Annotated in this window: 52 protein-coding genes (1 of these 52 only partly in view); 24 read left to right on the forward strand and 28 right to left on the reverse strand. The window is 74.9% G+C overall.

The features are described from left to right. Positions 1 to 363: hypothetical protein (locus tag ABQ292_RS07090; protein WP_369204682.1), on the reverse strand; the 363-nt coding region annotated here is incomplete at its 3' end. Positions 364 to 447: 84 nt separating this feature from the next. On the opposite strand from ABQ292_RS07090, the gene ABQ292_RS07095 reads away from it, so the two are divergent. Further along, positions 448 to 1,479 (forward strand): hypothetical protein, encoded by a 1,032-nt coding sequence (locus tag ABQ292_RS07095; protein ID WP_369204684.1) that lies wholly within the window; start codon positions 448 to 450, stop codon positions 1,477 to 1,479. Here the strand turns inward: ABQ292_RS07095 and ABQ292_RS07100 are convergent. Together ABQ292_RS07100 and ABQ292_RS07105 are read right to left on the reverse strand one after the other, a co-directional pair. Continuing rightward, complete coding sequence (locus ABQ292_RS07100; RefSeq protein WP_369204686.1) at positions 1,454 to 2,356, reverse strand: hypothetical protein; 903 nt, start codon at positions 2,354 to 2,356, stop codon at positions 1,454 to 1,456. The two genes, ABQ292_RS07095 and ABQ292_RS07100, sit on opposite strands and share 26 nt — an antisense overlap. Before the next feature lie 268 nt (positions 2,357 to 2,624). Further along, positions 2,625 to 2,894, reverse strand: coding sequence for a WhiB family transcriptional regulator (locus tag ABQ292_RS07105; RefSeq protein ID WP_438940573.1), 270 nt, complete (start codon positions 2,892 to 2,894; stop codon positions 2,625 to 2,627). Positions 2,895 to 3,200: 306 nt separating this feature from the next. Here ABQ292_RS07105 and cofD point away from each other — a divergent pair, with 306 nt between their 5' ends. From cofD to rfbA, 3 genes are read left to right on the forward strand one after another with little or no spacing between them, the layout of a single operon-like run. Continuing rightward, positions 3,201 to 4,160, forward strand: a complete 960-nt coding sequence (gene cofD / locus ABQ292_RS07110) for a 2-phospho-L-lactate transferase (protein ID WP_369204688.1) — start codon at positions 3,201 to 3,203, stop codon at positions 4,158 to 4,160. Then, complete coding sequence (locus tag ABQ292_RS07115; RefSeq protein ID WP_369204690.1) at positions 4,157 to 5,227, forward strand: coenzyme F420-0:L-glutamate ligase; 1,071 nt, start codon at positions 4,157 to 4,159, stop codon at positions 5,225 to 5,227. Before cofD ends, ABQ292_RS07115 begins: the two co-directional genes overlap by 4 nt. A gap of 28 nt (positions 5,228 to 5,255) precedes the next feature. Further along, a complete protein-coding gene (rfbA, locus tag ABQ292_RS07120; protein ID WP_369204692.1) occupies positions 5,256 to 6,122 on the forward strand; it encodes a glucose-1-phosphate thymidylyltransferase RfbA in 867 nt (288 codons plus the stop codon). 110 nt (positions 6,123 to 6,232) lie between these two features. On the opposite strand, the gene ABQ292_RS07125 is transcribed toward rfbA, so the two are convergent. Genes ABQ292_RS07125 through ABQ292_RS07140 form a run of 4 tightly spaced genes read right to left on the reverse strand, consistent with a single transcriptional unit; the run spans position 6,233 to position 10,104 of the window. After that, positions 6,233 to 7,207: a DNA-3-methyladenine glycosylase family protein gene (locus tag ABQ292_RS07125; protein ID WP_369204694.1), complete on the reverse strand. Its 975-nt coding sequence runs from the start codon at positions 7,205 to 7,207 to the stop codon at positions 6,233 to 6,235. Positions 7,208 to 7,254: 47 nt separating this feature from the next. After that, complete coding sequence (locus tag ABQ292_RS07130; RefSeq protein ID WP_369204696.1) at positions 7,255 to 8,025, reverse strand: SDR family NAD(P)-dependent oxidoreductase; 771 nt, start codon at positions 8,023 to 8,025, stop codon at positions 7,255 to 7,257. 22 nt (positions 8,026 to 8,047) lie between these two features. Continuing rightward, positions 8,048 to 9,163: a mannose-1-phosphate guanylyltransferase gene (locus tag ABQ292_RS07135; RefSeq protein WP_369204698.1), complete on the reverse strand. Its 1,116-nt coding sequence runs from the start codon at positions 9,161 to 9,163 to the stop codon at positions 8,048 to 8,050. Further along, positions 9,160 to 10,104 (reverse strand): glycosyltransferase family 2 protein, encoded by a 945-nt coding sequence (locus ABQ292_RS07140; protein ID WP_369204700.1) that lies wholly within the window; start codon positions 10,102 to 10,104, stop codon positions 9,160 to 9,162. Before ABQ292_RS07140 ends, ABQ292_RS07135 begins: the two co-directional genes overlap by 4 nt. A gap of 170 nt (positions 10,105 to 10,274) precedes the next feature. Here ABQ292_RS07140 and ABQ292_RS07145 point away from each other — a divergent pair, with 170 nt between their 5' ends. Both ABQ292_RS07145 and ABQ292_RS07150 read left to right on the forward strand, forming a co-directional pair. Then, positions 10,275 to 10,799, forward strand: a complete 525-nt coding sequence (locus tag ABQ292_RS07145; protein WP_369204702.1) for a hypothetical protein — start codon at positions 10,275 to 10,277, stop codon at positions 10,797 to 10,799. Further along, complete coding sequence (locus tag ABQ292_RS07150; RefSeq protein WP_369204704.1) at positions 10,799 to 14,161, forward strand: LasA N-terminal domain-containing protein; 3,363 nt, start codon at positions 10,799 to 10,801, stop codon at positions 14,159 to 14,161. The genes ABQ292_RS07145 and ABQ292_RS07150 overlap by 1 nt, the downstream gene beginning before the upstream one ends. 433 nt (positions 14,162 to 14,594) lie before the next feature. Here ABQ292_RS07150 and ABQ292_RS07155 read toward each other — a convergent pair whose 3' ends face one another. The 8 genes from ABQ292_RS07155 to ABQ292_RS07190 are packed head-to-tail and all read right to left on the reverse strand — an operon-like array spanning position 14,595 to position 24,143. Then, positions 14,595 to 16,907: a hypothetical protein gene (locus tag ABQ292_RS07155; RefSeq protein WP_369204706.1), complete on the reverse strand. Its 2,313-nt coding sequence runs from the start codon at positions 16,905 to 16,907 to the stop codon at positions 14,595 to 14,597. Beyond that, positions 16,904 to 17,653, reverse strand: coding sequence for an HAD family hydrolase (locus ABQ292_RS07160; protein ID WP_369204708.1), 750 nt, complete (start codon positions 17,651 to 17,653; stop codon positions 16,904 to 16,906). The genes ABQ292_RS07155 and ABQ292_RS07160 overlap by 4 nt, the downstream gene beginning before the upstream one ends. After that, positions 17,650 to 19,743 (reverse strand): nucleoside/nucleotide kinase family protein, encoded by a 2,094-nt coding sequence (locus tag ABQ292_RS07165; RefSeq protein ID WP_369204710.1) that lies wholly within the window; start codon positions 19,741 to 19,743, stop codon positions 17,650 to 17,652. The genes ABQ292_RS07160 and ABQ292_RS07165 overlap by 4 nt, the downstream gene beginning before the upstream one ends. Continuing rightward, positions 19,734 to 20,324, reverse strand: a complete 591-nt coding sequence (locus ABQ292_RS07170; protein ID WP_369204713.1) for a PI-PLC domain-containing protein — start codon at positions 20,322 to 20,324, stop codon at positions 19,734 to 19,736. Before ABQ292_RS07170 ends, ABQ292_RS07165 begins: the two co-directional genes overlap by 10 nt. Then, on the reverse strand, positions 20,321 to 21,076 hold the full coding sequence (locus ABQ292_RS07175) for a glycosyltransferase family 2 protein (RefSeq protein ID WP_369204715.1): 756 nt from the start codon (positions 21,074 to 21,076) through the stop codon (positions 20,321 to 20,323). The genes ABQ292_RS07170 and ABQ292_RS07175 overlap by 4 nt, the downstream gene beginning before the upstream one ends. Continuing rightward, positions 21,069 to 21,491, reverse strand: coding sequence for a GtrA family protein (locus ABQ292_RS07180; protein WP_369204717.1), 423 nt, complete (start codon positions 21,489 to 21,491; stop codon positions 21,069 to 21,071). Before ABQ292_RS07180 ends, ABQ292_RS07175 begins: the two co-directional genes overlap by 8 nt. Before the next feature lie 43 nt (positions 21,492 to 21,534). Next, on the reverse strand, positions 21,535 to 23,181 hold the full coding sequence (locus ABQ292_RS07185) for an NTP transferase domain-containing protein (RefSeq protein WP_369204719.1): 1,647 nt from the start codon (positions 23,179 to 23,181) through the stop codon (positions 21,535 to 21,537). Between the two features lie 20 nt (positions 23,182 to 23,201). Next, positions 23,202 to 24,143, reverse strand: coding sequence for a class II aldolase/adducin family protein (locus ABQ292_RS07190; RefSeq protein ID WP_369204721.1), 942 nt, complete (start codon positions 24,141 to 24,143; stop codon positions 23,202 to 23,204). A gap of 162 nt (positions 24,144 to 24,305) precedes the next feature. On the opposite strand from ABQ292_RS07190, the gene glf reads away from it, so the two are divergent. Both glf and ABQ292_RS07200 read left to right on the forward strand, forming a co-directional pair. Further along, positions 24,306 to 25,493 (forward strand): UDP-galactopyranose mutase, encoded by a 1,188-nt coding sequence (gene glf / locus ABQ292_RS07195; protein WP_369204723.1) that lies wholly within the window; start codon positions 24,306 to 24,308, stop codon positions 25,491 to 25,493. Between the two features lie 20 nt (positions 25,494 to 25,513). Next, positions 25,514 to 27,481, forward strand: a complete 1,968-nt coding sequence (locus tag ABQ292_RS07200; RefSeq protein WP_369204725.1) for a glycosyltransferase — start codon at positions 25,514 to 25,516, stop codon at positions 27,479 to 27,481. Between the two features lie 130 nt (positions 27,482 to 27,611). On the opposite strand, the gene glfT1 is transcribed toward ABQ292_RS07200, so the two are convergent. The 6 genes from glfT1 to rfbB form a co-directional block, all read right to left on the reverse strand. Continuing rightward, a complete protein-coding gene (glfT1, locus tag ABQ292_RS07205) occupies positions 27,612 to 28,562 on the reverse strand; it encodes a galactofuranosyltransferase GlfT1 (RefSeq protein ID WP_369204727.1) in 951 nt (316 codons plus the stop codon). Beyond that, a complete protein-coding gene (wzt, locus tag ABQ292_RS07210; protein ID WP_438940572.1) occupies positions 28,559 to 29,326 on the reverse strand; it encodes a galactan export ABC transporter ATP-binding subunit Wzt/RfbE in 768 nt (255 codons plus the stop codon). Before wzt ends, glfT1 begins: the two co-directional genes overlap by 4 nt. After that, on the reverse strand, positions 29,323 to 30,156 hold the full coding sequence (wzm, locus tag ABQ292_RS07215; protein ID WP_369204729.1) for a galactan export ABC transporter permease subunit Wzm/RfbD: 834 nt from the start codon (positions 30,154 to 30,156) through the stop codon (positions 29,323 to 29,325). The genes wzt and wzm overlap by 4 nt, the downstream gene beginning before the upstream one ends. Positions 30,157 to 30,250: 94 nt before the next feature. Further along, positions 30,251 to 32,896, reverse strand: coding sequence for an N-acetylmuramoyl-L-alanine amidase (locus ABQ292_RS07220; RefSeq protein WP_369204731.1), 2,646 nt, complete (start codon positions 32,894 to 32,896; stop codon positions 30,251 to 30,253). 108 nt (positions 32,897 to 33,004) lie between these two features. Then, entirely contained in the window at positions 33,005 to 33,898 is an 894-nt protein-coding gene (rfbD, locus tag ABQ292_RS07225; protein WP_369204733.1) for a dTDP-4-dehydrorhamnose reductase, read from the reverse strand. Continuing rightward, the gene (rfbB, locus tag ABQ292_RS07230) at positions 33,895 to 34,890 is read right to left on the reverse strand and encodes a dTDP-glucose 4,6-dehydratase (RefSeq protein ID WP_369204735.1); all 996 of its coding nucleotides are present in this window, start codon (positions 34,888 to 34,890) and stop codon (positions 33,895 to 33,897) included. The genes rfbD and rfbB overlap by 4 nt, the downstream gene beginning before the upstream one ends. A 181-nt stretch (positions 34,891 to 35,071) precedes the next feature. Here rfbB and ABQ292_RS07235 point away from each other — a divergent pair, with 181 nt between their 5' ends. From ABQ292_RS07235 to ABQ292_RS07260, 6 genes are all read left to right on the forward strand, one after another. Continuing rightward, the gene (locus ABQ292_RS07235) at positions 35,072 to 36,667 is read left to right on the forward strand and encodes an LCP family protein (RefSeq protein WP_369204737.1); all 1,596 of its coding nucleotides are present in this window, start codon (positions 35,072 to 35,074) and stop codon (positions 36,665 to 36,667) included. Positions 36,668 to 37,047: 380 nt separating this feature from the next. Beyond that, a complete protein-coding gene (locus ABQ292_RS07240; protein WP_369204739.1) occupies positions 37,048 to 39,240 on the forward strand; it encodes an acyltransferase family protein in 2,193 nt (730 codons plus the stop codon). Further along, a complete protein-coding gene (locus ABQ292_RS07245; protein ID WP_369204741.1) occupies positions 39,237 to 40,022 on the forward strand; it encodes a TIGR03089 family protein in 786 nt (261 codons plus the stop codon). The genes ABQ292_RS07240 and ABQ292_RS07245 overlap by 4 nt, the downstream gene beginning before the upstream one ends. Before the next feature lie 58 nt (positions 40,023 to 40,080). Then, entirely contained in the window at positions 40,081 to 40,935 is an 855-nt protein-coding gene (locus ABQ292_RS07250) for a CoA transferase subunit A (protein WP_369204743.1), read from the forward strand. Next, a complete protein-coding gene (locus ABQ292_RS07255) occupies positions 40,932 to 41,600 on the forward strand; it encodes a CoA transferase subunit B (protein ID WP_369204745.1) in 669 nt (222 codons plus the stop codon). The genes ABQ292_RS07250 and ABQ292_RS07255 overlap by 4 nt, the downstream gene beginning before the upstream one ends. A 19-nt stretch (positions 41,601 to 41,619) precedes the next feature. Beyond that, complete coding sequence (locus ABQ292_RS07260) at positions 41,620 to 42,441, forward strand: DUF1028 domain-containing protein (protein WP_369204747.1); 822 nt, start codon at positions 41,620 to 41,622, stop codon at positions 42,439 to 42,441. Positions 42,442 to 42,448: 7 nt separating this feature from the next. On the opposite strand, the gene ABQ292_RS07265 is transcribed toward ABQ292_RS07260, so the two are convergent. The 3 genes from ABQ292_RS07265 to ABQ292_RS07275 all read right to left on the reverse strand — a co-directional run bounded on the left by ABQ292_RS07265 (position 42,449) and on the right by ABQ292_RS07275 (position 45,339). After that, positions 42,449 to 43,381 (reverse strand): SMP-30/gluconolactonase/LRE family protein, encoded by a 933-nt coding sequence (locus ABQ292_RS07265; protein ID WP_369204749.1) that lies wholly within the window; start codon positions 43,379 to 43,381, stop codon positions 42,449 to 42,451. A gap of 72 nt (positions 43,382 to 43,453) precedes the next feature. Beyond that, positions 43,454 to 44,176 carry an SGNH/GDSL hydrolase family protein gene (locus ABQ292_RS07270; RefSeq protein WP_369204751.1) on the reverse strand — a complete coding sequence of 241 codons (723 nt, stop codon included), beginning with the start codon at positions 44,174 to 44,176 and terminating at the stop codon, positions 43,454 to 43,456. Between the two features lie 263 nt (positions 44,177 to 44,439). Then, complete coding sequence (locus ABQ292_RS07275) at positions 44,440 to 45,339, reverse strand: helix-turn-helix transcriptional regulator (protein WP_369204753.1); 900 nt, start codon at positions 45,337 to 45,339, stop codon at positions 44,440 to 44,442. 133 nt (positions 45,340 to 45,472) lie between these two features. Between ABQ292_RS07275 and ABQ292_RS07280 the strand changes: the two genes are divergently transcribed. From ABQ292_RS07280 to ABQ292_RS07310, 7 genes are all read left to right on the forward strand, one after another. After that, on the forward strand, positions 45,473 to 46,495 hold the full coding sequence (locus tag ABQ292_RS07280; RefSeq protein WP_369204755.1) for a zinc-dependent alcohol dehydrogenase family protein: 1,023 nt from the start codon (positions 45,473 to 45,475) through the stop codon (positions 46,493 to 46,495). A 99-nt stretch (positions 46,496 to 46,594) separates the two neighbouring features. Next, the gene (locus ABQ292_RS07285) at positions 46,595 to 46,999 is read left to right on the forward strand and encodes a (R)-mandelonitrile lyase (protein ID WP_369204795.1); all 405 of its coding nucleotides are present in this window, start codon (positions 46,595 to 46,597) and stop codon (positions 46,997 to 46,999) included. 47 nt (positions 47,000 to 47,046) lie between these two features. Next, positions 47,047 to 48,087 carry an NAD(P)-dependent alcohol dehydrogenase gene (locus ABQ292_RS07290; protein ID WP_369204757.1) on the forward strand — a complete coding sequence of 347 codons (1,041 nt, stop codon included), beginning with the start codon at positions 47,047 to 47,049 and terminating at the stop codon, positions 48,085 to 48,087. After that, positions 48,084 to 49,334, forward strand: coding sequence for an MFS transporter (locus tag ABQ292_RS07295; RefSeq protein WP_369204759.1), 1,251 nt, complete (start codon positions 48,084 to 48,086; stop codon positions 49,332 to 49,334). Before ABQ292_RS07290 ends, ABQ292_RS07295 begins: the two co-directional genes overlap by 4 nt. Then, positions 49,331 to 49,819 carry an SDR family NAD(P)-dependent oxidoreductase gene (locus tag ABQ292_RS07300; RefSeq protein ID WP_369204761.1) on the forward strand — a complete coding sequence of 163 codons (489 nt, stop codon included), beginning with the start codon at positions 49,331 to 49,333 and terminating at the stop codon, positions 49,817 to 49,819. Before ABQ292_RS07295 ends, ABQ292_RS07300 begins: the two co-directional genes overlap by 4 nt. 58 nt (positions 49,820 to 49,877) lie before the next feature. After that, positions 49,878 to 50,405, forward strand: coding sequence for a hypothetical protein (locus tag ABQ292_RS07305; protein ID WP_369204763.1), 528 nt, complete (start codon positions 49,878 to 49,880; stop codon positions 50,403 to 50,405). Next, positions 50,363 to 50,806 carry an SDR family NAD(P)-dependent oxidoreductase gene (locus tag ABQ292_RS07310; RefSeq protein WP_369204765.1) on the forward strand — a complete coding sequence of 148 codons (444 nt, stop codon included), beginning with the start codon at positions 50,363 to 50,365 and terminating at the stop codon, positions 50,804 to 50,806. Before ABQ292_RS07305 ends, ABQ292_RS07310 begins: the two co-directional genes overlap by 43 nt. Before the next feature lie 171 nt (positions 50,807 to 50,977). Here ABQ292_RS07310 and ABQ292_RS07315 read toward each other — a convergent pair whose 3' ends face one another. Together ABQ292_RS07315 and purE are read right to left on the reverse strand one after the other, a co-directional pair. Further along, positions 50,978 to 52,147, reverse strand: coding sequence for an acyl-CoA dehydrogenase family protein (locus tag ABQ292_RS07315; RefSeq protein WP_369204767.1), 1,170 nt, complete (start codon positions 52,145 to 52,147; stop codon positions 50,978 to 50,980). Next, positions 52,144 to 52,716, reverse strand: a complete 573-nt coding sequence (purE, locus tag ABQ292_RS07320) for a 5-(carboxyamino)imidazole ribonucleotide mutase (protein ID WP_369204769.1) — start codon at positions 52,714 to 52,716, stop codon at positions 52,144 to 52,146. The genes ABQ292_RS07315 and purE overlap by 4 nt, the downstream gene beginning before the upstream one ends. Positions 52,717 to 52,998: 282 nt before the next feature. Here purE and ABQ292_RS07325 point away from each other — a divergent pair, with 282 nt between their 5' ends. The 3 genes from ABQ292_RS07325 (at position 52,999) to pseI (ending at position 55,274) form a co-directional block, all read left to right on the forward strand. Further along, positions 52,999 to 53,664 (forward strand): MDR/zinc-dependent alcohol dehydrogenase-like family protein, encoded by a 666-nt coding sequence (locus tag ABQ292_RS07325; protein ID WP_369204771.1) that lies wholly within the window; start codon positions 52,999 to 53,001, stop codon positions 53,662 to 53,664. Between the two features lie 75 nt (positions 53,665 to 53,739). After that, a complete protein-coding gene (locus ABQ292_RS07330; RefSeq protein WP_369204773.1) occupies positions 53,740 to 54,186 on the forward strand; it encodes a hypothetical protein in 447 nt (148 codons plus the stop codon). Beyond that, on the forward strand, positions 54,183 to 55,274 hold the full coding sequence (gene pseI, locus ABQ292_RS07335; protein ID WP_369204775.1) for a pseudaminic acid synthase: 1,092 nt from the start codon (positions 54,183 to 54,185) through the stop codon (positions 55,272 to 55,274). The genes ABQ292_RS07330 and pseI overlap by 4 nt, the downstream gene beginning before the upstream one ends. On the opposite strand, the gene ABQ292_RS07340 is transcribed toward pseI, so the two are convergent. Together ABQ292_RS07340 and pseB are read right to left on the reverse strand one after the other, a co-directional pair. Further along, a complete protein-coding gene (locus ABQ292_RS07340) occupies positions 55,271 to 56,398 on the reverse strand; it encodes a DegT/DnrJ/EryC1/StrS family aminotransferase (protein ID WP_369204777.1) in 1,128 nt (375 codons plus the stop codon). The two genes, pseI and ABQ292_RS07340, sit on opposite strands and share 4 nt — an antisense overlap. A gap of 4 nt (positions 56,399 to 56,402) precedes the next feature. Then, positions 56,403 to 57,267: the 3' portion of a UDP-N-acetylglucosamine 4,6-dehydratase (inverting) gene (gene pseB, locus ABQ292_RS07345; protein WP_369204779.1), read on the reverse strand. It continues 149 nt past the right edge of the window; 865 of the gene's 1,014 nt are visible here — the last part of the coding sequence; its start codon lies beyond the right edge, outside the window — the gene reads right to left on this strand; it ends in the stop codon at positions 56,403 to 56,405.

The raw sequence follows: 57,267 nt of genomic DNA on the forward strand, positions 1-57,267 counted from the left end.
CCACCGCGGCCCGCCGGAGGGGCCCGGGTGCACCCGCCGGGACAGCAGCCAGCGGCCGTCGTCGGCGGCGGCCAGCACCTCGGGGACGCCGACCTGCCGCTCCTCGGCCCAGCGCCGGCCGCGCAGCTCGGCGCGCAGCCGGCGGCGGCCGCTCTCGGTGACGGCGAGGTCGAGGACCCGGTCGGCGAGCACACCCTGCACCACGCCGAGCCGCGCGGTGTGGTCGGTGACGGCGACGACCGGCTGGTCGACGCCGAGCTCGGCCAGCAGCGAGGCGACCCGCTCGCGCATCCCCGGCGACGCCGCCCCCGGTGCGACCCCCGACGTCGTCCCCGATGCCCCTCCCGATGCGCTCCCGGCCACCCCGGGATGGTGGCAGGAGGCCCGGCCGCCCGCACGGAGTGCGCCTGCGGCCGGGCCCGGCGGCCCCCTGCGATGCTGGCGGGGATGGACGTCCCCGCGCCGGTCGCCGCCTGGATCGTGCTCGGCGTGGCTCTGCTGGCGCTGGCCGTCGTCGTCGCGGGGCTGGTGCTGACCCGGCCGCACCGTCCGGAGGAGGACCCGGGCACCGACCCCGCGGAGCCGCCGTCCACGGCTCCCGGACGCCCGGCCGGCCCGCACTGGGCGCAGGACGACCTGCCCGGCTTCGCCGCGGCACCACCGGGCACCCCGCCGGTCCCGGAGGACGACGAGGAGGCCGCCGCGCCGGGGCCACCGGCCACGGCCGGACCCTCGCTGCCCGACCCCGCGCCGCGGGCCGTGGCCGGCCTGACGGCCGCGGCGCTGGCGCTCGTCGCCGGACTGGCCGGCCTCTCCCTCACCACCCGGGGCGGGAATCCGGCCGGGGGCCAGGACCCGCCGGCCGCGACCGCGACCGCCCCGCCTCCGGCCCCGCGGGCGCCCGCGCCTCCTCCCGCGCCGCCCGACCTGCCCGCCGTCCCGGCCGACCCGCTGCCCGGCGAGCAGGGCGCCGGGGCACTGGCGGCGCGGTCGGTGCCGCTGGGCGAGGACGGCGTCACCGCCCGGCTCACCCTGGACGGGCTGGTGCTCGAGCAGCGGGCGGTAGGGGTGACCGTCACCTACCCGGCCGTCAGCGTCACCGTCGGCGGGGACGGGACCGCCCTGGCGCACGTGCGGCTGCCCACCTGGAACTGCCTGGGCACCACCGCGCCGGCCGACCCCGCAGCGGCCGGCTGCACCCCGACGGGCGTCGAGTACGCCGACCTGCCCACGCCGGCGCTGGACGTGACCCGGGACGGCGCCGCGCTGCGGCTGACCGGGCGCTTCCCCACCTACACCCGCGCCAACGGGACCCCGCCGGCCTACACCGGGCGGGTGTACCCGCTGACCGTGACCGCCGCCCCGGCGGCGTTCCCGCGGGACGGCGAGGCACCCGCCGAGGGCGTGCTGGTCCTGGGCACCGAGCGGGCCGGCACCGTCGGCGACCGGACGGTCAGCCGGATCCGCGTCTCCGGCTGACCGGCGGCGCCGGCAGCCGGCCGGCCGTGTGGTCGAGGACCCCGCGCAGGAGCCGGCCTCGGCCGTCGACCGAGAGACCCACCGACGGTGCGCCCGCCCCGCTGCCCAGCCCGCCGACGTCGGACCAGCCCCACCAGGGCAGCCGGTCCGCACCGTCGAGCAGGGTCAGCAGCCCCGCGCGCAGCCGGCCGCCCTCGTGGACGGCGGCCACCTCGACCCGGCCGAGCGCGGCGTGCAGGCGGGCGGCGGCGCGGACGAGGTCGCGCACCCGGGCGTTCCGCTCGCGAGCCAGCAGCGCCGGCAGCACCCGGTCGAGGTCGCGGGCGTCGCGGCTGCGCACGACCCGCGCCCCGGTGACGTCGTCGAGGCCGTCGACCAGGCGGGTGGTGCGCGCGGTCGCCATCCGCGCGTCCGGTCGCAGCCGGCCCAGCGCCCGCACGGTGGGGTCGCCCATCGGCAGTCCGGTCAGCCGCAGCCGCCAGGGCCGGCGCAGCGAGGTGAGCACGCCGAGGACCCCGGCGGCCAGCCGTCCGGCGGCGTCCTCGTCCCGGGCCAGCAGCCGCGCCGGCGGCCGACCGCCGGGCACCGGCAGGCCGTCGCCGAGCAGCGTGGCGGTGACCACCGGACCGGCCGTGGCCAGTGCCAGCAGGGCGAGTGCGTCGGGCCGGCCGGAGGGGTGCGGCTCCACGACGACGGCGACCGGGAGCAGCCGCGGCCGGCGGTGCACCGACTGCACCGAGAGCACGGTGGTCAGCCACGGGGCGGTGGCGGTGACCGGGGCGGCGAGGCCGCGCGCGAGCGGGACGGCGGCCCGGACCTCGCCGGCGACGCGCGCCCGGCCGAGGACGACCCGCGTGCCCCTGTCCCCGTCGGTCACCGGGCCATCCGACCACACGCACCGCCCGCCGTCCGGCCGTGCCCGGAGACGCCGCAGCCCCCGACGGCGGACCGTCGGGGGCTGCGGGGAGTGGACTCGTGGGGGCGCGTCGCACGTCGGTGTGTCGGACCTGGCCCGTCGATCCCGTCCGGGGAGGACGGCCCCCCTGCAGGCTCCCGCCGCGAGCTCGCGAGTGGCGGGGGCAGGGGCGGCCCCGTCCCGGGTACCGCCCTGAGCCTGCGAAGGGTGGGGAGGACGGGGTCCTTCCTCAGATGGCGCGGCGGCGCAGGCGGCGGCGCTCACGCTCCGACAGGCCGCCCCAGATGCCGAACCGCTCGTCGTTGGCCAGCGCGTACTCGAGGCACTCGGCCTTGACCTCGCAGCCGGTGCAGATCTTCTTGGCCTCGCGGGTCGAGCCGCCCTTCTCCGGGAAGAACGCCTCGGGGTCGGTCTCGGCGCACAGCGCCTGCTCCTGCCACGACTGCGCGTCGTCCTGCAGGGCCGCGCCGAGCAGCCCCATCAGCCCCTGGTCGGGCATCCCGACGCTCCGGGGAGCCCGCTCCGTCGCGCTGACGTAGTCACTCAGCCACGAGACCTCTGCCATGACGATGCGTCCCCTTCGCTGTCGTCCTCGGGCGCGGGTCCCCGGGTCCGCCCCGGGCGCTCACCGCGCCTCACACCGGTCGGAATTACACGCGTGTCGTTGGCCGAGCGTCAACTCAGCCCCGTGTAAGCACCCGACCACACGGGCCCCACCTGCCACACCTCCTTCGTCACATCTCGTGGTGCCACCCGACACGCCCGGCCGACAGTGGACAACTGCCGATCGGGCACGATGACTTTCGTGGAGATCGTCGTCCTCGCCGGAGGTGTCGGTGGGGCCCGTTTCCTGACCGGCCTGCGGGCCGTCGCGCCGCCGTCGTCGATCACCGCGGTGGTCAACACCGGCGACGACGTGACCCTGCACGGGCTGCGCATCTGCCCCGACCTGGACACGGTGGTCTACACCCTCGGCGGCGGCATCGACCCCGCGCGCGGGTGGGGCCGGGCGGAGGAGACCTGGACGGTCAAGGAGGAACTGGCCGCCTACGGCGCCGACCCGGCCTGGTTCGGCCTGGGCGACCGCGACCTGGCCACCCACCTGATCCGCACGCGGATGCTCGACGCCGGCTACCCGCTCTCCGACGTCACCGCCGCGCTGGCCGCCCGCTGGGAGCCGGGCGTGACCGTGCTGCCGATGAGCGACCAGCGGGTCGAGACGCACGTCGTCGTCGACGACCCCGAGACCGGCCGCCGCGGCGCGATCCACTTCCAGGAGTGGTGGGTGCGCCACCGGGCGGCGCCGCAGCCGCACGCCTTCGTCCAGGTCGGCGCCGAGCGCGCCCGCCCGGCTCCCGGCGTGACCGAGGCGCTGGCCCGCGCCGACGCCGTCGTGCTCGCCCCCTCGAACCCGGTCGTGTCGATCGGGACGATCCTCGGCGTGCCCGGCCTGCGCGACGCGCTGCGCGCCACCCCCGGCCGCGTCGTCGGCGTCTCACCGATCGTCGGCGGCGAGGTGGTGCGCGGCATGGCCGACCGCTGCCTGCCGGTGCTGGGCGTCGAGGTCAGCGCCGAGGGCGTGGGTCGCCACTACGGCGCCCGGTCCGAGGGCGGGCTGCTCGACGCCTGGCTGGTGCACACCGGTGACACCGCGCGGGTGCCCGGCGTCGACGTCCGCGCCGTGCCGCTGCTCATGAGCTCGCCCGAGGCCACCGCGGAGATGGCCCGCGCCGCGCTGGACGCGGCTGGGGTCCGGGCCGGATGACCGAGCCGCCGGAGGACCTCGCCGTCCTCCCCGTGCGGGGCCTGCCGGAGTTCTCCCCCGGCGACGACCTCGGCGCGGCGATCGCCGGTGCCGCGCCCTGGCTGGCCGACGGCGACGTCGTCGTCGTGACCTCCAAGGTGGTCTCCAAGGTGGAGGGCCGCCTCGTGCCGGTGCCGCCGGGCGCCGACCGCGAGGCCGTGCGGCAGCGCGCGATCGACGACGAGACGGTGCGGGTGGTGGCCCGCCGCGGGCCGCTGAAGATCGTCGAGACCCGGCACGGGTGGGTCGTCGCCGCCGCCGGCATCGACGCCTCCAACGTGGCCGGGGACGCCCTGGTGCTGCTGCCCGAGGACGCCGACGCCTCGGCCCGCGCCCTGCGCGGCCGGCTGCACGACCTCCTGGGCGTCGAGGTGGCCGTCGTCGTGAGCGACACCTTCGGCCGCACCTGGCGCGAGGGGCTCACCGACGTCGCGGTCGGCTCGGCCGGCATCGCCGCGCTCACCGACCACCGCGGCGCCGTCGACCGGCACGGCAACCGGCTCGAGACGACGCAGGTCGCCGTCGTCGACGAGCTCGCCGCGGCCGCCGACCTCGTCAAGGGCAAGCTCGACGGCGTGCCGGTCGCCGTCGTCCGCGGCCTGCCCCACCGCCCGCCGGATCCGGACGACGGCACCCGGCCACTGGTGCGCCTCGGGGCCGGCGACCTGTTCCCCTACGGCAGCCGCGACCTGGTCGCCAGCCGCGCGCCCGCCGCCGACCTCGTGCCGCGGCCCGGGGACCGCGAGGCGGTGGCCGAGGCCTTCCGGGTGGCCAGCGCCGCGCTGCCGGAGTTCCCCGTGGTGCTGCGGCACGGCGGGGAGGGCGACGGAGCCGTCGACGTCCACCTGCCCGACCGGTCGGGCTCCCCCGGCGCGCAGACCGCCGCCGCGGTCAACCTGGGGGCGCTGCTCGGCGCGGTGCTCGTGCAGCTGCACGCCGAGGGCTGGGCGACGCGGTGGGAACCGGTGGGCACGCCCGGGGGCTCCTCCCTGGTCGGGAGGCTGTGGCTCGGCACGCGCCGGGCCTGACCACCGGGCGCTCGGTAGCGTGCCGGTCATGCGCGGGATCATCCTGGCCGGCGGGACGGGCAGCCGTCTGTTCCCCATCACGCAGGCGGTCAGCAAGCAGCTGATGCCCGTCTACGACAAGCCGATGGTCTACTACCCGCTCTCGACGCTGATGATGGCCGGCGTCCGCGAGGTGCTGGTGATCACCACCCCCGCCGACCAGGCCGCCTTCCGTGCGCTGCTCGGCGACGGCACCCGGCTCGGGATGCGCATCGAGTACGGCGTGCAGGAGCGGCCCGAGGGGCTGGCGCAGGCCTTCCTCATCGGCGCGGGTTTCGTCGGGGACGAGTCGGTGGCCCTGGTCCTGGGCGACAACATCTTCTACGGCGCCGGACTCGGGACGGCGCTGGGCCGGCTGCCCGAGCCCGACGGCGGGCACGTCTTCGCCTACCACGTGGCCAACCCGGCCGACTACGGCGTCGTGCACTTCGATCGCGAGGGCCGGGTCCTCTCGATCGAGGAGAAGCCGGCGCGGCCGAAGAGCTCCTACGCCGTCCCGGGGCTGTACTTCTACGAGTCGTCGGTGGTCGAGGTCGCCCGCGGCATCTCGCCCAGCGCGCGCGGCGAACTGGAGATCACCGCCGTCAACGAGCACTACCTGCACCAGGGCCGGTTGACCGTCACCGTGCTCGACCGGGGCACCGCGTGGCTCGACACCGGGACCTTCACCTCGCTGCGCCAGGCCACGGAGTTCGTCTCGGTGGTCGAGGAGCGGCAGGGCCTCAAGATCGGCTGCATCGAGGAGGTCGCCTGGCGGCAGGGCTGGCTCGACAACGACGGCCTGCGCCGCGCCGCCGAGCCCCTGGGCAAGAGCGGCTACGGCGACTACCTGCTCGGCCTGCTCGACGGCCGCTAGCGCCTACCGCACACGGTGCGTGAGGATGCGCTGCGGTGCGGGAGGACACGCGGCCCTCTGCAGGGTCCCGCCGCGAGCCTGCGAGTGGCGGGGGGCAGAGGGGTCCTTCATCAGATGCGGCGGTGGTCGGTCGGCGCGGTCCGGGGGCCGCGCCGGGGCGGCATGCTCCCGCCGATGGCCAGCAGCCGGACCACCCGCTGCCGGTGACCGCGCCAGGGCTCGAGCAGCTCCATCATCCCGTCGTCGTCTGTCTTGCGGCCGGCCAGCGACCAGCCCACCAGGTTCTTCAGGTGGTAGTCGCCGTAGCTGACCGTGTCGGGGCAGCCCAGCGCCCGCTGGACCACCTCGGCGGCCGTCCAGACGCCGATGCCGGGGACCGTCCGGAGCCTCCGCTGCAGGCCCGGGGAGTCGCAGCCGCCGTCGGGCTCCAGCGCGTGCGCCACCGAGGCGACGTGCAGCAGCGCCCGCCGCCGGGCCCCGTCGAGGCCGCAGCGGTGCCACTCCCAGTCGGTCACCTCGCGCAGGCGGCGCGGCGAGGGCAGCACCCGCATCCCCGTCGGCGCCGGACCGGGCGCGGGGTCCCCGGCCAGCCGCAGCAGCGCCCGCCAGACGCGGTGCGCCTCGACGACGGTGACCTTCTGCTCCAGGACCGCCGGGACGAGGGCGTCCCAGGTGCGACCGGTCCGGCCGAGCCGCAGGTCGGGCGCGCGGCGGGCGATCGCGCCGACCAGCCGGTGGTGGCCCGGCTCGAACCCCTCGGGGTCGTCGTCGGCGCCCAGCCAGCCGGGCACCGCCGTCCCGGCCCACTCCGCACCCGGTCCCCACGCGGCCACCACCACCTCGCCGCACCGCAGCGTGATGCGCACCGTGGCCGGCCCGCAGGGCGTCGTCGTCGTGCGCCAGACGGCGTCGCCGTCCCACTGCATGGTGGGGTCACCGGCGCTGCGCTGGTGCGGCCGGAGGACCGCCCGCAGGTCGAAGCGCCAGACCGGCCGCCAGCAGTCGGTGAAGTCCGGGGCGGCGCCGGTGCCGGCCGGCAGCGGGGCGGGTGCCGGCGGGGTCGGGGCCGGCAGCGAGGTGGTCACGCGGATCTCCGGGGAAGAGGGAGACGGGAGCGGGGTGCGGGCGGGGGTCAGCGGGGGGCCATGCGCAGGGCGCCGTCCATCCGGATCACCTCACCGTTGAGGTAGCCGTGCTCGACGATGTCGAGCGCCAGCCGGGCGAAGTCGTCGGGACGGCCGAGCCGCTTGGGGAACGGGATGCCGGCGGCGAGGGCCTGGCGGGCCTCCTCGGGCAGGCTGCCCAGCAGCGGGGTGTCGACCAGCCCGGGGGCGATGGTGCACACCCGCACGCCCACGCTGGACAGGTCGCGCGCGGCCGGCAGCGTCATGCCCACGATCCCGCCCTTGGAGGCGGCGTAGGCGACCTGGCCGATCTGCCCGTCGTAGGCGGCGATCGAGGCGGTGTTGACGACGACCCCGCGCTCGCCGTCCTCCTCCGGCTCGGTGGCGGCCATCGCGGCGGCGGCCAGGCGCAGCACGTTGAAGGTGCCGACCAGGTTGACCATGACCGTGCGCAGGAACGGGTCGAGGTCGTGGGGCACGTTGCCCTTGCCCACCGTGCGCTGCGCCCAGCCGATGCCGGCGCAGTTGACCGCGATGCGCAGCGGCCGGTCCTTCGTCGTGGCGTCGGCGACCGCGGCGGCGACCTGGTCCTCGTCGGTGACGTCGGTGCGGACGAACGTCGTGGCGCCGCCCAGCTCGGCGGCCAGCGCGTTCCCGCGCTCCTCGTTGAGGTCGACGATGGTCACCGCGGCGCCCCGCGCCACCAGCGCGCGGGTGGTGGCCTCCCCGAGGCCGGAGGCCCCGCCGGACACGACAGCTGCGACGTCTGAGGTCTGCATGGGGGGCATTCGACCACGCCCCTCAGCTGTACCGGGGACCGAACCGCTGCTCGACGGCGGCCAGCAGCTGCTTGACCCGCTCGGCGTCGGCCACGGGGCAGACCATCGTGACGTCGGCGGTGGCGACGACGACGCTGTCGCGGACGCCGACCAGCGCCACCACGTGCTCCGGGTCGTCGCTGAAGACGATGTTGCCCGCGCTGTCGACGGTCACCGCGAGCCCCGCGACGGCGTTGCCGTCGGCCGAGGCCAGGGTCTGGGCGAGCGCCGGCCACGAGCCCACGTCGAGCCACTCGGCGTCGAGGTCGGCGACGAGCACCCGGCCCGGCTCGGTGGCGGCCGGCTCCAGGACGGCGTAGTCGACGCTGGTCTTCGGCAGGGTCGGGAACACCTCGGCCAGGACGGCGTCGCGCCGCGGCCCGGCGGGCGCGGCGACCACCCGCGCGAGCCCCTCCGCCGTCGCCGGCAGGTGCTCGGCCAGCGCGTCGAGGACCGTGCGGGCCCGCCACACGAACATCCCGGAGTTCCACAGGTACTCCCCCGACGCGAGGTAGGCCTCGGCGGTGGCGCGGTCGGGCTTCTCCTTGAACGCGGCGGCCTCGGCCACGCCCGCCACCCCGGTCGGCGCGCCGCGGCGCACGTAGCCGAAGCCGGTGGCCGGCGCGGTGGGCCGGATGCCGAGCGTGACCAGCGCCCGCGGACGGGCGGCCAGGGCGTCGTAGGCGGTGCCGAGCGCCGCGGCGAAGCGCTCGACCGGCCGGATCACGTGGTCGGCGCTGACGACGGCGAGCTCGGCGTCGGGGTCGGCCTCGGCCACCAGCGCGGCGGTCAGCCCGACGGCGTTCGCGGTGTCGCGGGCCACCGGCTCGAGCACCAGCCGGTCGGGCCGCAGCCGCGGCAGCGCGGCCTGCACCTGCGCGCCGTAGCGGGCCGCGGTGCACACCCAGATCCGCTCGGCGGGCAGCACGGTCTCCAGCCGGGCGGAGGCCTCGGCCAGCAGGCTGTGCGCCCGCCCGTCGCCGGCGTCCCCGGCGACACCGCCACTGACGACGTCGAGCAGCTGCTTGGGCCGTGCGGCGCGCGACAGCGGCCACAGCCGCGTGCCGGAGCCGCCGGCCATGATCACCGCGTGCCTCATGCACCTGCCCTTCGACTGCCACGGAGGCGGGCGCTCCGGCCGACGTCGTCGGCACGGCGCTGGAAGCGGGCCCCGGCGGCGACCCGTCCGCTGACGTAGGAGAGGAGCAGCCGGGCGCCGAGGCCGGCGCGCAGGCCCGCCCGCAGCGGGGCGTTGCGGACGCCGGGGTGCTGCCCGGAGAGGTAGCGCAGCGCGCTGGTGTGGTGCACCCGCTGCATGCGGTGCGGCTCGCGGCGGGTGGCGTGCCCGCCCTCGTGGACGACGACCGCCGACGGCGCGTAGACGTGCAGGTAGCCGGCCCGGCCGAGGCGGTCGGCGAGGTCGACGTCCTCGAAGTACATGAAGTAGCCGGGGTCGAAGCCGCCCACCGACCAGAACGCCTCGAGGTCGACGAGGAAGCAGGAGCCCGACAGCCACCCGGCGGTGCGCTCGCGCGGCGCCTCGCGCTCGCGGCGGTAGCGCGCCGTCCAGGGGTTGGCCGGCCACGCCCAGCCCAGCAGCGCGTGCCCCGCGCCGGTCGACAGCCGCGGCAGGTCGCGCGCCGACGGGTACAGCTCCCCCTCGGGCGTGCGGATGGCCGGGCCGACCGTCGCCGCGCGCGGCCACCGCGCGGCCACGGCGAGCAGCTCGTCGACGGCGCCGTCCTCGAAGCGGACGTCGGGGTTGGCCACCAGCGCGTAGCGGCCACCCGCGCCGGCGAGCCCGGCGTTGACCGCGGCGCCGTAGCCGATGTTGCCGCCGGTGCGCAGCAGCCGGACGTGCCCGTAGCGGGCCGCGACGTCCTCCGGGACGCCGTCGGTGGAGCCGTTGTCGGCGAGCACGACCTCGACCGGCCCGGTGGTCGCCCGCCCGAGGGACTCGACGAACCCCTCGAGGGCCTCGCCCGGCGAGTAGGTCACCGCCACCGCCCGGAGGGCGGCCGGGACCGGGTGCTCACTCACGGCCCGACCCTACGAGGCGCGGCCGGCCGAGCTCCGGTCCACCCGTCCCGGGAGTGGCCCCCGTGACGCCTGGGACGAGCGGGACGGACGGGACCGATCGAACCGGACCCATCCCTCACACGCTCCGGTCAGTCACGGGGAGTCAAGTCTCGCTCACTTATCGTCGGTGGGTGTTCGTGGCCTCCTCTGCCGTCCCCCGTCCTGACACGCGCCGTCGAGCCCACCCGGCCGGCCGGGTGGCGCTCGCGCTGCTGGGCGGTGCCCTCCTGCTGTCGGGGTGCACCGGCGGGGCCGACGACGACGCGGCAGCCTCGTCCGCCGCCGACGCCACCACCGAGGGGCCACCGGTCGGCGACCCGCCGTCGGAGGAGGTCGACGCGGTGCAGACCGACGCCCCCGTGACCGAGCGAGGGGTGGTCGTCACCTACACCGAGGTCGCCGACGGCCGGCTGCAGGTCGGCGCCTTCGTCCAGGGCGTCGTCGAGCTCGGCGGGACGTGCACGGTGACCGCCACCGGGGAGGACGGGAGCACCGTCACCGGCGAGTCCGAGGCCGAACCCGGTCCGTCGTCCACCGACTGCGTCGGCCTGGCCGCCGACCTGCCCGCGGACGCGTCCGGGACCTGGCGGGTGTCGGTCACCTACTCGTCCGGGACGGGCGACCTGGAGTCCGACGAGCGCGAGGTGGCGCTCTGATGCGCTCGGGCACCCGGCTGTTCCGGCGGGCCGGCAGGCTGCTGGCGCTGCTCGTCCCGGCGGTGGTCCTGGCCACCCTGCTCACCGGGCCCACAGCGCCGGCGCAGGCCGCAGACGGCCGGACCTTCCAGGCGGGCAACATCATCGCCGACTCGGTGTTCCTCAACGCCGACACGATGAGCCCGGTCGGCATCCAGTCCTTCCTCGAGGCCAAGCGCCCCTCCTGCGCGGCCGGTCACACCTGTCTGCGCGACTACCGCCAGGACACCTGGAGCCGGCCCGGCGACGCCCAGTGCGGGCCCTACCAGGGCGCCGGCGGCGAGCGGGCCTCGATGATCATCTGGAAGGTCGCCCAGGCCTGCGGCGTCAACCCGATGGTGCTCCTGGTGCTCCTGCAGAAGGAGCAGACGCTGGTCAGCGACGACTCCCCGTCGAGCACGCAGTACGACAAGGCGACCGGTTACGCCTGCCCGGACACCGCGCCCTGCGACGCGCAGTTCTACGGGTTCTACAACCAGGTCTACAAGGCCGCGTGGCAGTACCAGCGCTACGTCAAGAACCCGGGCAACTACCGCTACAAGCCCTTCACGACCACCTACGTGCAGTACCACCCGAACACCGGGTGCGGAGGTTCCGAGGTCTACCTCGCGACCCGCGCCACGGCGGCCCTCTACATCTACACGCCGTACCAGCCCAACGGTGCGGCGCTGGGCAACATGTACGGCACCGGTGACGGCTGCTCGTCCTACGGCAACCGCAACTTCTGGCGGATGTTCACGGACTGGTTCGGGAGCACCCAGGTCAGCTACAGCGTGCTCGGGCCGATCAGCGCGGCCTACGACGCGAACGGCGCCGGCTCCGGCCCGCTCGGCGACGCGGTCGGCAACCAGTACCCGACCGCCTGGGGCGGGCTCACGCAGGCGTTCCAGCGCGGCCGGATCCACTACCACCAGGTGACCGGCGCGCACGCCGTCATCACCCCGCTGTCGGGGGCCTACGACGCGCTCGGCGGCGAGGGCGGGCCGCTGGGCTACCCGACCGGCGGCCGGTACCCCACCGCCAACAGCGGCTGGACCCAGCCCTTCCAGTCCGGCCGGATCCACTGGACGGCCGCCACGGGGGCGCACGCCGTCATCGGCCCCGTGTCCGCGCTCTACGACAGCGTCGGCGGCGAGGGCGGGTTCCTCGGTTACCCGACCGGCGGCCGCTACGCCACCCCGAACGGGGGCTTCACCCAGACCTTCCAGAACGGGCGCATCCACTGGTCCCCGGCCACCGGTGCGCACATCGTGCGCGGCGTGTTCTCGCCGGTCTACAACGGGCTGCGCGGCGAGTCCGGCCCGCTCGGCTACCCGGTCACCGAGCAGTACCCGACCGCGGGCAACGGCCTCACCCAGGCCTTCCAGAACGGCCGCGTCCACTGGTCACCCACCACCGGCGCCCGCGCGGTGATCGGGCCGATCTCGCAGGCCTACGACGCGCTGCGCGGCGAGTCCGGGACGCTGGGCTACCCGACCAGCGACCGCTACGCCACGCCGGGGGACGGCTTCACCCAGGCGTTCCAGCGCGGCCGCATCCACTGGTCGCCCACCACGGGGGCGCACGCGGTCACCGGCGCGATGTCGGCCGCCTACGACGCCCGCCGCGGGGAGTCCGGTCCCCTCGGGTACCCGGTGGGGGCCCAGTACGCGACGACCGCCGGCGGCGTGGGCCAGGCCTTCCGCAACGGCACCATCGTGATCAGCGCCGGCGGCACGGTGCGGACCGTGGAGGGTGGGATCGGCGCGCAGTACGCCGCTCTCGGCGGCGGCGGCGGCCCGCTGGGCGAGCCCACGGCCGGCCCGGCCGCGGCGGGCGGGACGGGCGGGACGTCGCAGGCGTTCCAGAACGGCCGGATCCTCGACGGTCCCGCCACCCCGGCCACGTCGCTGCGTGCCCCGGTGCTGGCCGCCTACGACGCCCTCGGCGGGCACACCGGCGCGCTCGGCTGGCCCGCCGCCGAGCAGGTCACCGCGCCGTCGGGCAGCACCGCCCAGCGGTTCGAGAACGGCTGGCTGGTGGTCACCTCCGGCGGGGCGCGCACCGTCACGGGCGACGTGGCCACCCGGTGGTCGGCCCTGGGCGGCGTCCTCGGGGCGCTCGGCGCCCCGACCGCCGACCGGACCACCGTCTCCGCCGGTGTCGAGGCGCAGACCTTCACCGGTGGGCTGGTCGTGTCGACGTCCAGCGGGACCCGCGCCGTGCTCGCGGACATCGCCACCGCCTACACGGCCGCGGGGGGGCCGACGGGAGCGCTGGGCCTGCCCAGCGGCGAGCGCTACGCGACGCCGGGCAACGGCTGGACCCAGGTGTTCGCCAACGGCCGGATCCACTCCTCACCGGCCACCGGCGCACACGCCGTCCTCACGCCGCTGAGCCCTGCCTACGACGCGCTGCGCGGCGAGTCCGGCCCGCTCGGGTACCCCGTGGGCGCCCGGGCGGCCGCACCCGGCGGCGGCTGGACCCAGTCCTTCCAGCACGGCCGGATCTCCTGGTCGCCCTCGACCGGCGCCCGCGTCGTCCTCGACGCGATCGCCTCCACGTACGCGGCGCAGCAGGGTGAGGCCGGACCGCTGGGCTACCCGACCTCGGCCGCCTACGCGACGCGGGACAACGGGCAGACCCAGGCGTTCCAGAACGGCCGCATCCACCACTCCCCCGCCACCGGGGCACACGCGGTGATCGGCCCGGTGTCGGCCGCCTACGACGCCCTCCGGGGGGAGGCCGGCGTCCTGGGCTATCCGGTCGGCGGCCGCTACGCGACCGCGGACAACGGCTGGACCCAGCCTTTCCAGCGGGGCCGGATCCACTGGTCCCCGACCACCGGCGCCCGGGCGGTGCTCAACCCGATCTCGTCGGTGTACGACTCGGCGCGCGGGGAGTCCGGACCGCTGGGCTACCCGGTCAGCGACCGGTACGCGACGGCCGGCAACGGCTGGACGCAGGCCTTCCAGAACGGCCGCATCCACTGGTCGCCGGCCACCGGGGGCTTCGCCGTCCTCCGGCCGCTGTCGACGGCCTACGACGCCCTGTCCGGGGAGTCCGGCCGGCTGGGTTACCCGACCTCCTCGGCCTACGCCACGCGCGACAGCGGTCTGACCCAGGCCTTCCAGCGCGGGCGGGTGCACTGGTCACCGGCCACCGGGGCGCACGCGGTGATCGGGGACCTCTCCCGGGCCTACGACGCCCAGGGCGGCGAGGGTGGCGCGCTGGGGTACCCCACGGGCGACGAGCGGGTCTCCGGCACCGTGCGGTCACAGCAGTTCCAGCACGGCACCATCACCCAGACGGGCACGGGGACACCGGTGGTCGCCCTCCGCTGAGGCCCGTTCCTCCCGGCACCGGCCGGGCGACAGGGGGCGTTCCCGCACCAGCGGGGACGCCCCCTGTCGCAACCCGGGCAGCTGGGCAGCGGCGCCGAGGACGCCCCCGCCGGCAGCCGGCGCCGAGGACCGGGACCGCGAGGGCCGGCGCCGGCGCGGCGCCCGCGCGGTCACGGTCCGCCCCGAGGCGGGAGGGCACACCACGGGCGGCCGGCACCAGGACACCAGGACACCAGGGCGTCGGGCGTCGGGCGTCGGGCGTCGGGCGTCGGGCGTCAGGCGTCAGGCAGGACCGGCAGGTCGCCGGCCACCGGCCGCAGCGGCGGGGGGTGCCCCGCGCCCCGGGCGGGGAATGACCCCGAGCGGCCGGGGCGGCGCCACGGCACGGGCCGTCGACCGCCCCGCAACGGCTCGGGTGTCAGAACCTCGGGTGTCAGAACGAGGCGTGCCGACGACGGCGGACGAGCTCCCAGCCGACGGCACCGAGGACGACGAGCCCGCCGACGGCCACCGCGGCCAGACCGAGCGTCCGGCCCGGGGGACTGAAGGAGATGCGCAGCTCACCGGAGCCGCCCTCCGCCGGCAGGTCCACCGCGATGACCGTCCGGTCGACGGCCCGGACCTCCAGTGGCCGACCGTCGAGCGTCGCCTCGTACCCCGGCCACCAGAGGGTGCGGGTCAGCACCCGCGCGTCGGAGTCGGCCGACCAGGTGACCGAGTAGCTCTCGCTCTCCGGGCCGACGTCGAGGGCCGACAGGTCGGTGACGCCGTCTCCCGTCCAGGTCACGCGCCCCTCGGTGGGGTCGACGCGCTCGTAACGGACGAAACCGCCCTGCTCGCCGATCCGCTCCCACCGGTCCTCCAGGGAGTCGAACACCTCCGGCGGGGTCCGGGTGTCGAGCAGGAGGACGTCCTTGGCGGTGACCTCGAGCCAGGTGCGGTCGGTGCCGGGGACGGTCTCGAGCAGCCGGTCGACCGCGTCGGCGCAGGTCGCGGACTGACCGAGGTAGTCCTGGCACCAGCGGGCCGCCCAGCCGGCCTGACCGAGCGAGGTGTACCCGAACCCGGGCCGGACGTCGGAGAACAGCGCGGCGCTGCCGATCGGGACGCCGAGCGACAGGCCCCGGTCGACGCCGGCGGACCCCCAGATGAGCACCGAGGCGTTCAGCCCCGGCTCGAGCGAGGCCTCCCGGAAGCCCTGGACGCTCGCCGGCCACAGCTCGCGGTCGTACAGCCCCCGGGTCGGCAGTCCGGTGGCCTCGCCGCCCTGCGCCGTGGTGACGACGTCGTTCAACCGCACGCTCGCCCCGACGCTCGCGAGAGGCGCGGCGAGCGTGGCGGCGCACAGCACGGCCAGCGCAGCCCGCCCGGTCCGCTGCGTCCCCGAGCGGCGCACGAAGAGCCCGAACGCGGCGATGACGCCGATCCCGACGACGGCGACCCCCAGGTGCCAGGCGGCGAGCACCGGTACCCGCGCCAGGGCCAGGAGCCCCTGGAGCAGGATCAGCGACGCCGCGACCGCCACGCGCCGACGCGACGGGTCGATGCCCGCAGCGGCGACCAGCAGCGCGACGAGGAGCGGCAGGACGACCTCGAGCACGACGACGTAGCGGAAGGGCAGTCGCAGCGTCCCGACGTCGGTCGGGGTCTGCGTCGCGACGACCGACGCCAGCACGAGCAGGGCCGCGGTCACGAGCCCGGGCACGCCCCGCACGAGGCGACCGCGCAGGTGGGACCAGCGCACGAGCGCCAGCAGCGGCAGGGCGAACCACGCCGTCGCCATCACCGCCGGGGGCAGGATGCTCCCCCACCACCCGCTGACCTCCGAGGACAGGGTCGGTCCACCGACCAGGACGTCGGCCAGGTTCGGGATGAACGTGCCCGCGTTGCCACGGGCGTCGACCGTGGCCTCCGCGCGCTGGGTGTACGGCGTCATGCCCGCCGCCGCGAGCAGTCCGGGCGCGGCCATCAGCAGTCCGCCGGCGGCCGCGCCGAGGCGGACGACCAGGCCGGGCACGCGCCAGGCCCGCCAGTCCCTGGCGACGAGGGACTGCTCGAGGACGACGCCGACCACGACGAGCGCGGCGAAGGGGAGCGTGTACGGATAGCCGGAGGTGCCCAGGAGGTAGGCGGCCAGGGCGGCGCAGGGGGCGGCCCAAGCGCTCCGGCCGATCAGGCCCCACCACAGCCACGGCAGCAGCGCGGTCCCCCAGGCCGCCGGCCACCACGACGCCGCGTACCAGATCAGGAACCCCGAGTTGGCGGCGCCGAAGGCGGCCAGCCCGGCCCACCCGGCACCCAGGCCCAGCCGCGTCCCCAGGGCCACGAGCCCACCCCCGAGGACCACCACGGCGAGGACGTGCAGCCCCCAGCCGGCCAGGTTGAGTCCGTCCATCCGCCCGATGACCCAGGCCAGCAGCCAGTGGAACGGGTCCAGGGTGCCGTACTGCAGGTCGGCCACCAGCGCACCGGCCGATCCCTGGTCGGGGTCGACGAGGGGGACGCCGGTCCACGAGACGCGCTGACCCAGCCAGTGCCAGACCGGCAGGTACTGCGCCATCTTGTCGTCGACGTAGAAGAAGCGCGGCTGCCAGAGCCGCAGGACCCCCAGCAACGCCACCTCGAGGGCGAGGAACAGCCCGAGGGCCGCCCGGCCCTCCCGCACCGCGGGTGTGCGGGAGGGCGAGGCGTCGGCGCCACCGTCCACCGCCGGGATCGGTGCCCGGTCCCGCACCCCCGCGCTCATGCCGACGCCTCCCGCGCGCCCGGTATGAGCGCGTGCAGGGCGTCCTCGATCTGTTCCAGGCGCGACCAGGTGAGCGCGCCGGGCGGGGCCTCGCCGCGCCCGGCCAGCAGCCAGCCGGTCCCGGACTCGATGAGGCCGTCGGCGACCAGGCGCTCGATGCAGGACACGTCGGCCACCGAGTCGCCGACGAACCACACGTGCGCGGACTCCTGCCGCGGGAGCCGGTCGAACAGCACGCGGAAGGGCTCCAGGCCCACCTTGTCGGTCGTGGCCTCCTCGGAGACCACGACGTGGTCGACGACCTGGTCGAGCTCGAGGTGCACCATCTTGCGGAACTGGATCTCCGCGGTGAGGTCGGTGACGATGGCGATCGGGATGTTGTTGAAGCGCAGCGAGCTGAGCAGGTCACGGGCGCCCGGGCGCAGCTTGGCGGCCAGCAGGTACTTGCGCCAGTACGCCTGACCCATGGCCAGCGCCAGCCCGGGCTGGCTGCGCAGCCCCAGCATCTCGATCGCCTCGTGGGCGTAGAGGAGCCGGCTGTGCGAGCTGCCGGTCGCACCCAGCCGGTCCTTGACCCGCTTGCGGGCACCGTCCCACACGTCGAGGAAGGCGCGCTCCTTGACGCCGAGCTCCTTGGCGGCGAACTGCACCAGGGCCGCGGTCCCCGCCCGGTGGCTGGGCTCGTAGGGGTACAGGGTGTCGTCGAGGTCGAAGATCGCCAGCGACGGCAGGCGCGGGGTGGTCATCGGAGACTGGACTCCAAGCTGTTGCGGCGACGCTCGAGCATCGCCAGGACCAGGATCAACTGCATCACGCCCCGGCTGCCGCCCAGCCACACGGGCTCGCCGACGAAGAGCTCCTCCGGCCGGTCGAGCAGGTGATCGGCGATGTCGCGCACGTCGGCGGTGGTCAGCGGGCCGGGCGACACGACGATCTCCACGGCGCCGGGCTCGTCGAGGTACTCCAGGTGCGCCGGCACCCCACCGACCGCGGTGAGGGCCCGCACGAGCCGCTCGGCGAAGGCCAGGCCGCGCAGGCGGGCCACCACCTGCAGCGACAGCGGGGCGTCCAGCGGCTGGTCCTCGGGTGGGAGCGGCCGCTCGGACTCCAGCCGCAGCACGACGTCGGCCAGCGGCCGCTGCGGCAGGATGTAGCGGTTGCGGTGCGGCTCCCGCCGGTCGATCGAGGCCTGGACCGAGGCCAGCGCGTGGCCACGCTCACCCACGTCGCGCTCGATCTTCAGCCGGCGGCGCAGCGGCTCGTCCATGTCGGTGAAGACCGTGAGGTCGACCGTGGCGCGGACGTCCCCGCTGGTGAGCGCGTGCAGGCCGCTGACCACCACGAGCTCCCGGTGGGCGATCGGTCGCTGCTTGGTGAACCGGCCGCGGGCGTGGTCGTAGTGGCGGCACCACACCTCCTCGCCGGCGAGCAGGCGGAAGGTGTCGCGGGTCAGCCGCGGCAGGTCGTTGGCGGCCGGGTCCAGGTGGGTGGTGACGTTCCACAGCGGGGCGTGCCGCTCGTAGAGGTGGTAGTCGTCGCCCATGAGGAACGACGTCGCCTGCTCACCGAAGACGTCGGACAGCGAGATGCACAGCGTGTCCTTGCCGGTGCCGCTGTCGCCGGCGACGGCCATGGACAGCGGGGCGCGGGAGAGCCGGTAGACGTCGTACTGCTCCAGCGCTCCGCGCAGGACCATCGCCAGCGCGATCGCCCCGGCGACCACCGCGGTGGTCGCCAGCAGGTCCAGCAGCCAGACCGGCAGGCCGAGGGCGCCGCGGTCGACGTCGACGAAGCCCGCGCCGACCTGCGGGGCGTCCCACCGGGGCGCGGCACCGCTGGCCGAGACGGCCTGGGAGACCGTCACGGCCACCCAGAACACGAACACCGCGGCGCGGACCCGGGGCCCGGTACCGGCGGCGATGATCGCGAGGAGGGGCACCGACCACAGGAACCAGCCCGGCGAGGCCGGGGTCAGCAGCGGCACGGCCGCCAGGCCCACCGCCGTCACCGTGAAGACCAGGTCGGGGTTGGCCCGGCGGAAGCGCCACAGCACGGCGAGCAGCGCCGCGTACACGACGGGCAGCAGCACCAGGTTCAGGCCCGGGCCCAGTGCGACCACGTAGTCGACGGCGGCACCGAAGGTCGGGGTCCCGAGGACCATGGCGCGGTAGCCGGCGGAGGACGTGGGCAGCGCGAACAGCACCACGCCGGGGAGCAGGCCGGTCAGGTAGGGCCCGAGGCCGGCGCGGTAGCGGCTGTTGCGCACCAGGAACAGCAGGGCGAAGGGCACGATGAGCACCGAGCTCGCCTTCACCGCGATGGCCAGACCGGCCGCCAGCCCGGCCGTCGACCAGGAGCGCCGGCGGAAGGCCAGCACCGAGACGAACATCAGCAGCGTCGGGACCAGGTCGAGCTGGCCGTGCACGTAGGCGGCGTAGAGCACGATCGGCGACACGGCAGCGAGCACGACGGCGCGCCCCGGCCGCGGTCCCGCGGAACGCAGCAGCAGCCAGGTGATCAGCAGGTCGGCGACCAGGACCCCGATCGCCATGCCCAGCTGCACCGCCCACGGGACGGGCAACCACGAGGTGAGGGCCCCGAAGGTGCCGAACCAGACGAGCATGAGCGGCCCGTACGGGAACGCGTGGTCGACGCCGCCGGCCGCCTGCCACGCCGTCCACGGGGTGAACGAGGGCTGGTCGAGGAACAGCTCGACGAAGGGCGCGAACCACGCCCGCTGGATCGCCGGGACGAGCAGGGCGAGCAGCGCCACCCGGAGCAGCAGGGCCCCTCCGACGAGCAGCTTCTGCCGTGGACCCAGTCCCCTCAGGCCCACAGCGCCGGCCTCTTCGTGCAGACGGCGTCCAGCGCCAGCCCCGCCTCGGCCAGCGCGGCGCGGATCCCCTCGACCTCGGGCTCGGGGTCGCGCGCCTGCAGCTCGGGGCTCACGACCATCACGCGGTACCCGGTGCCGGCCAGCAGCGCGAGGTCCTCGCGCGGCGGCAGCGCGCCGGTGAAGGAGTCCAGCCAGACCCACTGCGCCCGCGGCTGCAGCGCCAGGACGGTGCGCACCGACTCGTACTCCGAGATGCGGGCCATGCACCGGCTCTCGCCGCGGCGCAGGGTCCGGACCATGAACGGGAAGGACTGGTCGAGGTAGGTCCACTGCTCGATGCCGCGCGCGCCCAGGGACGCCTCCACGCGCTCCTCGAGCCCCTCCTCCTTCACGTTGGCGACGAGGAAGGCGTGCGCGTAGGCGTCCAGCCACTCCTCGAGGTCCACGCCGGGGTCGAAGGGCTCGTGGGTGACGACCAGCCGGTCACCGTAGGACCGGATGTCCATCTCGATGCCCAGCTCGCGCGGGGTGCCGGCCAGCTCGGCCGGCAGGTTCCGTCGGTGGGCCACGACCAGGGTCACAGCTGCTTCCTCAGCGCCAGACTGAAGTCGACCGTCCGCTTGATGAACCTGCGCTTGGCGGCCAGGTCGACGTTCCAGGACGACGTGCCGAACCGTCGGGGCGCGAAGACGACCGGCACCCGCCGGATCTCGTAGCCCCGCTCGGCGGCGGTGTACAGGGCGAACAGGTCGAGGGAGAAGTCCAGGGGCGGATCCCCCCAGCTGTCCATGAGCTCGCGCGGGAACATGGTCGGCTGGGCGTTGATGTCCGACAGCCGGCGGCGCAGCAGCACCGTCTCGAACACGCTCATGCCCGCGGTGAACACCCGGTCGGCGAGCGGCCGGCCGTAGCGGCGCCCCTTGACCAGCACCCGGCCGGCGCCCTCCATCGCGGCGACGGCGCGCAGGGCGTCGGCGGGGTCGGTCTGGAGGTCGGCGTGCGTCCAGCCGACGATCGGCGCGCGGGTCGCGGCCAGCCCGGAGGTGATCCCCCAGCCGTACCCCCGGTTGGGGTCGACCCGGATGGAGCGGACGCGGTCGTCGGCCGGGTCGAGCAGCCGGGCGAGGACCTCCGGGGTGTCGTCGGTGCTGCCGTTGTCGACGAGCACCACCTCGCCGTCCCCGGCCTCGGCGGTGAACCGGGCGCGGAGCACCAGCTCCGGGAGGGAAGCCGCCTCGTTGTAGCAGGGGACGACCAGGCTGAACCGCGGGGTGCGGGACCCGGGCGTGTGGGACCCGGGCGTGTGGGACCCGGGCGTGTGGGACTCAGTCATGGCGGCGGGCCACCTCCTGGTGCTGGGGGTCGCCAGCGGGCGACCGGAAGACGAAGCGAGCCATGCCGAGGAAGTTCCACGCCGCGGAGACCCCGGTGGCGACCAGGAACGCCGCCGCGACCTGCCAGGTGCGGCCGTCGTCGAGGACGGCGAGCACGAGGGCGTTGACCCCGACGTTGAGGCCCAGGGCGCAGAGGTACACGGCGACGAAGGCCACCAGCGACCAGCGGTGCGACTCGCCCCGGAAGGTGAACCGCCAGTTGGCCACGTAGGCGAAGACGGCACCGGCGACGAAGCCCAGCGCCTTGGCCCACCCGTGCGGGACGTCGGCGAGCAGCAGCAGCTGGTAGACGACGGCGTCGATGGCCACGGTGGTGCCGCCGACGAGCACGAAACGTGCCAGTGAGCCCGTCACGACCGGTCCCCCGCTCCGGTGCACGTCATCGCAGGGCCCCTCGTCACGTCCACGTCCGGCCGCTGACGGCCGGGACGAAGTCGTGGAAGGCACGGTCCAGCTCGGCACGCGCGGTCGGCGTGACCATCGGGTCGGCCGCGAGGGCGTAGGGGTGGTGCACCCACTTGTGGAAGCAGCTCTGCCAGTACCGGAAGGTCTCGTACTCGTCCGGGGTGCCGAGCGACACGAAGCTGTCGAGCAGCAGCGCCACCACGGGCCGGCCCGCGGCGGTGCAGCGGCGCACCAGGCTGTCGAGGTAGTACTCCCCGTTGACGGTCTCGTCGCTGGCCAGCAGCTCCTCGACGTCGGCGACGGCGCGGGCGGACGACGGGAAGCTGAACGTCCCGATGATGACACCGGCGGTGGCCGGGTCGTCCGGTGCCTCCTTGAGCCAGGTGCGGTCGACCACGCCGCGGTCGTCCCAGGTCACCCAGCCGTACTGCTGCGGCCGGCGCCGGGCCAGCCGGTAGCCGGGGGCGACCCAGACGACGAGGCCGTCCTCGCCGGCGGCCTGCAGCGCCCGGGCCAGGGCACCGGGCGCCGGCCGCGGCACCGCGTCGCACGACGTGACCGTCACCGGCAGGTCCGGCGCGCTCTCCCGGAGCGGGAGCAGTCCCTGCAGCGCCGAGTCGGCCTGACCGCGGGAGAGCCGCTCCAGCTCCACGACCCGGGCGCCCTGGGCGACGGCGAGCCGGGCGACCTCGCCGCCGTCACCGAGGTCGGCGCGGGTGACGACGACCGACTCCGAGCCCGGGACGGCGAGCAGCGCGTGCTCCAGCAACGTGCGGCCGGCCACGTCCAGCAGCGGCTTGGGCCGCGGGTAACCGAGGTCGGCGAAGCGCCTGCCGGCACCGCTGGCCAGCACGACGCGGGTGGCGCCGGGCTCGGGCTCGGCCGGGCCGCGCACCCAGTGCGCCATCGCCGTCGACCACTCGCGGTACTCCTCGAGGTCCTGCGGCGTGCCCCACTGCATGAAGTGCTGGAGCTCGTAGACACCGACCGACAGGCCCATCTCCAGGACGCTCTTGTAGGTCAGGCTCAGGTAGTACTCGCCCTTGAGGTCGTGTCCGGCCTCGACCTGGCGGGCCAGGGCGTCCAGCAGCACCTGGCCGCTGGCGAAGCCGTAGGTGCCCGACGAGGCGAACTCCGAGCTCGGGTCGTCGGTCCAGGGCTGCTTCTCCTGGATGTCGACGACCCACTCCCCCTCCAGCCGCGGGTAGGCGTAGGAGGTCGAGTGCAGCATGTGCGGGTGGAAGCCGCGGTAGGCCGGGATGGCACCGCCGGTCACCGCGCCGGAGGACAGGTAGGTGGCGAAGTCGTCGGCGTCCCAGTAGCAGGTGAAGTCGCAGTAGTTGACGACCACCGGCTTGTCGCGGGCGATGTGCTCGGCGGCCTGCAGCACGGCGTGACCGGGCCCCAGCTTGTGCGCCGCGACCTCGACGACCTTCCCCTGCGGGCGGCGCTCGAGCAGGCGCTCGCGCAGCCGCAGCCGGGGGTCGGCCAGGTGGTCGGCGTTGCAGATGAACACCACGTCGTCCCAGCCGGGGAACATGTCGACCACGTGGTCGATGACGGTCTCGCCGTCGATCTCGATCAGGGCCTTCGGCCGGTCGTAGCCGGCGGCGGTGAACCGCGAGCTGATCCCCGTCATGGGGACCACCAGCTGCGGTCTCACCGCTGCATCGCGCGTCGCCACGTCTCCGCCTCCCAGTCCACCAGCTCGGCGACCTCGTCCTCGTCCAGGTAGCGCACGGGGGCCGACGGGTCGGCGTGCTGTGCGACCCCGACCAGCCCCCGACCGATCTCGCGCGCGTCGGCCGAGAGCGGGCCGTCGACCACGACGCCGCCCTCCGCCGTCACGACCAGGGAGCTGCCCGTGCCCGGCCCGGTGCCGAACGGGCGGCTGCCGAGGAACACCGCCGAGTCCGGCGTCAGGACCCCGCCGGTGAGCAGCCGGGTCGCGGCGGCGTCCAGCGTCCCCGCGGGGGCGAGCGCCGACCCGTCGTCGTCGGGCAGCGGCCGGTCGTCCCGCCGCAGGACGCGCTCGGCCTCCTCGACGAGCGCACCGGCCCGGTCGGCGGAGTCCGCGGCGGTCAGCAGCCCGTGGTTGCCGAGCAGGAAGACCGCCTCGTCGGTGGCCCCGATCCGCTCCTGGGCGGCCAGCACCGAGCGGGCCAGCGCGATCCCGGGCTTGGCGTAGCGCACCCAGCCGACCGGCGCGACCGCGCGCAGCCGGTCGAGGACGGCGTGCGGGTCCTGCTGCGCTCCCGCCGCCACCGCCCCCACGGAGTGCACGTGGAAGACGAAGCGGTGCGGCAGGAGGACGTGCAGGGCGGTCTCGATCGAGGGGCGCGAGGCCCGCTCGTCGGCCACCTCGACCACCACGTGCCGCAGGTCCTCGTGGTGCAGCACGTCGACGCGCGCCCGCGGGCCGTCGACACCCACGAAGACGGGACGCTCCTGGGCCTCCGCGAGCCGGGTGCCCGAGGCCTTGACCCACACGAGGTCGCCGTCCTTGCCGCTGAGGTTGCCCCCCGCGCCCTGCACCAGTCGCAGATCACGGCCGATCGCCGCGGCGTGCCGGTTCAGGTCGTCCAACAGCTGCCGTTCCACGTGGCGGCAACCTACCCGAACGGGTGACCCGCTCCGGGGGCCGTGAGGCGGGCGGCACCCGCGGGACGCGTGTGACGTGAGGGACGGATCCGTCTCGACGAACCCGTGGGGACCCCCGCGACGGCAGGAGACCGGGGTCCTGCGACGGTATCGTCGCCAGGCGTGACCTCAGCCCGTCCTGACCTCGTCGTCGTCGGCTCCGGCTTCTTCGGCCTGACCGTCGCCGAACAGGTGGCCAGCCAGCTGGACAAGCGCGTGCTCGTCCTCGACCGTCGTCACCACATCGGGGGCAACGCCTACTCCGAGCCGGAGCCCGAGACCGGGATCGAGATCCACCGGTACGGCGCCCACCTGTTCCACACGTCCAACGAGCGGGTCTGGCAGTACGTCAACCAGTTCACCGACTTCACGAAGTACCAGCACAAGGTCTACTCGATCTACGCGGGCAAGACCTACTCGCTGCCGATCAACCTGGCCACCATCTGCCAGTACTTCGACAAGAGCTTCTCCCCCTCGGAGGCCCGGGCGCTGGTGGCCGAGCAGGCCGGTGAGATCGACACCGCCGAGGCGCGGAACCTCGAGGAGAAGGCGATCTCCCTGATCGGCCGCCCCCTCTACGAGGCCTTCATCCGCGGCTACACCAAGAAGCAGTGGCAGACCGACCCCACCGAGCTGCCCGCCGCCGTCATCGCCCGCCTCCCGGTGCGCTACACCTTCGACAACCGGTACTTCAACGACACCTACGAGGGCCTGCCGGTCGGCGGCTACACCGCCTGGCTGCAGAAGATGGCCGACCACCCGAACATCGAGGTGCGGCTGTCCACCGACTACTTCGACGTCCGCGACCAGCTGCCCCCCGACGTGCCGACGGTGTTCACCGGCCCGATCGACAAGTACTTCGACTACGAGGCCGGCGAGCTCGGCTGGCGCACGCTGGACTTCGAGACCGAGGTCCTGCCGATCGGCGACTTCCAGGGCACCTCGGTCATGAACTACGCCGACGAGGACGTGCCCTTCACCCGGATCCACGAGTTCCGGCACTTCCACCCCGAGCGGGACTACCCGGCCGACAAGACCGTCGTCGTCCGCGAGTACTCGCGCTTCGCCGAGACCGGCGACGAGCCGTACTACCCGATCAACACGCCCGAGGACCGGGCGAAGCTCGAGCGCTACCGCGAGCTGGCCAAGAAGGAGGCCGCGGACAAGCGTGTGCTGTTCGGCGGCCGGCTGGGCACCTACAAGTACCTGGACATGCACATGGCCATCGGTTCGGCGCTGAGCATGTTCGACAACCGCATCCGCCCCTTCTTCGACGAGGGCGGCTCGCTCGACGGCCGCCTCGACGACTGACAGCGAGGACTGACTCCCCCATGACGACGACCGCAGAAGCCCAGGTCGGGGACGCGCCCGTCAAGCCCGAGGCCGCCAGCGAGCCGGCCGCGACGGACCTGACCCCCGACAAGGCCGTGACCCTCCTCCAGCGGGTCCTCATGCCCCGGCCCGCCGACCAGCTCAAGGTGCGCAGCCTCTACCTGGACGAGGAGAACTCGACCGCGCGGGTCCAGCAGGACGGGCGCTACTCGGGTGTGATCGCGGCGGGCTCGGAGGTCTCCTTCGCGACCTACTTCAACGCCTTCCCGGCCAGCTACTGGCGCCGGTGGAGCGTGCTGACCTCGGTCGTCCTCCGCGTCACCGTCTCCGGTTCCTGCCGGATCGACGTCTACCGCTCCAAGTCCGACGGCGAGTCCATGCACGTCACCGGCGTCTCCACCCAGGACGACGAGCGGACGCTGGAGTTCGACCTGGACCTGGCACCGTTCATCGACGGCGGCTGGTACTGGTTCGACATCACCGCCGAGAGCGGGACGACGGTCCACGAGGCCGGCTGGTACGCCCCCCGGCTGCCGGCCGAGGAGCCGCGGCTGGCGATCGGGATCTGCACCTACAACCGTCCCGTCGACGCCCTGGCCGCGGCCCGGGCCCTGGTCGAGGACGCCGAGGTGCTCGAGCGCCTGGCGCTGGTCACGATCGCGGACCAGGGCAACTCGCACGTTAAGGACGCCGCCGGCTACGCCGACGTCAAGGCCGCGCTGGGTGACCGGCTGCACGTGGTCGAGCAGCCCAACCTCGGCGGCAGCGGCGGGTTCGCCCGCACCATGCACGAGGCGTTCACCCGCAGCGACGCCACGCACGTGGTGCTGCTCGACGACGACATCCAGATCGAGCCCGACAGCATCCTGCGGGCCCGCGCGTTCGCCGCCTACGCCAGGACCCCGATGCTGGTGGGCGGGCAGATGCTGGCCCTGCAGAACCGCTCCGTGCTGCACAGCATGGGCGAGATCGTCGACCGCGAGAACTTCTTCTGGCGCAACGCGCCGCACACCGAGTACCACCACGACTTCGGCAAGAAGTCGCTGCGGGAGTCCGCCGACCTGCACCGCCGCATCGACGTCGACTACAACGGCTGGTGGATGTGCCTCATCCCCCGCACCGTCGCCGACGCCATCGGCATGCCGCTGCCGGTCTTCATCAAGTGGGACGACGCGGAGTACGGCCTCCGGGCCTTCGCCGCGGGTTTCCCGACCGTGTCGCTGCCGGGCACCGCCATCTGGCACCTCTCCTGGGGCGACAAGGACGACGCCAGCGACTGGCAGGCCTACTTCCACATCCGCAACCGGCTCATCGCGGCGGCGCTGCACTCGCCGCACCGGCACGGCGGCAAGATGTTCCGCGAGATGCTGAAGCACGACCTGCGCTTCCTCATCAACCTGCAGTACTCCACGGTCGAGCTGCACCACATGGCCTACCGGGACTTCCTCGCCGGCCCGGAGCACCTCTTCGACGGCATGCCCGGCTCGGTCGTGCGGGCGCGGGAGAAGCGGGCGACCCACCCGGACGGTCAGGTCCTGCCCTCGTCCGCGGACCTGCCCCTGCCGTCGATGCCCACGGCCAAGGCGCTCCGGTTCCGCCGGATCCCGGTGACGCCGCGGCAGATCGGCAGCACCCTGGTCAAGGCGCTGGCGCACAACGCCCGGCCGGTCGAGCAGGAGAACATGCAGACCCCCCAGCTCAACCTGGCCTTCCAGGACGCGCGCTGGTTCCTGCTCTCCCGCCTCGACAGCGCGACTGTCGGTACCGCCGACGGCCGGGGGGTGACCTTCCGGCGGCGGGACCCGGCGGTGTTCCGCCGGCTGGCGGCGACGTCCGCGCAGCTGCTGCGCCGGATGTCCCAGGAGTTCCCCGACCTGCAGCGCCGCTACCAGGCCGCGGCCGGTGAGCTGACCTCGATGGACCGCTGGACCGAGGCCTTCGAGGAGTGGGGCTACCAGCGGGTGTGAGAAGGACCCCGTCCTCCCCACCCCTCGCAAGCTCGCGGCGGTGCCCTGGACGGGGCCGCGGATGACGGAGGGCCCCGACCGGATCTCCGGTCGGGGCCCTCCGTCGTCCGCCGGGCGGATCGGCCGCGGGTCAGGGGCGGGCGAACCGCTCCCGCCGGCCGGCCCGGGTGAGCCGGCGCCACTCGCGCCAGCCGGCACGGTCGCGGCGCGACACGAGGAAGAACCAGCCGAAGCGGACGGTCTCCAGCGGCCGCAGCCAGCGCATCCCCGGCTGGGCCATCAGGTAGCCGCGGTTGCGGTAGGTGAAGTAGCGCTTGACCTCGTCGGCCGGGTACTGCGCCGACAGCCGGCCGCCGAGGATCGGCGCGAACTCCGTCGTCCCCTCGGGGTGCAGGTAGGCCGCCTGCGGGCAGGTGCCGAAGCGCAGGCCGGCGCGCAGCATCCGGCGGTGCACCTCGGTCTCGTCGCCGCGGAAGAACAGCCGGTAGTCCGGGACGCCGACGACGTCGAGCGCCTCGGCGCGGAACAGCGCGCCGTTGAACAGCGACGCGTAGGCCGGCAGCAGGTCCAGGCCGGCGAAGTCGCTGCGCCACCGGCGCCAGCGCAGCCCGCGGCGCAGGGGGAAGGCCAGCCGCTCGGGGTCGGCCATGTCGGTGACCAGCGGGCTGACCTCGGCCAGGCCGTGCCGCTGCGCGGCGTCGAGCAGGGTGGCGAGGACGGTCGCGTCGGCGGGCCGGCCGTCGTCGTCGGCGCACCACACCCAGTCCGCGCCCAGGGCCAGGGCGTGCAGCATGCCGTAGGCGAAGCCGCCGGCGCCGCCGAGGTTGCGCTCGCTCGGGAGGTGGGTGGCCGGCAGGCCGCTGGCCGCGACGACGTCGGCGGCCGAGCGGTCGGGGCCGTTGTCCACGACGACGACGTGGTCGACGGGACGGGTCTGGCCGGCGATGGCGGCCAGGCTCCCGGCGAGCAGCTCGCGCCGGTGCCGGGTGACGACGACCGCGACGACCCGCTCCCCGGCGCTCGCCGGGCCGGCGGCCGGGTCGGGGCTGGGCGCGACGTCGGGGTGGTGGGCCGGCGTCACGCCGGCAGGCCCTTGTAGGCCCGCAGCACCTCGCTGAGCTCGCCCTGCTGCTTGATCTGGCCGTGCTCCATCCAGATGGCGGTGTCGCACAGCTCGCGGAGGAACTCGTCGGAGTGCGAGGCGAAGACCAGCAGGCCCGAGCGCTCCACCAGCTGCACGAGCCGCTGCTTGGACTTCTCGAGGAAGGCCGCGTCGACCGCGCCGATGCCCTCGTCGAGCAGCAGGATCTCCGGGTCGATGCTGGTGACGACACCGAGGGCCAGGCGCACCCGCATGCCGGTGGAGTAGGTGCGCAGCGGCATGTGCAGGAAGTCGCCGAGCTCGGTGAAGTCGGCGATGTCGTCGACCCGCTCCTGCATCTGCCTGCGGGTCATGCCGAGGAACAGGCCGCGGATCATGATGTTCTCGAGACCGGAGATCTCCGGGTCCATGCCCACACCGAGGTCGAAGACCGGGGCCACCCGTCCGCGGATCTCGGCCACCCCGCGGGTCGGCTCGTAGATGCCCGACAGCAGCCGCAGCAGCGTGGACTTGCCGGCCCCGTTGTGCCCGACCAGGCCCACGCGGGCGCCGTGGTCGAGGTTCAGGCTGACGTCGCGCAGCGCCTCGATGATCGGCACCTTGCGTCCGCTGTCGATGTTGCCGCCGACCAGACCCATGACGGTCTTCTTCAGCGACCGGCTCTTGGCGTCGAAGATGGGGAAGTCGACGCAGGCGTCCTTGGTCGTGATGCTGACCAGACCGCTGCTCTCGGACACGCTCACACCCAGTAGGAGACTCGGGACCGGTAGCGGCGCAGGACGACGAGCGTCAGCAACCACCCGACCACGGTGATGGAGAGGACGACGACCCAGTGCCGCCACACCTGGTCCTGGCCCAGCAGTGGACGGCGGATGATCTCGACGAAGTGCAGGAAGGGGTTGAACTCCGCCAGCCGGGCACGCTCGGCGATCTCCGGGTTGGGGCTGTTGACCAGCTCGTCGTAGACCCAGACGATCGGCGTCAGGAAGAACATCAGCTGCACGACGCTCTGCGTGATCGGCAGGATGTCGCGGAAGCGGGTGGTGATGATGCCGACCGCCAGGGCGACCCACACCCCGTTGACCGCCAGGACGACGAACGCGGCGAGGGCGTACACCGCCGTCCACTTGAGCGGCTGCGGGTAGACCAGCAGCATGACCAGGTAGACGATCATGTTGTGGGCGAAGAACAGCGTCTGCCGCCACACCAGGCGGTACACGTGCACCGACAGCGGTGAGGGCAGGTGCTTGATCAGTCCCTCGTTGGCGATGAACACCTCGGAGCCCTCGGCGATGCAGCCGCTGATGAACGCCCAGACGATGAAGCCGACGAGGACGTGCGGCAGGAGCCGTTCCAGCTCGATGTCGAACAGTCCCGAGTAGAGGACGCCCAGGGCGATCGCGGTGACCGCCATGCTGATGGTGATCCAGACCGGGCCGAGGACCGAGCGCCGGTAGCGCTGGCGGATGTCCTGCCACCCCAGGTGTCCCCAGAGCGACCGCTGCTCCCAGCCGCGCCGCAGGTCGGCGACGGCCGCGGGGAGGGTGCGTCCGGCCGGTTGTGCGAGTGCCACGCTGGTCCACGCTACCCGGGGCGCCGACGCCGGCCGTGGTGCCGATCGGCCCGCCGGTGCCCCCGGGGCGGGTGGGACCGGCGTGTCCGGTGTGTCAGCGGTAGGTGACCGTCGTCTGCCGGGTCGTCGTGTCGTAGCCGATCGACCCACCCTGGAAGTCGGTGCGCCAGCCGGTGGCCGTCGGCACCGAGCCCGTGACGGGGTAGCCGAGCCGGCCGTGCTCCCAGCCGAGCTCCACCCACCGCTGGTGCACAGGGCCGACGAGCTCGTGGGTGCCGGTCGCCGGCGACCAGTAGACCGCGCCGCCGGCGAAGAGGGCGTACCGCCCGTCGCCGTCCCGGGTGGGCAGCTCGTCGCCGGTCGGCACCCCCAGCGTCCCGCCCTCGGCGCCGAGCGACCCCCACAGCGCCGCGGTCCGGCGCAGCACGTGGGTGCCCGCCGTCGTCCGGACCACGGTGCCGCCCTCGAAGGTCTGCACCTGGGCGGCGAGGCCGGTGGTGCCGGCCAGGGGGCGCGGGTCGGCGGTGGGGTAGCCGAGGGGGCCGTGCTCCCAGCCGAGCTCCACCCACCGGCGGTGCACGTCACCGACCATGACGTGGACGCCGGTACGGGACGCGTAGACGGCGCCGTGCTCGAACAGCTGGTACGTCGCGTCGCGGCCGCCCGTCGGCACGGCGTCGGAGGTGGGCAGCCCCAGCGGACCGGCGTCCCCACCGGTCGCGTCGTAGGCGGCCCCGATGGGTCCCTGGACGGCGTGCACGCCGGTGGTGGGACCGGCGTACAGGGCTCCGCCCTCGAACGTGGCCGTGCGGCCGGTCCCACCGGCGGCCGGCCGGTCGTCGGAGGTCGGGTAGCCCAGCGACCCGTGCTCGTACCCGAGCTGGGCCCAGCGCCGGTGGAGGTCACCGGTGAGGTGGTGGACGCCGGCGCGGGACGCGTACACCGCGCCGCGCTCGAACAGCTGGTACGTCGCGTCCCGCCCGCTGGTCGGGAGGGCGTCGGTCACCGGGTAGCCCAGCGGTCCGTGCTCCCACCCGGAGGCGGCCCAGGCCGCGTGGATCCGCCCGCTCAGGACCCGGACCCCGTTGCGCGGCGTCTCGTAGACCGCGCCTCCCTGGAACGCGCTCCAGCGGGCGTCGCCGTTCCGGGTCGGCAGGGTGTCGCCCGTCGGGTAGCCGAGGAAGCCGTGCTCCCACCCCAGCTGGACCCACCGCTGGTGGATGGCCCCGAGCACGTAGTGGGTGCCCGAGGACGGGGAGGTGTAGAGGGCGCCGCGCTGGAAGAGGTTGTACCGGCCGTCGCCGCCGCCGGTCGGGGCGGTGTCGGAGGTGGGGAACCCGAGGGGACTGCGCTCCCACCCGAGGGCCGCCCACCGCGTGTACAGGTCGCCGAGGACGAAGTGGACGCCCGTGGCGGGCGACCAGTACATGCCGCCGTTGACGTAGAAGCGGAACCTGCCGTCGCCCCCGCCCGTCGGGAACTCCGCGGTGGTGGGCGGGCCGAGCTGACTGCGCGCGAACGGGTCGGCGTCGTACCGCTCGGTGACCGGGGAGGCGGCCGCGGCCAGCATCCGGCCGGCCCGGTCGCGGATCTCGCCGAGCCGGGCGTAGCCGTAGCGCCCGGGACAGGCGGTGGAGCCGACGTCGCGGTGGCCGAAGACCGTGGGGAGGGTGACGCGCGCGCCCGAGGCGTAGCGGGACGTGCCCCCGCCGCTCGAGGTCAGCGTCGTCGTCCCCCGCGGGTCGATGCCGTAGAGATCGAACTTCCACGCGATGATCGCCGCCACCGACTGGACCATCGCGTCCGTGGTCGCCGCGACGTCGTAGTTCCCCAGCATCGACACCCCGAAGGTCGAGGTGTTGAAGCCGCCGGCGTGTGCGCCCATGACCGTGCTGGCCAGACCGCCGGAACGGCCCTCCCACAGCCGTCCGTACTTGTCGACGACGACGTTGTACCCGATGTCGCCCCAGCCCAGGCTCACCGCGTGGTAGCGGTAGATCGAGCGCATGATGCCCGGCACCTGGTCGGCGGAGTAGGCGTTCGAGTCGGCCGTGTGGTGCAGCGTCGCGGCCTTGAGGGTGGCGGCGTACTGCGGCCGCCAGGTGCGCAGCCGCTCGTCGGCGCCCCACTGGGCACGGGAGTAGACGTCCGGCATGGCCATGGCCGCGTCCGCGGTGTCCTGGATGTCGGGGGTGCCGAGGGAGTCGTCGGCGTCGCTCTCGCCCGGGTCGACCAGGTCGAGCTGCACGTCGGTCGGCTGCGCGCCGGAGCGGGTGACCAGCCCGACCTCGACACCGGTGCTGGGGCCGGTCCACAGCGGCGCGGTGCCCTGGCGGACCTCGTCCGAGGCGGGCGACCGGGCGCCGGGCTCGGCGTCCTCGCGGCCCACCTCGGTCCACGCGCCCCACGAGCCGTCCTGGTCCTGCACGCGGACCTGCACGAGGGTGTCGGTGACCGCGGGGTCGTGCCGCCAGGTGACGCCGACCAGGGAGAACTCCTCGACGCCGGTCTCCTGCAGGGTGAGCACGGGCGTGGTGGCCGTCACCCCGCTGACCGGGTCGGTGGCGCCCTCCCGCACGTCGGCGCCGGGGGCCGGCGCGGTGACCGAGCCCATCGCGAGCTCCTCCGCCGACGTCTCGACCGGGACGGCCTCCGGGCCGGTGTCGGCGTGGACGGGCAGCACGAGCAGGAGCCCCGTCATCGCGACGAACGCGACGGAGCCGGCGAGCAGGCGGCGCACCAGGGTCCCTCCAGGCCGGGCGGAACGGGCGAGCAGCCGCGAGGCGGCTGACCCCTCAGGCATCGTCAGGGCCGGCCGCGGTGTTCAGCCGAAACGCGCTCGGTCCGTTCAGCCCGTGGGCAGGTCCCGCAGGGCGAGGGACAGGGCGTCGCGCCAGGGCCGGGGAGCCGGGAGCCCGGCGGCCAGCCAGGCGCTGCTGTCGAGGACGGAGTACGCCGGCCGCGGCGCCGGGCGGGGGAAGTGCTCGGTCGTCGTCGGGGACACCAGCGCCGGGTCGGCCCCGAGCTCCTCGTAGACCGCGCGCGCCACCCCGAACCAGCTCACCGCTCCGGCGTCGGTCCGGTGCAGCAGCGGAGGCACCGGGTCGGTCCGCTCCCCCACCGTGACCAGCCCGGCGGCCAGGTCGGCCGCCCACGTGGGCGAGCCGACCTGGTCCTCGACGACCGACACCGGGGCGCCGGCCGCGGCGCGGCCGGCCATGGTGCGCACGAAGTTGGCCCCGTACCGGCCGTACACCCAGGCGGTGCGGACGACGGTGACGTCCCCGCCGGCCGCGGCGACCGCGCGCTCGCCGGCCGCCTTGCTGCGCCCGTACGCCGAACGCGGGGCGAGCGGGGCGTCGACCGGGTAGGGCTCGGTGGCGGCGCCGTCGAAGACGTAGTCGGTGGAGACGTGCACCAGCCGCCCGGCGCCGGCCAGCTCCTGCGCCAGCCAGCCGGGGGCGTGCCCGTTGACGACGGTGGCGGTGTCCTCGTCGGTCTCCGCGGCGTCGACGGCGGTGTAGGCGGCGGCGTTGACCACGACCGCGCGGCGCCCGGCCGCCCGCGCGCCGGCCAGCCAGTCGCGGACGACGCTGCGCACCCCGGCCTCGTCGGCGAGGTCGAGCCGGTCGCGGGCCAGCGCGGTGAGCTCGTCGTCCTGCCGGCCGGCCAGCAGCGCCGCGAGCTCCCGGCCCAGCTGGCCGTGCGCGCCGGTGACCAGCCAGGCGGTGGGGACGCTCACGACCGGGCCGTGGCCGCGGCGGCCTTGAGCGGTTCCCACCAGGCGCGGTTGTCGCGGTACCACTGCACGGTGAGCGCCAGCCCCTCCTCGAAGGGCATCCGGGGCGCGTAGCCGAGCGCCGCGGTCTTGGAGTAGTCGACCGAGTAGCGCAGGTCGTGTCCGCCGCCGCGCGGGTCGACGATCGGCTCGACGAGGCTCCAGTCGCGCCCGGTGGCCTCCAGCAGCTTCTCGGTGAGCTCCCGGTTGGACAGCTCCCGGCCGCCGCCGATGTTGTAGAACTCGCCGGCCCGCCCGTGCTCGAGCACCAGCTGGATGCCGCGGCAGTGGTCGTCGACGTAGAGCCAGTCGCGGACGTTGGCCCCCTCGCCGTAGAGCGGGACGGGGAGCCCGTCGAGCAGGTTGGTGACGAACAGCGGGATGACCTTCTCGGGGAAGTGGTAGGGCCCGTAGTTGTTGCTGCACCGGGTCACCGAGACGTCGAGGCCGTAGGTCTGCGCGTAGGCGCGGGCGAGGAGGTCACCGCCGGCCTTGGCCGCCGAGTAGGGCGAGTTCGGCTCGAGCAGGGTGTCCTCGGTCCAGGAACCCTCGGCGATCGAGCCGTAGACCTCGTCGGTGGACACGTGCAGCACCCGGCGCACGCCGTGCCGCACGGCGGCCTCGAACACCTGCTGGGCGCCGAGCACGTTGGTGAGGACGAAGGCCGCGGCGCCGGTGATCGAGCGGTCGACGTGGGACTCGGCGGCGAAGTTGACGACGACGTCGTGACCGGGCAGGGCGGCGTCGAGGTCGGCCGCGCTGCAGATGTCGCCGCGGACGAAGCGGTAGCGCGGGCTGTCGGCCACGGGCGCGAGGTTGGCGGGGTTGCCGGCGTAGGTGAGCTTGTCGAAGACGGTCACCTCGGCGTCCTCGTAGCCGGGATAGCCCCCGGTGAGCATCGTCCGGACGTAGTGGGAGCCGATGAAGCCGGCTCCCCCGGTCACGAGCACGCGCATGGCCGCATCCTGCCGTCCGCCCGCGGGCCGGGCACGTCCCGCGTGTGACGTCTGTGTCCGGTGGGGTCGGGCGCGCCTGGACGGGCAGCCGGTGCCAGACGGGCGCCCACGGCGGCGAGACGGAGCGTTCCGCCGTGTCGCGGGCGCCACGGGCGAGCCGCTCGCCCCTAACCTCGGTCCCGTGAGCCGAGACCGCAACGAGCACGGCGGAGCCTCGGGCCGGCCGCTCCCGGCCCGGCTCGACCCGCGTGCCGGCCGCGCCCCCCGTGCCACCCGTGCGCAGGACGCCGCAGCCGACGGGGCCGGGCACCGCCCACCCCGGGAGCCCGCCGACCGCGAGCACGACGCCCGGGACCGGGGCCGCCCCCGCCGGGCCGCCGCCGCCGTCGCCCGCGCCGTGGCCGCCGTCCTGTCGGTGGTGCTGCTGGGCGCCAGCGGCTGGGGCTGGTACCTCGGGCGGGTCGCCGAGGCGACGGTCAACCGCACCAACGCCATCCCGACGGCCGGCAACTCCGACGCCGGGGACGCCCCCGAGGCGGTGAACCTGCTGCTGGTCGGCAACGACAGCCGCGCCCAGCTCACTCCCGAGCAGCTCGCCGAGCTCACCGCCGGCGAGGACTCCGGGATCAACACCGACACGATGATCCTGGTGCACATCCCGGCCGACGGGTCGCGCGCCTCGTTCGTCTCCTTCCCGCGCGACTCCTACGTGGAGATCCCCGGCCACGGCATGGACAAGCTCAACGCCGCCTACGCCTACGGCTACGGCGAGGTCGACGACTCCGCGCCGGAGACCGAGCGCCAGGCCGGCGGGGCGCAGCTGCTGGTCCGGACGATCAGCCTGCTGACCGGCCTGCAGATCGACCACTACGCCGAGGTGGACCTGCTCGGCTTCTTCGAGCTCAGCAGCGTCGTCGGCGGTGTGCAGGTCAACCTGTGCGAGCCCGTGGACGACTCCGAGTTCTCCGGCGCGGTCTTCGACGCCGGTGTCCAGACCATCGAGGGCGCCGAGGCGCTCGAGTTCGTGCGGCAGCGGCACGGGCTCCCCCGCGGCGACCTCGACCGCATCGTGCGCCAGCAGGTGTTCATCGCCGGCGTGCTGCGCAAGATCCTCTCCGAGGACGTGCTGCTCGACCTCGGCAAGCAGCGCCAGCTGGTCGAGGCGGCCTCGCAGTCCCTGACCATCGACCAGGACCTCGTGCTGCTCGACCTGGCCCAGCAGATGCAGTCGGTGACCGCCGGCAGCATCGAGTTCCAGACCGTGCCGATCGTCGGGGACGACCGCGACGACGACGGCCGCTCCATCCTCCGGCTCGAGGACGAGGACACCCTCCACGCCTTCTTCGCCGAGCTGTCCGCCGAGCCCGAGGAGGCCCCCCCGGCCACGCCGGAGGCGCCCGCCACGGTGGCGCCGTCGGACGTGTCGGTCGAGGTCTACAACGGCTCGGGCATCTCCGGTCTGGCCGCCGAGGCCGCCACGTCGCTCGAGGACGCCGGCTTCACCGTGACCAGCACCGGCAACGCCGACAGCAGCGACTATGCGCGGACGGTGGTCCGCCACGCCCCCGGCGACGAGGCCCTGGCCGCGACGCTGGCCGCCGCCATCCCCGGCGCGACCACCGAGGAGAGCGGCGACGCGAGCTCCGGCACCGTGCAGCTGGTGCTCGGCGAGGACTTCAACGGCGTCGGCCAGCAGACCACCCCGCAGGCCCCGGCCCCGGCCAGCCCGGCGGCCGAGACCCCGCGGACGGCGGCCGACACCTCCTGCATCAACTGACCCGGTAGCCGGCGCGGGCCCCTCTCCACCAGGAGAGGGGCCCGTTCCCGTTCCGTCCCCGCCGCGAGGCCGGGGGCCGGGTCGGCGTGGCCGGCCACCGCGCTCCTGCGCGTCCCGCGCCACCACAGCCCGGACCGGCCGACACCCGAGACGGCCGACGTCGCACCGGATCACCGGCGGGACCACCAACCGCCACCAGCGCCTCGTGACAGGTGGGACTCGAGGGGCCGGGAACAGACCGCTCCGTCACGGTCGTCAGGTCTTGCCATGACCAATAGTCACCAGACCGTTACAAAATTGGCCTGTAGACGAGCGCGGCCGTACCGAGGCCGCGCCGGACCCGGGCCCTGCCACGGCCCGGTCGGCGAGACGGGGAGATCATGACCGCGACGTTGGAGCGGGCCGCGGTGCGTGCGAGCGGTGACACCGCGGTCCGCACGTTCCCGACACCCCCTGCCCCTCGGCCGCGGGAGCCACGACCGGCTCCGCGGGCGGCGACGGCCGAGCGCGGCATCCGCGCGGAGATCCAGGGGCTGCGCGCACTCGCCATGGCCCTCGTGGTGATCTACCACGTCACCCCGCTGCGGGTGCCGGGTGGCTACGTCGGCGTCGACGTCTTCTTCGTCGTCTCGGGCTTCCTCATCACCGGCCACCTGCTCCGGGAGGTCGAGCGCACCGGCCGGATCCGGCTCGCGCAGTTCTGGGCCCGCCGCGCCCGCCGCCTGCTGCCGGCCGCGCTCCTGGTCCTGCTGACCAGCGCGGTCGCGACCCTCCTGTTCGTGCCGACGACGCTGTGGACGCAGTTCCTCCGCGAGATCGGCGGCTCCGCGCTCTACGTCGAGAACTGGATCCTGGCGGGCGACGCCGTGGACTACCTGGCCGCGGCCAACGTCCCGTCCCCCGCACAGCACTACTGGTCGCTGTCGACGGAGGAGCAGTTCTACCTCGCCTGGCCGCTGCTGGTGCTCGCGGCCGCATGGCTGGCCGCCCGGCTCCCCCGCGGGCGCCGGGGCGTGCTCGCCGCCGTCCTGGGCACGGTCACGGTCGCCTCGTTCGGCTACTCGCTGTGGGCCACCACCTCCTCGGTGTCCACCGCCTACTTCGCCACCCCGGCCCGTGCCTGGGAGTTCGGTGCGGGCGCGCTCCTGGCCCTGCTGGCCACCACCACCGGCCGCGACGGGCTGCGCCGCGTGGTGTCCTGGGCCGGCTTCGGCGCCATCGCCTGGGCGGCGTTCGGCTTCTCGCACGACACCCCCTTCCCGGGCACCGCCGCGCTCCTGCCGGTGCTGGGCACCGTCGCGGTGATCTGGGCCGGCTCCCCCCGCGGCGACTGGAGCCCGACCCGCCTCGCCGAGTTCGGCCCGGTCCGCTTCCTCGGCGACGTCTCCTACTCCGCCTACCTGTGGCACTGGCCGCTGGTCGTGCTGCTGCCGTTCGTGCTCGGGCACCCGCTCGGCACCGTGTCGAAGGTCGGCATCGTCGTCGCCACGGTGGCCGCCGCCTGGCTGACCAAGGTCCTCGTCGAGGACCCGGTGCGCACCAGTGCCCTCCTGACGCGGCGCCGTACCCGGGTCACCTACCTCGCCACCGTCCTCGCCACCGGCGTCGTCGTCGCCGTGGCCGCGAGCGGCACCCACCACGTCGACGTCCAGGTGGCGCGCGCCAGTGCGGCGGCGACCGGGATGGTCGGGACGCCGTGCTTCGGCGCCGCAGCCATGGACCCGGCCAACGACTGCGCCGGCCCGAACCGGGTGACCGAGACCGTCAGCCCGGCCTTCGCCGAGAGCGACCGCTCCGAGGGCATGCGCTGCCTCCTGCCCGAGATGTCCACCGAGGTGCGGGCCTGTCCGCTGCCCCACCCGGGCTCCACCGAGAAGGTGGTGCTGATCGGCGACTCCCACGCAGCGTCCTGGTGGGAGGCCGTCTCGGGCACGGCCCACGAGCGTGGGTGGTCCGTCGAGGCCCACCTGCACGCCGGCTGCCCGGCCCTGGCGAGCGACCGGTTCACCGGCCCGGGCATGCCGGCCGGACAGCCGGTGATCTGCCGGGACTGGAGCGCGGCGGTGATCGCGGAGGTCGCCGCCGACCCCGAGGTGACCCGGGTCTTCACCACCCACCGAACCGACGCCTTCAAGTTCGTCGACGAGGACGGGCAGCTGCGGATCCGCTGGTCGCCGTCGGTCGTCCGGGCGGCGCTGCAGCCCCTGGTCGACGCCGGCAAGGAGGTCTACGTGATCCGCGCGGTGCCGTCGACCAACGGGGTCACCCCGGACGGGGTGCTCGCCGACCACGCGATCGACTCGCCGGACTGCATCGCCACCGCCGCGCAGGACGACGACCCGTGCTCCGGGCCCCGCGCGCACCGCCTCACCCCCGACTCGGTCGCCGAGGGCGTGGCCGGCATGCCGGGCGTGCAGGTCATCGACCTGACCGACTCCTTCTGCGACGCCTCGCGCTGCCACACCGTCGTCGGTGGCGTGGTCGTGTACTGGGACAGCAACCACATGTCCCGGACCTTCTCCGCCACCCTGGCCGAGCCCCTCGGCGCGGCGCTGGACAGAATGCGCGGGTGACCCCTGCCGACCTGCTGGCCCGGGCGTTGCAGCGCGACGCCTCCGCCCCCCTGGTCACCTCCTACGACGACGCGACCGGCGAGCGGGTCGAGCTCTCGGGCACGACGCTGGCCAACTGGGTGGCCAAGACGGCCAACCTGCTGCAGGACGAGTTCGACGTCGGTCCCGGCAGCACCGTCGCCGTCGCGCTGCCGGTGCACTGGCAGACCGCCGCGGTGCTGCTCGGGGTGTGGAGCTGCGGGGCCGCCGTCCTCGACACCGCGGCCGAGGACGACGGCCGGCTGGACGCCGCCGACGTCGTCCTCGCCGCGCAGGACCGCCTCGCCCCGCTCGAGGAGCAGGACCTGCCCGAGCTGATGGGCCTGTCACTGCACCCGCTGGGCCTCGGGATGACCGGCTACGCCGGCCCGGCCCGCGACTTCGCCCTCGAGGTCCGCGCGCACGGCGACCTCTTCACCCCGTACGTGCCGCCGGACCCGGCCGCGACCGGCCTGCTCGCCGGTGGGCTGGAGCTCACCCTCGGCGGGCTGGCCGCCTCGGCCGGCGAGCTGGCCGCGCGGCTGGGCATCGCCGCCGGCGACCGGCTGCTCGTCGACGAGCGGACGGCGGCCGAGGCCGGGCCGGTGGCCTGGCTGCTCGCGCCCCTGGCGGCCGGCGCCTCGCTGGTGCTGTGCCGGAACGCCGACCCGGCCGCGCTGGGGAGCCGGGCGGCCACCGAGCGGGTCACCGCTACGCTCGGCCTCCGGATCGAGGGCTTCCGCGAGCTCGGCCGTCCCGCTTGAGGGCTCTGTCGCCCGAGGGCCCGGCCGCGCCGCCTCAGGGACGGACGGTGGTCAGCTGATGGACAAGGTCGTCGCGAGCGCACGGGAGGCGGTGGCCGACGTCGGGGACGGCGCCACGCTGGCCGTCGGCGGGTTCGGGTTGTGCGGGGTGCCGGTCGCGCTGATCGACGCGCTGCTCGAGCAGGGCACCAGCAGGCTGACGACGGTGTCGAACAACTGCGGCGTCGACGACCAGGCGCTGGGGGTGCTGCTCTACGCCGGGCGGATCCGCCGCACGATCAGCTCCTTCGTCGGCGGCAACAAGGAGCTGGCCCGGCTCTACCTCTCCGGTGAGCTGGAGGTCGAGCTGACCCCGCAGGGCACGCTGGCCGAGCGGCTGCGCGCCGGCGGCTGCGGCATCCCGGCCTTCTACACGCCCACCGGCGTGGGCACGATGGTCGCCGACGGCGGCATCCCGGTGCGCTACGACGCCGAGGGCAACGTCGTGGAGACCAGCGCGCCCAAGGAGACCCGCGTCTTCGACGGCCAGGAGTACGTGCTGGAGACGGCGCTGACCGCCGACTTCGCCCTGGTCCGCGCCGCGGTCGGCGACCGGCACGGCAACCTGGTCTTCCACGAGTCGGCGCGCAACTTCAACCCGCTGGCCGGCATGGCCGGGCGGGTCACCATCGCCGAGGTCGAGCGGCTCGTCGAGCCCGGCGAGATCACGCCGGAGGACGTGCACCTGCCCGGGGTGTTCGTCGACCGCGTGGTCGTCGTCGGCCCCGAGGGCAAGAAGATCGAGAAGCGCACCACCCGCCCGCGCTCGTCGGCCGCGCCGCTCGCGGCCGCCGGCGAGGAGGCCACCACCGAGGATTCCAGCACCGGGGAGTCCAGCACCGGGGAGTCCAGCACCGAGGAGCCGGCCCGATGACCCTGACCCGCGACCAGCTCGCCGCCCGGGTGGCCCTCGAGCTGGAGGACGGCGCCTACGTCAACCTCGGCATCGGGATGCCGACGCTGGTGCCCAACTTCGTGCCCGACGGCGTCCACGTCGTCCTGCACTCGGAGAACGGCATCCTCGGCGTGGGCCCCTACCCCTACGAGGGCGAGGAGGACCCCGACCTGATCAACGCCGGCAAGGAGACCGTCACGATCCTGCCCGGCGCCAGCTTCTTCGACTCGGCGCTGAGCTTCGGGATGATCCGCGGCAAGCACCTGGACCTGGCCATCCTCGGCGCGATGCAGGTCAACCCCCGCGGCGACCTCGCCAACTGGCTGATCCCCGGGAAGATGGTCAACGGCATGGGCGGGGCGATGGACCTCGTCCACGGCGCCAAGCGCGTGGTGATCATGATGGAGCACGTGGCCCGCGACGGGTCACCGAAGTTGGTCGACGAGTGCTCGCTGCCGCTCACCGGCAAGGCCTGCGTGGACCGGATCGTCACCGACCTCGCCGTCGTCGACGTCACCGCCGAGGGCTTCGCGCTGCGCGAGGTGGCGCCGGGCGTCTCGGTCGACGAGGTGGTCGCCGCGACCGGCGCCCCGCTGGCCGTGCCCGGCGACGTCCCGACCATGGCGCTGCCGGCCACCGTCTGAGCGCAGCACACCCCGCCTGGTGACGTTCTCGGTCGTCGCCCGCGACCCCGGCACCGGGGAGATGGGCATCGCGGTCTCCTCGTGCATCCTCGCGGTCGGCCGCGCCGTGCCCAGCGCCCGGCCCGGGGTGGGCGTGGTCGCGGTGCAGGCCCGCAGCCCGCGCGGCCTCGGGCACGTGCTGCTGGGCGGCCTGGCCGAGGGGACCGCGCCGGCGGTCCTGGTGCGCCGGGCCGCGCACGCGGCCGAGGACGTCGACCGGCAGATCGCCGTCCTCGGTGCCGACGGCGCGGTGGCCGCCGACACCGGGCCGGGCTCGTTCCCGGTCAGCGGCCACCTGGTCGGCGAGGGCTGGAGCGTGCAGGGCAACATGCTCGCCTCCCCCGGGGTCCTGCCGGCGATGGCGGAGGCCCACGAGGCCGCGCGCGGCCCGCTGGCCGACCGGCTCCTGGCCGCGCTCAGCGCGGGCCAGGACGCCGGCGGGGACCTGCGGGGGCGCCAGTCCGCCGCGCTGCTCGTGGTCAGCGGCGAGCCGGCGTCCGAGGAGGACGACGGGGTGCGGATGGACCTGCGCGTCGACGACTCCGGCGATCCGGTCGCCCAGCTGCGGATGCTGCGCAACCTGCAGCGCGCCTACGACGAGCGCGACTACGAGACCCTCGCGCTGTTCGCCCCGGAGGGCGCCCGCGACCTCTACGCCGCCCTGGCCGCCTCCCGCCGCGGCGACCGGGCGGCCGCGCGGGAGGCGCTGGAGGCCGTCCGCGCCCGGCCCGGCTGGTCGGCGTGGCTGGCCTCGATGGCCGGGGACGCGCGGCTGTCGGCGGTCTCCCGCCTGCTGGGCTGAGACCCGGTCAGCCCACCCGGACGACGGTGTACTCGGTCTCCGGCGTCTGCGGGGCGTCGAAGCGCGCGTTCACCGCGTACAGCGCCGAGCCGAAGGGCGCGACCGTCGTCGGCGTCTGGAGGTCCGGGTCGGTCAGCGTGTCGACCAGCGTCGCCGACGCGTAGCCGGGCGCCAGCTCGAGGACGGCGATCTGCTGGAGCGCGTTGCGCACCACGTAGAGGGTGCGGCCCTCGCGGAGCAGGCCGTCGCCGTTGGTGAGGGAGGCGCCCCCGAGGTCGACCTGGGTGGTGACCCCGGTGTCGGCGGCCACCCGGAACAGCAGGCCGGTGTTGGACTGCACGACCAGCAGGGTCCCGCCGTCGGGCGAGGCCTCGATGCCGTTGGCGTTGAAGCCCGCCCCGTACCGCAGGTCACCGGTCAGCGGCAGGGTCGTCGCCGGCCCGGCCGGCCGCCCGCCGGGACCGAGGGGCACCACGTACAGGACCGGGTTCACCGAGTCGGTGAAGTACGCGGCGTCCCGGGTGACGACGACGTCGTTGACGAAGGTCGCCCCCGGGGCGGTGAGGGCGTACGAGGCGAGCACCTCGCCGGTGCGCGTGTCGTGGACGGTGCCCGTGCCGGTGCCACCGCCGGCCACCCACAGCCGGCCCTGGCGGTCGACCTCGGTGCCGATGGCCGCGCCGCCCGGGGTGCCCTCGACCAGCAGGGCGCCGGCGCCGGTGCGCAGGTCGCCGCGGTAGATCGAGCCGTCGGTCCGGGAGCCGACGTAGAAGCTGGTGCCCCGGCCGGTGGAGATGCCCTCGGGGCTGAAGCCGTCCGGCAGCGCGATGACCTCGGGGAACCGGTCGGCCGGGGCTGCTCCGGCCGCCGTCGCGGGGAGTGCGACCGCCGCCCCCGCGAGAGTGCCCGCTGCCAGCAGTGACGTCATCGTGCGTCGCACGGGTGCCTCCTCGGATCGGTCGCCTGTGATCCGACTGTGCACGACCAGGTGGGCGCCCACCACCGGAGCCGGTCACCAGCCCGCCGCGCGGAGCTCCTCGACCAGCTCGTCGGCCAGCCGCGCGTAGCCCTCGTCGTCGGGGTGCAGCCCGTCGGCGTAGAGCCCCTCCGGGGGCTCCAGCCAGCCGCCGGCGACCGGGTCGACGAACCGCAGACCGGCCTGCCCGGCGGCCGTCGCCAGGGCGTCGCGGACGGCCTCGACCCCGGGGCGCGGCACCTCGGGCGGCGCCAGGGGGCCGAGGACGACGACGTCGGCGTCGGGGACCGCGGCGGCCAGGTCGCCGTACAGGTGGGCGGCGGCCGCGGCGACCGCGGCCGGGTCGGCTCCGACGTCGTTGGTGCTGCCCTGGACCACGACGACGTCCGGGTCGGCGGCGGCGACGTCGTCGACCCGGTCGCCGAAGGGCGCGTTGCCCCTTCCCCCGCCGTCGGCGACGTAGCCGGTGCCCGACTGCGCGGCCTCCACCTGCGTCCAGCCCAGCCGGTCGGCGACCTGCGCCGCGTACGTCGGGCCGTCCGACCCGACGCCGACCGTGTAGGAGTCGCCGAGGAAGACCGCGCGCACCCCACCGGCGGTCGTCGTCGGCGGCGTCGTCGGGGCGGTCGTGGTGGTCGGCGCGGCCGACGGTGTCGTCGGCCCCTCGGCGCTGCCGGTGCCGCCGCAGGCGGCCAGCGCCGGGCAGGCCAGCAGGCAGGACACGAGGAGCCCGGCGAGGTGGGACACGGGTGCGGCCACCCGACCAGGATGACCGCACCGGCCGTCCGGTCCTCCCCGAGGGGCTGCTCCGGGTGGGCGGCGCCCTACCGGAGCAGGCAGCGGGCGGTCACCAGGCGCTGGATCCGGTTGCCGCCTCGTGGATCCGGGTGGTCCCGGACCTCGGCACCCCCTTCCCCGCTGACCTGGCACGTCCGCGAGGCCACCGGGCACCGGCCGGGTCGGCCGACGGGCGAGCGGCCCGGTCCCTCGTCGTGCCACCGGGACCGTGCGGCCAGTGGCGGTCAGGTCCGGTCGGTGGCCGGGGCGGCCGCGCCGCCGGCGGTCGGAGCTGCGTTGGTCGCCGCCCAGCTGGCCAGCAGCTTGAGACCGTCCTCGGACGCGGATCCGGGTTCGGCGGTGTAGATGGTCAGGCGGAGGTCCGAGCGGTCCTCGGTGGGCAGGTCGAGGGTGCAGTAGCCGAGGTCGAGCGTGCCGACGACGGGGTGGCGGAACTGCTTGGCGCCGTTGTGGTGGATGCGGACGTCGTGGGCCGCCCAGCGGGTGCGGAACTCCTCGCTGACCGTGGAGAGCTCTCCCACGAGTTCGCGCAGCTGCGTGTCGTGCGGGCGGCGGCCGGCCTCGGCGCGGAGCAGGGCGACGGTGACGTTGGCCGCGGCCCCCCAGTCCAGGTAGTAGTCGTGCGCCTGCGGGTCCAGGAACTGGAAGCGGGCGAAGTTCGCCGGCCGCCGCGGGTCGTCGAACAGCGGTGAGAGCAGCGCCCACCCGAGGGTGTTGGTCGCGAGGACGTCGAGGCGGCCGTTGGCGACGAACGCGGCCGACCCCGTCATCGAGTCCAGCATCCACTGCACCCGGGGCTGGATCTGCGCCCTGCCGCGCCGCTGCGGCGCGCGGGCCGGCCGGGCGGCGGCGCGGGCCAGGTTGAACAGGTGGGCCCGCTCGGCCTCGTCCAGCTGCAGCGCCCGGGCGACGGCCTCCAGTACGTCCTCGGAGACGCCGGCGATGTGGCCCTTCTCCAGCCGGGTGTACCAGTCGGTGCTCACCCCGGCGAGGACGGCGACCTCCTCCCGGCGCAGGCCGGGCACCCGCCGGCGGCCACCCCCGGGGAGCAGACCGGCCTGCTCGGGGGTGATCTTGGCGCGACGGCTGGCGAGGAAGTCGCGGATCTCGGCGCGGTTGTCCACGGATCCGACGGTACGGAGATCGGTCTGCGGTGGGGGGTCGAGGTTCTACCCCCCACAAACCCGACCTCCCACGCGCGTGCCCGGAGGCGTTCCGTGGAGCCCAGCGCCCACCGAGACGAGAAGGAGCACCATCGTGCGAGGAGCCGTTCTCCATGCCCCCGGCGACGTCCGCGTCGAGCAGCGTCCCGACCCGACGATCGAGCAGCCCACCGACGCGGTGATCCGGCTGGCCGCCACCTGCGTGTGCGGCTCGGACCTGTGGCCCTACCGCGGCATCGAGACGGTCGACGGGCCGGCGCCGATGGGGCACGAGTACGTGGGCGTCGTCGAGGAGGTCGGCAGCGACGTCCGCGACATCCGCCCGGGGCAGTTCGTCGTCGGCTCGTTCTTCGCCAGCGACAACACCTGCGAGATCTGCCGGGCCGGCTACCAGTCCCGCTGCGTGCACGCCGAGCTGATGGGCGCCATCGGCACCCAGGCCGAGTACGCCCGCATCCCGCTGGCCGACGGCACCCTCGTCGCCACTCCGGACATGCCCTCGGACGACCTGGTCCCGGGCCTGCTGGCCGCCTCCGACGTGCTCGGCACCGGCTGGTTCGCCGCCGTGGCCGGGGAGGCCGGCCCGGGGAAGACCGTGGCCGTCGTCGGCGACGGCGCCGTCGGCCTGCTCGGCGTCCTCGCCGCGAAGCAGCTCGGCGCCGAGCGGATCATCGCCTTCAGCCGGCACGAGTCCCGGCAGCAGTTGGCCCGCGAGTTGGGCGCCACCGATGTCGTCACGACGCGCGGCGACGAGGGCGTGGCCGAGGTCAAGGACCTCACCAACGGCCTGGGCGCGCACTCGGTCATCGAGGCCGTGGGCACCCAGGAGTCGATGATGCAGGCCATCCGCGCCACCCGTCCCGGCGGGCACGTCGGCTACGTGGGCGTCTCCCACGACGTCGCGCTGCCCGGCGACGAGCTGTTCTTCTCCGGCGTGCACCTGCACGGCGGCCCGGCCCCGGTGCGCCGCTTCCTGCCCGAGCTGGTCGACCTGATCACGACCCGGGCCATCGACCCCGGGAAGGTCTTCGACCTCGAGCTGCCCCTCGACCAGGCGGCCGAGGGATACCGGGCGATGGACGAGCGCCGCGCGATCAAGACGCTGCTGCGTCCCTGACCACCTCGCCGCCGCGCTGTCCCGCTCGCGTGCTGCGGGAGGGGCGTGTCGGCCGTGCCCACCGACACCTGACACCCACGGAGGAGGACGACCGTGCAGATGACCCGCAGCTCGATCGACACCGTCAAGGGTCCCGCCGACTGGTTCACCGGCGACGTGTACATCGACGCCGTCGCCGCCGCGCCCGCGCCGTCCCGGGTCACCGCCAACCTGGTGCACTTCACGCCCGGCGCGCGCACCCACTGGCACCGTCACCCCCTGAGCCAGACCGTCTTCGTCACCGAGGGCGTCGGCCTGTGCCAGCGCCGGGGCGGCCCCGTCGAGGTCATCCGCCCCGGCGACCGGGTCCTGTTCGAGGCCGACGAGGAGCACTGGCACGGCGCCGCGCCCAGCCGGCTCATGGTCCACCTGGCCATCAACGAGGCCGACGGCGACCACGCCGTCGTGCACTGGCTGACCCCCGTCACCGACGAGGAGTACGCCACCGCCCCGGCCGTCGACTGACGCCCGCCCCCACCCGACCACCACCCCTGGACGAGGAGCACTCCCCCATGCGCGTCCACGCCTACGCCGCCCCCGCCGCCGGCCGGCCCCTGGCCCCCACCACCATCGAGCGCCGGGCCGTCGGCCCGAACGACGTCCTCATCGAGATCGAGTACGCCGGCATCTGCCACTCCGACATCCACACCGTCAACGGCGACTGGGGTCCCCAGCCCTTCCCCGTCGTCCCCGGCCACGAGATCGTCGGCGTCGTCACCCAGGTCGGGCCCGACGTCACGCGCCACCGGGTCGGTGACCGCGTCGGCGTCGGCTGCATGGTGAACTCCTGCGGGACGTGCACCAACTGCCGCAACGGCGACGAGCAGTACTGCCTGGACGGCATGGTGCCGACCTACGCCGGCACCGACCGGGACGGCAGCACCACGCAGGGCGGCTACTCCACCCACGTGGTCGTCGACGCCGGCTTCGTGCTCCGCGTGCCCGACGGCATCGACCCGGCGTCCGCCGCGCCGCTGCTGTGCGCCGGCATCACCACCTACAGTCCGCTGCGCCGCTGGGGTGCCGGGCCGGGCAGGCGGGTCGCCGTCGTCGGCCTCGGCGGCCTGGGCCACATGGCCGTCAAGCTCGCGCACGCCATGGGTGCCGAGGTGACCGTGCTGTCGCAGTCGCTGAAGAAGCAGGAGGACGGCCTGCGGCTGGGCGCGGACCAGTACCTCGCCACCAGCGACCCGGACACGTTCCCGCAGCTGGCCGGCCGGTTCGACCTGATCGTCAACACCGTCAGCGCCACGATCGACGTCGACGCGTACCTGTCCCTGCTGGCCGTCGACGGCACGCTGGTCAACGTCGGCGCCCCCGCCGAGCCGCTGAGCCTGAACGCGATGTCGCTGATCGGCGGCCGCCGCTCCTACGCCGGCTCGATGATCGGCGGCATCGGCGAGACCCAGGAGATGCTGGACTTCTGCGCCGAGCACGGCATCGGCGCCGAGGTCGAGGTCATCGCCGCCGACCGGGTCAACGAGGCCTACGAGCGCGTGCTGGCCTCCGACGTCCGCTACCGGTTCGTCATCGACACCTCCACCCTGCGGTGACCGCGGCGCACCTGACCCGCCCGGCCGGGCCGGCGGCAGCGACCGCCGGTCCGGTCACCGGCGGTGGAGCGCCACCGCGGCTCCCGTTCGTCGTGTACGTGCTGGCCGCCGGCACGTTCCTCATGCTCACCACCGAGTTCGTCGTCGCGGGCCTGCTGCCGGAGATCGCCGGCGACCTGCAGGTGAGCGTGGCCCGGGCCGGGTTGCTGATCACGGTGTTCGCGGCCGGGATGATCGTCGGCGCACCGACGATGGCGCTGCTCACCCGGCGGGTGCCGCGACGGGTGACGCTGATGACCGCCCTCGCGGTGTTCGCGGTCGGGCACGTCGTCGTCGCGCTGGGAGACAGCTTCCCGTTGCTGCTGGCCGCACGGTTCGGGACGGCCTGGGCGACCGGGGCGTTCTGGTCGGTGGCGTCGGTGGCCGCGACCCGCGCCGCCGGTCCTGGCGCCAGCGCCCGCGCCCTGGGCCTGGTGGGTGCCGGGGGCATGCTCGCCAACGTCGTCGGCGTGCCGCTCGGCGCGTTCGCCGGCCAGCTGTCGGGCTGGCGGGGGCCGTTCTGGGCCCTGGCCGCCCTGGCGCTGGCCGCCGTGCCGCTCATCGCCCGGCACGTCCCGCGAGCGGGGGACGACCAGCAGTCGGTCTCCCTGCGGTCGGAGCTCGGTGCGATGCGGTCCGGCCGGCTGTGGTTGGTGCTGGCGGCCTGCGCGGCCACCACCGGCGGCGTGCTGTCGGCCTACTCCTACGTCTCCCCGCTGCTGACCGACCGGGCCGGTATCGCTCCCGGATGGGTGCCGCTGGTGCTCGTCGGGTTCGGCGTCGGCTCGCTCATCGGCACGATCGTCGGTGGTCGCCTCGGCGACGTCCGCCCGCACGCGACGACCATCGCGGTCGCGGCGTCGACCACCGCCGTGCTGCTGGCGATCTGCGTGCTGTCCGCCCACCCCGTGCCCACGGTGCTGCTGGTGGTCCTGCTCGGGCTGATCGGGCTGAGCGCCAACCCGGTGCTGTCGGCACTGGCCGTCCGCTTCGCCGGCGTGGCACCCACCCTGGGAGTGGCGATGTCCGTCTCGGCGTACAACCTCGGCACCGCGGTCGGCTCCGGGGTCGCCGGCCGCGCCCTCGACTCCGGACTCGGGGCGACCGGCCCCGCCGTGGTGGGGACGATCCTCGCCGCGCTGACCCTCATCCCCACGATCGCCATCGCGCTGCTCCAGCGCCGCTCCCCGTCAGGAGGCAGACCGTGACCACCATCGCCATCGTGGGCGCCGGGCGCGGCCTCGGCGCTGCATCCGCCCGCCGCTTCGGCCGGCAGGGCTTCGACGTCGCCCTGCTCTCCCGCAGTCAGGAGCGTGTGGACGCACTCGCCGCCGACCTGGCCGGCGCGCTGGAGTCCTCCGTCCACGGCCCCGTCGCCGCCGTCGACCAGCTGCTGCCCGGCCTGCGGGCGCTGGGCCGCGGCACCGTGCTGTTCGTCAACGGCGGCAGCGCCGCCCGACCCGACCCGCAGGTGGCCGGCACGTCGATCGCCTTCGCCGGTGAGTCCGCGTACGCCCAGATGCTGCACGAGGTGCTGGCCGTCGAGGACGTCCACGTCGGGCAGCTGATCATCCCGGGCGCGATCACACCGGGCCATCCACGCAACGACCCTTCCGTGCTCGCCGACACGCTCTGGGCGATGCACACCGAACGGGGCGCGTTCCGCCGCTTCGCCGACGACCTCGACGCGTGAACGCACACCATCCCCGTCCAGCTGGAGCACCGGCCGGCACCCCGCCGCGCACGGGCTGATGGACTGGCTCAGCGCCCTGCCCGTGTGCGCCGTGCCGTTGGCGGTCGCCCTGGTGCTCGTGGCGGAGTCCGGTCTGCTCATCGGCCTGGTGCTGCCCGGCTCGTCGCTGGTGATCGGCTTCGGCGTCCTCGCCGGCGCCGGGCTGGTCCCGCTGCCGGTGGCCGCCCTGACCGTGGCCGCCGCCACGGTGGCAGGCGCCGCGCTCGGTCACCGCCGCGCCGCGCGGGCCGGCTCCGGCGCGCTGCTGCCGACCGGCGGGTGGCTCGGACGGTTGCTGCCCGTGCGGGTGCGACGTGTGGTCGACCGGTCGGCGTCCCCGTGGGCGGGGGCCGTCGCACGGCAGCCGGTGCGCATCGCGGGGATGTCGCAGCTCGTCACCGGGGCGCGGACGCTCGCACCGCGCATCGCCGCCCGATCCGGGGTGCCGCTGTCGACCGTGCTGCGCGGCACGGTCCCCGCGGCGCTGCTGTGGTCGTGGGTCTGGTGGCGCTGGGGGCTGCGGCGGGCGCCGCCGCTCCGCTGCTGAACGGCGTGGTCGCCCTGGCCGGCGTGCCGGTCGTCGTCGCGGTCACCTGGCTGCTCCTGCGCCGGCGCGCCCGCGCCGCCCGGCAGGCCCGCCGGTCGGCCGCCCGTCGACGCCTCCGCCACCGCGGGTGGCTGCCCGCGCTCGCCGCCTCGGCAGGGGCTGCCGGCGTGATGGCCGTCGCGGTCCTGGGCTGTTGCGTCACCGCCGCCCGCGCCGGCGAGGGCGTCATCCGCATCGCCGAGCAGGCCGGCTACGCCGCCGAGAAGTGGGGCGTGATCGGCCTGACCGGGTCCGCCGCGCTGGAGCACGCCGCCGCCGGCATCCGGATCGACGCCACCTGCCCGGGCATCGTCGTCGGCCACGCCCCGGTCGTCCACGGCGGCCGGACCGTCGGCCGCTGACGGCGGCGGGCGCCCGGCCCGTCCTGCTCCCCACGACACCGCCGACGGCCCGCGCGAGCCGGTTCCGCCAGGTGCCGGGACCACTCCGTGGGACGGCGTCGCGGCGAGGCGACACCCGGTCCCCGGGGCGACCCACCACGGTCGCGACCTGCACGAACGCAGGTCGACGTCCTACTTCAGGAGACTCCGCGCGATCACCAGGCGCTGGATCTGGTTGGTGCCCTCGTAGATCTGCGTGATCTTGGCGTCGCGCATCATGCGCTCGACCGGGAAGTCCTGCGTGTAGCCGGCGCCGCCGAAGAGCTGGACGGCGTCGGTGGTGACCTTCATGGCGACGTCGGAGGCGAAGGCCTTCGCCGCGGCGCACAGCCGGCCCAGGTCGGGGTCCACCTTTCCGCCGGAGTGGCCGGACTCGCCGCGGGCGGCGGCCACGTAGACCAGGTGCCGGGCGGCCTCGATCTGCATGGCCATGTCGGCGAGCATGAACTGCACGCCCTGGAAGTCGCTGACCGCCCTGCCGAACTGCCTGCGCTCGCGGGTGTAGGCCACCGCGGCGTCGAGCGCGCCCTGGGCGATGCCGACGGCCTGCGCGCCGATGGTCGGGCGGGTGTAGTCCAGCGTCCGCAGCGCGGTCTTGAAGCCGGTGCCGGGCTCGCCGATGACGCGGTCGGCCGGGATGGTGCAGTCGGTGAGGTGGAGCTCGCAGGTGGGCGAGCCCTTGATGCCCATCTTCCGCTCCTTGGGGCCCACGGCGAAGCCCGGGTCGTCGCGGTGGACGACGAACGCGGAGATGCCGTTGGCCCGCTTCTCCGGGTCGGTGACGGCCATGACCGTGTACCACTCGGAGATCCCTGAGTTGGTGATCCAGGCCTTGCTGCCGTTGAGCACCCAGGTGTCGCCGTCGCGGCGGGCCCGCGTCCTCATCGCCGCGGCGTCCGAGCCCGCCTCCCGCTCGGACAGGCCGTAGCTGATCATCGCCCGGCCCGACGCGATCGTCGGGAGGACCTGCTGCTTGAGCTCCTCCGACGCCGACAGGACGACCGGCATCGACCCGAGCTTGTTGACCGCCGGGATCAGCGAGGCGCTGGCGTCGACCCGGGCGACCTCCTCGATGACGATGCAGGTCGCGACCGCGTCGGCGCCCTCGCCCCCGTAGGCCTCCGGGATGTGGGTGGCGTGGAAGCCGGCCGCCGTCAGCGCCTTCTGCGCCTCGATCGGGTACCGCGAGTCGGCGTCGACCTCGGCGGCGTACGGGGCGATCTCCCGCTCGGCGATGTCCCGGACCGCGGCCCGGATCGCGTCGTGCTCCTCGGTCAGCTGGTACAGGCCGCTGTTACTCACGGGTAGATGCTAGAAGGAGGACCCACCTGCCCCCCACCACTCGCCTGCTCGCGGCGGGTCCCTGCAGGAGGGCCACCCGTGAGCGACTCGCGGAGGGCGGCGTCGCGGGCGACGACGGAGTCGGCGAGGTCGGCCTGGAACCGCTCGACGGCGCCCCGCAGCCGCTCGTCGGAGGCGGCCAGCACGCGGACGGCGAGCAGGCCGGCGTTGCGCCCGCCGCCGATCGACACCGTCGCCACCGGCACGCCCGCGGGCATCTGCACGATCGACAGCAGGCTGTCGAGGCCGTCGAGCCGGTCGAGCGGGCGCGGGACGCCGATGACCGGCAGCGGCGTGGCGGCGGCGAGCATGCCCGGCAGGTGGGCCGCTCCCCCGGCGCCGGCGACGACCACCCGCAGGCCGCGCCCGGCCGCCGTCGTCGCGTAGTCGAGCATCCGGTGCGGGGTGCGGTGCGCCGAGAGGACGCGCACCTCGTACGGGACGCCGAACTCCTCGAGCGCCGCGGCGGCCGGTTCCATCGTCGGCCAGTCCGAGTCGCTGCCCATCACGATGCCGACGAGCGGGTCCACGCGGGCTCCTCCCCAGGGTGGTCGTCCGGGCCGGCCACCCACCGCGGCGACGCACGGGCCGGGCCCGGCTGGACCGCGGCGGGCACGGCGGGCCCACCGTATCGAGCAGCGGCGCGGCGGGCCCCTCCCGGCCGGTCCGGGCGTCACGGCCCGTACCCGGACCGGCGGCCGGGAGCGGCCACGGCCGGGTCCCGCGGGGCTGGTGTGACGGGTGACGCGGGTGCGCCACCGACCTGCGCCGGAGAGCCGCCATGCCTCTCCGTGGTCGATACGCTGCGAGGCGTGAGCAGCGTCGTCGCCGAACGGTGGAGGGCCGACCTCCGTGACCTGGCCCGGACCTACGCCGCCGACCCGCGCGTCCGCACCGTCGCCGTGGTCGGCAACAAGCCGATGACGCCGGACGCGGAGCGGGTGGCGGCCATCGACGGTGCCGACCTCGTCGTCCGGGTCAACGGCTTCCGGCTGGACGACGCCGTGGACGAGGCCACCTACGGCCGGCGGGCGCACGTCGTCTTCTTCAACCGCGCGCTGCGTGCCACCCCCTGGTTCTTCGCCGGCTACCAGGACCGGCTGCACCTCATGGTCGAGCCCGGGCGCCTGCACTGGGAGCCGGAGCAGGTGCCCTCGTGGTGGCCGGCCGACCTGGGGCACCTGCACGTCGACAACGACGACCTCACCATCCCGCTCTCCGAGGACCTGGGCCTGGACTCCCGCGCGGAGGGGCTGTGGTCGACGACCGGCACCATGGCGGCCTGGTGGGCCCGCACGACGTTCCCCGACGCCCACGTCCACCTCGCCGGGTACTCCTTCGTCGACGACCCGCACCAGACCCGCTGGGCGCACGCCTCGGGCGACGACTGCATCGTCGGCCCCGAGCACCGCATCGCCCTGGAGTCCCGGCTGATGCGCCGCTGGGCAGCCGCGGGCTCGGTCACCATCTGGCCGTAGACGGCCGCGCACGACCTGCCCCGCGGCGACCGCCGGGGGCTCCGCAGGACCGGAGGGAGACCGACCATGAGGGCCATGCGCACGAGGCTCACCCACCGCATCAGCCGTTCCATGGCCTGGCGGATCGAGGAGCAGACCGCCGGGACGCTCGCCGGCCTGCGGGGGCAGCTCGAGGCGCTCGAGGACACCGTCCGTCGGCTGGCCGACTCCGGGGAGCACCTCGACAAGCGGCTGGGCGAGCTGGAGCGCCGGGTCGACGACGTCGCCCGCGAGTCCTCGTGGTCGGCCAACGAGCTGGCCCGGCTGGCTCCGCAGGCGGCCTCGTTCGAGGCCCGCCTGGAGCAGAAGGCCCGTCCGGTGGTGCTGACCGGCGCCCTCGAGGACCTGCCGGAGAGCCGCCTGCTGGTCGACGTCGTCCGCGAGGAGCACGCCCGGGTGCGGGCCCGGCTGTCCCTGGTGTCGGCCTACGAGGAGCGGCTGCGGCGGCTGGAGGACCAGGCGGCCGCCCGGGCCTCCTCGTGAGCGACCTCGCCGCGCTGCTCGACGGCACCACCCCCTGGGTCGTCGCCGAGCTGTCCGGGAACCACGACGGCAGCCTCGACCGCGCGCTGGCGACCATCGACGCCATCGCCGCCACCGGCGCGCAGTCGGTCAAGTTCCAGACGTACCGCGCCGAGTCGATGACCCTCGACTCCGACGCCCCGCCCTTCCGCATCCGCGAGGGCCACGAGCTGTGGGGCGGGCGGGGGCTGTTCGACCTCTACCGCCAGGCCGGCACGCCCTACGAGTGGCACGAGCAGCTCTTCGCGCACGCCCGCGGCCGCGGCCTGGTGCCGTTCTCCAGCCCCTTCGACGGGACTGCGCTCGAGCTGCTCGAGTCGCTGGACTGCGGCATCTACAAGATCGCCTCGGCCGAGCTGGTGGACCTGCCGCTGATCCGTGCGGCCGCGTCGACCGGCAAGCCCCTGGTGCTGTCCACGGGGATGGCCACGCTGGCCGAGGTGGAGGCGGCGCTGTCGGCGGCGCGGGGGGCGGGCTCCGGCGAGCTGGTGCTGCTCAGCTGCACCGCCGCCTATCCCGCGGACCCGGCCGGCAGCCACCTGGCCAACATCGCCGTGCTCCGCCAGGCCTTCGGCGTCCCCGTGGGGATCTCCGACCACACGCCCGGCATCGGCGTACCCGTCGCCGCGGTCGCGCTCGGCGCGGTCGCCGTCGAGAAGCACGTGACCCTGGACCGCAGCGGCGGCGTGGACGCCGCCTTCTCGCTGCTGCCCGAGGAGCTGTCGGCCCTGGTCCGCGAGTGCACGGCGGCGCGGGCGGCCACCGCCTCCGGCCCCCGCTTCGGCGTGCGGCCGGGCGAGGAGGACACCGCCCGGCTGCGGCGCTCGCTGTGGGTGGTCGAGGACGTGCGCCCGGGGGACGTCGTCGGCCCCCACAACGTGCGCGCGCTGCGTCCCGGCGGCGGACTGGCCCCCGCGCACTGGGACGACGTCGTGGGCCGGCCGTTCGCGCGCCCGGTCGGGCGCGGACAGCCGCTGGCGTGGGACGTGCTGGGCGCTCCCGGCACGGACCGGCCCGACCGGGCCGACCGGGCCGACACGGCTCCCTAGGCCCCGAAGAACCCCCGCACGAGGTCGCAGACGCGGTCGACCTCGTCGTCGGTCAGGCCGACGTAGAGCGGCAGGGAGATCTCCTCCCGGTACCACTGCTCGGCGACCGGGCACTCGCCGCGCCGGTGGCCGAGGTCGGCGAAGACCGGGTGCCAGTGCGCCGGGACGTAGTTGACCTGGACACCGATGCCGTGGGCCCGCAGGTGCTCGAAGAGCCGCCGCCGGTCCTGCTCGGGCACACGGGCCGCGTAGAGGTGCCAGGCCACGTCGGCGTCGGCCGGGCGGTGGGGGGTCCGGACCTCGGGGACGTCGGCCAGCGCGGCGTCGTAGCGGGCGGAGAGCTCGGCCCGCCGGGCGACGAAGGCCGGCAGCCGGCGCAGCTGGCTCGACCCCAGGGCGCACAGGACGTCGGGCAGCCGGTAGTTCAGGCCGAAGGCGTGCACCTCCTGGTGCCACGGCCCCTCGTCGGGCCAGCGCTGCTCGGCCGGGTCCCGGACCAGCCCGTGGTTGCGGAACGCGGCGGCCCGGGCCAGCAGCTGCGGCGACGGGCTGAGGACGGCGCCGCCCTCGGCGGTCGTGAGGTTCTTGGTGGCGAAGAAGCTCAGCGTGGTCAGGTCGGCGAGCCCTCCCACGGGGCGGCCGCGCCAGGTGGTGCCAACCGAGTGGGCGGCGTCCTCGAGCAGCAGCGCCCCGGCGTCGTCGGCGACGCGCCGCAGCGCCTCCACGTCGCCGGGCAGGCCGGCGTAGTCGACCGACGTCACCACGGCGGTCCGGGGTGTCACGGCGCTCGCCGCAGCGGCGGGGTCGAGGCAGCCGGTCGCCTCGTCGACGTCGGCGAAGACCACCCGCGCACCGAGCAGGGCCGCGGTGGCCGCGGTGGCCACGAACGTCAGCGGCGGGACGACGACCTCCGAGCCCGGTCCCACGCCCGCGGCCGCGTAGGCGGTGTGCAGCGCCGCGGTCCCGGAGGTCACCGCGACCGCCGGCACACCTCCGCAGGCCGCCGCCACGTCGGCCTCGAACGCCGTCACCGCCGGCCCGGTGGTCAGGTACGGGGCGGTGACCGCAGCGGCGACGGCGGCGACGTCGGACTCGTCGACCGACTGGCGGGCGTAGGGCAGCACGGGCTCAGTCGAGCTCGTCGAGGACCGTCTTCAGCTCCTCGACGGAGAGCAGCAGGTCGTTGGTGTCCGAGCGGTAGGCGAACCCGTCGGGCATCTGCTCGCCCACCGGCGGCTCGTAGCCCCAGCCGGCGAGGTACGGCGTGATGACGTACCGGTCCCCCGTGCGGATCGTCCGGCGCGAGTCGTCGGCCGCGATCATCTCCTCGTGCAGCTTCTCCCCGGGGCGGATGCCGACCTCCACGGTCTCGGCGCCCGAGGCGATGGCCTCGACCAGGTCGACCAGCCGGGTGCTGGGGATCCGCGGCACGTACAGCTCCCCGCCGCGCATGAGCCGCAGCGAGTCGACGACGAACTCCACCGCCTGCGGCAGGGTGATCCAGAACCGGGTCATGCGCCGGTCGGTGACCGGGAGCGGCCGGCCCTCCGCGGCGAGACGGCGGAACAGCGGGATGACGCTGCCCCGGCTGCCCATCACGTTGCCGTACCGGACGACGCTGAAGCGCGTCTCGTGGTGCGCGGCGTAGTGGTTGGCCGAGATGAACAGCCGGTCGGCGCACAGCTTGGTGGCGCCGTAGAGGTTGATCGGGCTGGACGCCTTGTCCGTCGACAGCGCGACGACCCGGCGCACGCCCGCGTCGATGGCCGCCTCCATGACGTTCTCGGAGCCGTTGACGTTGGTGCGGACGTACTCGACGGGGTTGTACTCAGCGGTGTCGACCTGCTTGAGCGCGGCCGCGTGCACGACCACGTCGACGCCGTGCATCGCCCGGCGCAGCCGCTCGCGGTCGCGGATGTCCCCGATGAACCACCGCAACCGCGGGTCGTCGTGGAAGAGGGCCCGCACGTCCGACTGCTTGAGCTCGTCCCGG

It is taken from the genome of Geodermatophilus maliterrae, assembly GCF_041018925.1.
GTDB classification, from domain to species: domain Bacteria; phylum Actinomycetota; class Actinomycetes; order Mycobacteriales; family Geodermatophilaceae; genus Geodermatophilus; species Geodermatophilus maliterrae.

Bases quoted from the DNA above. Each gene is read 5' to 3' on its own strand.
- ABQ292_RS07150 (WP_369204704.1), top strand. From the start codon at position 10,799: ATGCGCTCGGGCACCCGGCTGTTCCGGCGGGCCGGCAGGCTGCTGGCG.
- ABQ292_RS07285 (WP_369204795.1), top strand. From the start codon at position 46,595: ATGACCCGCAGCTCGATCGACACCGTCAAGGGTCCCGCCGACTGGTTC.
- ABQ292_RS07115 (WP_369204690.1), top strand. From the start codon at position 4,157: ATGACCGAGCCGCCGGAGGACCTCGCCGTCCTCCCCGTGCGGGGCCTG.
- ABQ292_RS07250 (WP_369204743.1), top strand. From the start codon at position 40,081: ATGGACAAGGTCGTCGCGAGCGCACGGGAGGCGGTGGCCGACGTCGGG.
- ABQ292_RS07135 (WP_369204698.1), bottom strand. From the start codon at position 9,163: ATGAGGCACGCGGTGATCATGGCCGGCGGCTCCGGCACGCGGCTGTGG.
- ABQ292_RS07200 (WP_369204725.1), top strand. From the start codon at position 25,514: ATGACGACGACCGCAGAAGCCCAGGTCGGGGACGCGCCCGTCAAGCCC.
- ABQ292_RS07305 (WP_369204763.1), top strand. From the start codon at position 49,878: ATGGACTGGCTCAGCGCCCTGCCCGTGTGCGCCGTGCCGTTGGCGGTC.
- ABQ292_RS07240 (WP_369204739.1), top strand. From the start codon at position 37,048: ATGACCGCGACGTTGGAGCGGGCCGCGGTGCGTGCGAGCGGTGACACC.
- rfbB (WP_369204735.1), bottom strand. From the start codon at position 34,890: ATGCGCGTGCTCGTGACCGGGGGAGCCGGCTTCATCGGCTCCCACTAC.
- ABQ292_RS07095 (WP_369204684.1), top strand. From the start codon at position 448: ATGGACGTCCCCGCGCCGGTCGCCGCCTGGATCGTGCTCGGCGTGGCT.
- ABQ292_RS07255 (WP_369204745.1), top strand. From the start codon at position 40,932: ATGACCCTGACCCGCGACCAGCTCGCCGCCCGGGTGGCCCTCGAGCTG.
- ABQ292_RS07175 (WP_369204715.1), bottom strand. From the start codon at position 21,076: ATGACTGAGTCCCACACGCCCGGGTCCCACACGCCCGGGTCCCACACG.
- ABQ292_RS07130 (WP_369204696.1), bottom strand. From the start codon at position 8,025: ATGCAGACCTCAGACGTCGCAGCTGTCGTGTCCGGCGGGGCCTCCGGC.
- ABQ292_RS07155 (WP_369204706.1), bottom strand. From the start codon at position 16,907: ATGAGCGCGGGGGTGCGGGACCGGGCACCGATCCCGGCGGTGGACGGT.
- ABQ292_RS07330 (WP_369204773.1), top strand. From the start codon at position 53,740: ATGCGCACGAGGCTCACCCACCGCATCAGCCGTTCCATGGCCTGGCGG.
- ABQ292_RS07105 (WP_438940573.1), bottom strand. From the start codon at position 2,894: ATGCCCGACCAGGGGCTGATGGGGCTGCTCGGCGCGGCCCTGCAGGAC.
- ABQ292_RS07160 (WP_369204708.1), bottom strand. From the start codon at position 17,653: ATGACCACCCCGCGCCTGCCGTCGCTGGCGATCTTCGACCTCGACGAC.
- ABQ292_RS07290 (WP_369204757.1), top strand. From the start codon at position 47,047: ATGCGCGTCCACGCCTACGCCGCCCCCGCCGCCGGCCGGCCCCTGGCC.
- ABQ292_RS07185 (WP_369204719.1), bottom strand. From the start codon at position 23,181: ATGACGGGGATCAGCTCGCGGTTCACCGCCGCCGGCTACGACCGGCCG.
- rfbA (WP_369204692.1), top strand. From the start codon at position 5,256: ATGCGCGGGATCATCCTGGCCGGCGGGACGGGCAGCCGTCTGTTCCCC.